We start from the raw sequence: 56,291 nt of genomic DNA, 5'->3' as shown, positions 1-56,291 counted from the left end.
CTTCGGGATAATGCCTTGGCACGAACGAGTCTCCTTCGACGGTGTCGTGACCAAGAAGTCAACCAAACCGACTCCGAAAAACCCGGGGAACATCACTTCGTTCCTTGGGAAGGATGGAGTCATGTCAGGATCGCCGAAGAGGTACCCGCCGGAGCTGCGTGAACGGGCCGTGCGAATGGTTGCCGAAGTCCGGTCGCAGCACCCCTCGGAGTGGGCGGCGATCGCCTCGGTCGCGAGCAAGCTCGGTATCGGGTCGGCCGAGACCCTGCGGAACTGGATCCGCAAGGACCAGATCGACGCGGGACAGCGACCGGGTGTGACGACCGATATGGCCGCAGAGATGCGCCGATTGCGGGCCGAGAATCGAGAACTGAAGCGCGCCAACGATATTTTGCAATCCGCATCGACTTTCTTCGCGGCGCAGCTCGACCGCCGAAACAAGTGATCGTCGACTACATCGACACCCACAAACAGGAGTTCGGCGTCGAGCCGATCTGCAGAGTGCTCACCGAGCACGGCTGCCCGATCGCGCCGTCCACCTACTACGACACCCGCGACCGCCCGGCATCCGAACGCGCGATCCGTGACGAGTTCCTCGCCGCCGAGATCACCCGTGTCCACGCCGAGAACTACTCGGTGTACGGGGCCCGCAAAGTGTGGCTGCAACTACGACGAGAGGACATCGAAGTGGCACGCTGCACCGTCGAACGACTGATGAAGAAGCTGGGCCTACAAGGCGCCCGTCGAGGAAAGGTCAAACGCACGACGACCGCCGACCCGCAAGGCCGGCGTGCCGAGGACCTGGTGCAACGAAAATTCAACCCGGGCAGCCCCGAATGTGTTGTGGGTAGCAGATTTCACATACGTCTCGACATGGGCGGGATGGGTGTATGTCGCGTTCGTGATCGACGCCTACGCGCGCCGGATCGTGGGCTGGCGCACCTCGACCACAATGACCACATCACTGGTCCTGGACGCGATCGAACACGCCATCTGGACCCGCGCACGTGACGGGATCACCGATCTGTCCGGATTGATACACCACCACGACCGCGGCGCCCAATACACATCGATCGCCTTCACCGACCGACTGATCGAAGCCAGCAACCACAAAGTCTCCGGACTCACAGGGGGGATTCACTCTTCTTCACGGTCGATTTGCCCGCCGTTGTCGATCCAGACGACGACCGCAGAGTGATCATCATGGCCGCCGGAAGGTGCCCCAGCGTCGGCACTACGCGATTACGTCAGCGTGCCAGGTGTGGATCGGTGGTCTTCTCCAGACCACGCAACGCCAGCTCCATACTCACCTGGCCGTAGTCCGCCGAGTTTCTCGAGTTCGGCGCGGAGTTCGGCGATCTGTTTGTGCAGCGCCTGGATACAAACCAAGGCGACGCCATTGGCGTCGGCCAAGTGGATCTTCTTGTCGGTGTCGCCGAGCCCGAAGCTGGCGCGCCAATCCTGTGCCATCGGACCGAGATGACGTACCTCAGCCGGTTCCCACTCATACCGCCAAGTACTGATCGGCAGTTGAACGACCTCGGCAAGAATGTCGCGTCCATTCATCACCCACTCGCGTCCCGCCGAATCCACCGGGCTGGACGGGATCTGCGGGGCCGACGTCCGGTGACGCCGGCCCCAACGTAGACCGAACACTCTCAGTGGTCCCACACCACTGCTGCGACATCGCGCTTGATCGCTCGGTCGCTTTCGAGCGTGGCGCTGGCGACACCCGCCGCCACCGTGGCGAGCCCGGTACTGGCGGCGGCGACGATGGCGATCCGTGTCATCATACCGATGCTCGTAGTCATCGCGCTGATCTTCTTCACTGTCATATCCTTTCGAACGAGAACCCGGGCCGTCGGCCGCGGATCCTCCTCTCCAACTATGTGATTTATCGTGCCCGCGCTCGCCTCGCGAGCCGGTGAATTCCGGGTCCTGATTCCGCGCTGATCGCGAGTCATTCGTCGTATCGAGAGCTCGATAAATTGGTCACTAGGTGACCCTCGCAAGGTCATGGCCGGCGCGATATGGGGGAAATGCCTACGATTACCTCCGTAGGCGCGAACGGCTCGTCGCGACACGGACGGGGCGGCAGAGCGCCATTGCCACCGACCTGTGCCTACACCCCACCGCGAGTGGTCGGGTCGGAGAGTATTCAACCCTTTCGAATCCGAAACGGCCTGGCGGCACGATAATGCCATCGAGGCTGATCAATCCCAGGCGGTCCGGTGAGAGACCAGCACATGGGCCACGCTCGGCGCGGGTCGCCGCGTTTGGACCTGAACTGCCCGCCCGGACTGGCCGCTGCTGCGAAGACGGGCCGATTGCCGGTAATGGAGCTCAGAACGAATGGAGATGAAGCCGACCAAAAATTTCCTCGGCTGCCCTTCAGCGAGCGGTATTGGGCGTTGATCTCCAACTCACCCGTCGTAATAGCTTTCGAGTAGGTCCTATCGTCGACCATCGCGAAACCGGAGCTGTCGTACAACCGACTCGGACACGCGCGACGCTGACGCGATCGTGCGGGCATCGACGGATCCGACCCCGAGTCCTTTCGGACGGTGACACCCGGTCCGGAGAGCCGGTCTGGGTTTCTCTGAGCAGATCATGGCGGGGATCGATCGGGGCGAAGACACTGCTAGATATAACCGACGGCCGATCCCGCCAGTTCGTCGTTTCCGCCGATACCTGGGTCATCCGACCAGCTGGATCGGCTGCCAGACGCGCGAGCGAGGTCGTAACATCCAGCATCCGGATGGGTGACAGAATGGTTCACAACTCGACTTCGTGTACTGCGGCAGCGGCTCGTACGTCGAGCATCGTCAGCAGGACCATCCGGCATATGGAAATGCTCGACATGTGTCCGTGCGGTGTTATGACGGTGTGGGCTTCGGCCCGCCGGCATTCCTGGACGAGATCGACGAACGCCGGAGGGAGCGTCCCGTTCTGCGGTGAGGGCTCATGGAATACGGCACCCAACTCGTACCCGAGCGACCTGGCGGTGTTGTACAGCCTGCCTTCGCTCGAAGTCGAGTCGCGGAGCATATCGTCGCGCACGTATCCGTAGGCAAGAGGTAATAGTGCAGTCGTCATGGGCTAATTGGTCTCCGGTCGGCTGGCTACGGGAGAATTACCTCTGGGTAGCCGGATGGTCTGTCATCGCAGCGCGGCATGTACGCACCTGTGTGCCGTCGACTCGGCGTGACGTCGAGTTCGGCTGTCACGATTCATCGCTCGGTCGTTTGTCTTGGCCTGGTTGAGGGAGCGACCTGCATACCTTCGGCCTCGTTGGCGAAGGTGTGGGACTGCCGCGACCCCACCGAGCGTCGTCGCTCGACCTCGGCCACACCCCATCGTGTGCCGCAGGGATCGTGATCGTCCTCGGCGGGCGTCTTGCGGTCGAACACCCCTTCCGGATGGGGGTCTGACACAACTTCCGCCGACACTTTCGATTCTTGTCGCATGGCATAAAGACCGACATGGGGGAAATACCCCCTTTCTCTTTATCTGCAACACCGGCTACCTACGACGAACTCGACGAACGAGGTAAGCGCCGCTACACCGCGTCGCCCAGATCGCCGCCGAATCCGGAGTCGCTCGTCCCACCATCTACCGACATTTCTCGGCCGCGATACCGAAAAAAGGGGGGTGTGACGCGGCCAGGTCGACTGACTCGACCGATACCTAGGTGATGTCCAGGGAGGTTTCGGGTTCGCGGCGACACGTCCCTGGTTGATGACTGGTGATGGCCTCCGGTTGTGAAGTGGAGATGTCGAGTAACCGCTTCACATCCAGGAGGCCTTCGTCATCCACGCTGATGCCGCTTTGACGCCGCGCGCTCGTTCAAGGCTGACTCGTTTCATTGCCGAACAAGGCTGGAACACACCGAGCGGACACAGCCATACCGGCCACAAACCAACGGCAAGATCGAGCGAATCCACCGCACCCGCGCTGACGGCTGGGGCTACACCCGCTGCTACGAGTCAGAAACCCAACGCCGAACAGCCCTGCCACAGTGGCTGCACTTCTACAGTCACCACCGAACCCACAGCGCGATCGGAAACAAACCACCCATCACCAGGCCGACCAAACCTCCCTGGACATCACACCTAAGCCCCTTACTGCACCACACACCCCGGGGCCGGCGGAGTGCCGGAGAAGCGGTCGGCGAGGAAGTTCATGCCGCCGAAGGCTTCGCCCGCGGCGGCACCGATGTGTGTCGGGAACTGCGAGTGGGTCGCGGTGAGGGTGGCGCCCTGAGCACAGTAGGCATCGACAAGGGCGGTGTATCCGGCGACGGGAATCTTCTCGTCGGTGACGCTGTGGTACAGGTACAGCGGAGTGTCGGGGGCGGTGCTGCCGAGTTCGTTGTGCGTGGCTGCGCTGCGGAATGCGGGATGCGCTAGCAAGTTCGGGACCTCGGCGAAGTCGTCGAGGTGGACGTCGGGGTATTTCTGAGCCAGATCCGCACCGCAGGCGGAGGTATCTGCGGCGAGCAGCGCGCGACGACCCCGGTCGTTCAGCAAGTCGGCCAGCCGGGAGTCGGGTTCGTTGCGGGCCAGCCCGAGCAGGATCAGTAACGCCCCCACGGCACCGTCGGCGCGTTGTGCCATGGTCGGGATATCGGTGGGGATTCCGCCGGCGCTGGTGCCGGCGAACCGCACGTCTGGTGCGTATTCCCGCCGCAACTGCGTGGCCCACAACGTGGCGAAGGCTCCGCTCGAGTATCCCCAGGCGCCGATCGGGCTCGAGGTATCGATGCCGGCTGGCGGGAAGGATCGTGCGGCCCGGATTCCGTCCAGCACGCCACGCCCGGATGTCACGCCGTCGAAAAGTCGGGACTGCGGCCCTTCGTAATCGCTGACCACGACGGCCCACCCGCGCCGCAGTGCCTCCACGATGAACGGCATATCCTGCACAGTGCTCGCTATGTCGGTGTTACGTCCGCCGCGCAGCATGAACGACGGTGCGCACTGGGTGTCGAGACTGTTCTCGGGTACCTGGTACGACAACACCGGCCGCGGCCCGGTCCATGGTATCGGTGGCACCAGGACCGTCGTCACGTTCAGCTGCGGACGCTCTCCGGAATCGGTTGTGCGATAACGTAGTTGCCAGGCCGCCACTGGTATCGGCAGGCCGAGTAGGGTGATCGTCCGCGACCCGAGCAGCGCTCCGTTTGGATGCGACGCCAGATCGGTGGGTGCGGCATAGAAGGGATCATCGCCAGGGGGTGGCACTGCGGCTCGCGCAACCGGCATCGACAATGCTGCCGGCAGCATGATCCCGGTGAGCGCGAGGATCGCAAGCCATTGCCGACCGATCCGCCACCACATCACTTGTCGCCAGTGCGCGCCGTCGATTGGCAGACCAGGCGCATCGGTAGCCGAACACGATGTGCGGCAAGCATTCTTCCGATAAGTCGACGACGTATGACCGGATTCCATCGCGCCTCCCGCGTCCACTATCCGACGCGCAGGCACTCCGGCCTCGCACCGACCCGCCACGCCCTTATGGGTCGAGGTCACGATAACATAACGAAGTCGCCTCCGCACTGGGACGACCAGGAGCTCAGCGCAAGAAGAGGCGCTGGCCGCGATGGCGGTAGATGTCGACACGGTCGCCGAGACGCCGTGACACCATCCCGCCGATCTCCGACAGGGGATTTTCCGAAGAAGTTTCCAACAACCGTTGCGGTCGTCCTACAAGAAGGAGAAGGCCCGCCGGACCGAGCCGATACCAGCGCAAGCGCCGGCCTCGACATAGCGGGCTATTGCTCGGCATATATCGCAAGCGTACCGGCCTGCGAATCGCCCATTACTTCGGCAGTTATAAAACAACATGCCAGAGGCACAATCGACGCGATCGATGGCGGGCATGGGCAACAACCACTGACAGCCTCGGCTTCGCCGCGCCGATTCCAGCAAACGTCTGTATGGTGTTGGTTTCGAGGCCGCCGAATATGGCTGTGCGCCGGAAAAGGGATGCGTACGCCGAGGTCGCGGGCAGGAGATGCGATGCCGAAATCATGGATTCGATCACTTGTGCTGGGCGTCATATCGGCAGCCACATTCGCCACATTGCCCATGGGACCGGCGAGCGCCGATTCAGTCCATGACATCCCGAGTGGGCTGGAGTCGTTCTATCATCAGCAGCTGGACTGGAAGCCGTGTAACGACGCGCTTCTCGACGGGGCGGGGGCTCGATGTGCGGGCGTTGTCGTCCCACTCGACTACAGTCGACCGGACTCACGCACGCTGACCGTCGCGATCTCGCGCATCCCAGCCACCGACCCGGACCTCCGACGCGGGATCATGCTGTCCAACCCCGGAGGTCCCGGCGGTCCGGGCCTGAGCATGATGGCCGGCCTGCGGGATCGGCTCACACCGGACGTACGTGCCCGATACGACCTGATCGGCATGGACCCGCGTGGCATCGGCCGATCGGACCCGGTGAATTGCGCGTTGCCGCTGCCCACCGTGTTGTTCTCGGCCGGCTTCGACGCTGTCGGCTACGCGCGCGACGTCGCACTGGCCGCGACGTTCGCTGCGTCCTGCGTAGCGCCCGATCCCGAGAAGGCCCGCCACATCACGACCCGCAATACCGCCCGGGACATGGATGTCATCCGCAGCGCATTCGGTGACGGCAAACTCAACTACTACGGCGGCTCCTACGGCACCTACCTGGGTGCGGTGTACACACAAATGTTCCCTCAGCACAGCGACCGGATGGTGCTGGACAGCGCCATCGATCCGGACCGTTACTGGAGCGGCACCTATCAGGACATGGGCGCGATCAACGAAGCCGGCCTCGACGACTGGGCGATCTGGGCGGCCCGCCACGACGCCGACTACCACTTCGGCAGTAGCGGACCGCAGGTCCGAGCGTTTGTCGAGGACACGATCCGACGTGCCGCCACGCATCCGGTCATCGGCAACGGCTACCTCATCGATGAACACACCGTACCGGTGATGCTGATGGCGCTGCTGTCGAATCCGCAGTTGAACACCAACCTCGCCGACGTCATGCGGATCGTGGCCGACGCAGTGTCCGGGCTCCCCATCGACATGGCGCAGCTGAAAACGAAGATCAGCGGCCCCGTTTCGCTGGATGCCTCGGGCATGGCCGCGGTCCTGTGCGGCGACAAGGCCGCACCCCGAGATCCGGCCTGGTATCTCCGCAACATCGAAAGCGCCCGGGCGACCCAACCGGTGTTCGGCGCTTTCGCCAACAACATCACCGCCTGCGCGTTCTGGCCGGAACCGATCGAGCCGCCCACCGCCGTGCATAATCCGACACCAGCCCTGATCCTGCACGCAACCGGCGACACCCGCGTCGCCTACCAGCAAGGCCTTGCGCTGCACCAGGACCTGACAGCGTCACGAATGGTCACGCTGGCAGACACCCGTATCCACGGCATCCTCCGCGCCGACCTGAGCCGCTGCGTGAACAACATCGTCAACTCCTACTTCCGCGACGGCATCCTCCCCGGCGCCGACCTCACCTGCCAACCCGACCCCAGCTATCCCCCCGACTAGACCCATGCCGTTCACTGCAAGAGGTCGCCCGACCGGGTCCGTACGCGCCTTCTCGCGCACTTGCGTGCCGAGCGGATCGACCCGCCTACTTGCGGCCGGATAGATCGCATGGCTGGTCGGCATTGAACCGGGGCGAGAATTGCTTTTCGAGCTGGTCGCGTCCCACTTACCGGACGAGGTGGCCGACCGGATGTTCGTGTTGATCGACATAGGCGAGGACGAAGCCGTGATCGAGGACGGCCCGAAGGTGTTCGCCGCGATCCGGTCGGATCCGAACGCGGTCAGCTTGAACACGATGCTCATTGAGATCGCGACGACACACGGCGGTGCGGGAGACGTGTTCGCCGAGGTCGCGCCGAAGATCGTGACGGGCTGGCGGCCCGATCATCAAATACACCTTGGGAAGCACAGTGTGCACCGCATCAATGCCACTGCGGCCTCGAAGGACTCGTGTGTGACGCCGGTATTGACCAGGGTTTCGCGTACCAGGCGGTCCGCCGACTGCACCCCGATCCCGACCTCGAGCCGAACACGAACGGGCCGAGGTTTCGGCGGTGACGAACTGCGGCAGTGACTCGACCACCAGGCGCCGCACTACGACATGCTCGCTCTCTATAACGATGGGTCGTTTTTGCCCGCAGTGAGATGCCTGCCGATGTGCACGTCGTATCGCCCGCCAAGTCTCGGCCCCACGCCCTCGTCTACTTCGACACAGCCTCGAACCGGTTCACGCTCCGAGATCGGCGATAGCACGGAAATCGCTGGGGCGGATACCCCGTTGCCGTTTGAACGCCGCACTGAAACCGAAAGCGTCCGCATAACCGACGGCCTTCGCCACCTGCGCCACAGTGAGACTACGGTCGGCCAGTAGTTCCTCCGCCTCATCCATCCGGCATTCGGTGAGATACGCCAGCGGCGATTGCCCCATGACCTCGGAGAACCGCCGTGCGAACAGTGCCCGCGATACCCCTGCCTGGGAGGCCAGCGACGCGACCGTCCAACCGGCGGCCGGCTTTCCGTGCATGGCCTCCAACGCCGGCCCAACCACCGGATCGGCCGGTCCGCGATACCAACCCGGCGCGTCAGCGTCCAGCTCCTCGAACCAGTTGCGCAGTGTGCATACCAGCGCCCAGTCGAGCAGCCGGTCCATCATCGCCTGCGCTCCGGCCGGACGCCGGGCCGCATCCGCGGCGACCGACTCCATCCACGCGCATACCTCCACATCGTCGGTCACGACCAGGACGGATGGAATAGCACGCAGCAGCCGTTCGTGACGCCGGCTGGACGCCCGATATGCGCCGACGATCAGAGCGGTCTCACGGGTGGGGTCGTTCCCCCAGCGACCGCCATCCAGTGCGGGATCGCATTTCGCGTCCGGCGCGAAGCAGGAGACCTCGTATTCCTCGTGCGGCAGGACGACAGTATCCGCACGGTCGACGAGGGCGAAGGTTTCCGGGCCGCGCACGATCGCGGTGTCCCCTATCGTGACCCGACGCTCGAGTCCGCCCGGCAGCAGCAGTGTTCCCCCACCGCGCAACACGGTGACCATGGTCAGTGGCGCCTTGTCGGCGAACCGGATGCTCCACGGCGCTTCCAAGACCGCGTTGGTCAGCACAGCGCCCTCGGCACGGATACCGCCCAGCAGTTTGCTCAATGGATCCACACTGTCGACGGTAGACGAACTCCTATCGAATATAGATCTTTACCCATAGATCATCCATTGTCCGGACTGTGGAATGAAATCCAGACCGCACAACCGATCGTCCGGAACTCCGGACACTCAGGGGAGGCCCCGTGCAGCACAATACGACCGTAGATACCGTGACCATCCGCACCGCGCTGGTCGTCGTCGCTCATCCCCGGCCCGACTCGCTGACCGTCCATATCGCCGAACTGGCGACCCGGCGACTCACCGCGGCCGGCTACCGGATCGACCTGCTGAACCTCCACGCCGAGAATTTCGATCCCCGGATGACCGTCGCCGACCTCCCGGAATGGGGCAACCGGGACAAGCCCTACTCCCCCGAAGTCGAGAACCATATGCGGCGCATCCTCGCCGCCGACGTGATCGTCGCAGTATTCCCTGTGTACTGGACGCAGGTCCCGGCGATCCTGAAGGGCTGGATCGATCGAGTGTGGAACTACGGATTCGCCTACGGCCGCAGCAATCCCCGGCTCGCGGGCAAGCGGATACTGTGGCTGGGCCTGGCGGGCGTGGCAGACGACGACGCGTTCGTCGAACTCATGCAGGTTGCGCTCAGCGCGCAACTCAATGATGGTATCGCCTACTACTGTGGCCTCACGCAGTCGTCAGTGGGATTGTTGCCCGGCGCGGAAGAAAAGCGGCAACGCCTGGATGCTGCGGGCAATCTGCTGCTCGACGAAGCCCTCACCGGTGCGGTCCGCGAAGCCCACTATGCGGGCTTGGAAGACCGGGCTCTGGGCTTCGTCAACGATTTCCTTGCCGCCGACCAGGTTTCGGCCTGACCACCGAGGGGTTACCTCCCGGCGTTGGGCGCAGACCGAACCCGGCCACTGCCCTCACCGCGGGTCAGCCCCTGGCCGGACGCCGGTGTTCGACACCACCGGGTTCGACGCCGTTGTGATTCTTCAGATCATCGACGCTGCCGCGGGTCTCGCACCCTGCCAGGGCAGGTTTCAGACGTTTGGTCCGACGATGCGTTCAGCTGCGGCGTGCCACCATCGGGGCGGGGAGGGACTGGCGATCTTTGAAGTGGGTTGATTGGGATGGAGACCGAGTCGTCGGAGCACGTCAGCCTTGATTCGGATGCTGAACCAACCTCGCCAGCGGAGTTCGGCGTCGGGCCCGCAGGCCAGGTCTATGCGGATTTCATCGTTCTGGAAAGGCATCCAGTCGATGCCGCGTTCACGCAGTCAAGCTCGCGTGGCCGCCATAGGTGATGGGCATTCGGGCAAGTTCTCGTACGCCTCGATGGTGATCCAATCCGAGCTTGTTGTCATGGATGCCATGGTGCCTGAATCCTCCGCCGAGAGTGCCTGATCAGAGCCAGTGGCCGATGGTGGCAATGCGGACGTAGCCAGATAGCCACAGTTCGCCCCCGGCACCGAAAGCACTTTCAGCCACCCCGGTTCGATGTTCTCGGGGGCTGGAATGGTGAAGTATCCGCCGAGGTGGGTGGCGCAATCCCGCTCGGCCCGAAGACCAGTCGGCGCATCCCGGAATGCACGTATCTTCCCAAGCCAGTGAGGGTGCCTACACCGACCTGGCGCGAGTGTTGCGGGAGACCCATCCCGACTTGTCGGCCAAGGAGGCGCGGGGCAGTCGCCGAACTGTATTCGTGATGTTCCAGGGTTACGCGATGCTCGGCATGGTGACCCGCCGGCGAGGTCCTGACCGGTCACGATGTCGAGCCCGCGGTACAGACCTATACCACAAATGATTACGGTCACGCCCCCACGAATCGGATGACGAGCCTGGGGGCCTGGACTCGTCGCGGGCCGTGGTGATCGTGCCGACGTGGGACGTGCGGGCGTTGTCGCCCGGTGTACTGGGCGCTCACCCCTACCGACAGTTCGTGGTGGTCAGGGACTGGTCAGGGTTTCCAGTGGGGAGCGCGGCCGGTGAGAGCGACCACGCGGTCGATCAAGGGGCTGTCGGACAGGACCGGGACTTCAGGGCCGTAGACACCCATGTGGCGGCCTGTCTCTGCGGTGTCCTTGACCTCGTCGTAGAGGAAGCCGACCAGGTCGAGATCCCAGGTGGGGTGTTGCGCCGTGGCTTTGGCCAGGTCCCAGCCATGGACGACCAGTTCGGTGATGACCATGCCGCCTACCAGGTGGGCCGGGAGTTCGGTGGGGCCGAATGGGGCCATTCCGGTCCATGCCTCCGGGGCGCTCCACGCGGACGCGGTGCGAGTGATCCGATCTTCGAGCGTGCTCGCCCAGTCATCCGGAGTATGCCCAGTATCGGGGCCGTCCAGCGCAGCCGCGGGTGTTTTGTGCGCTGCCCCTTCCAGCACTGGACTCCAGTGCAGCAGGTGGCTGATCAGCGCACGGACGTCGAACTCGTGGCACGGAGTCGGGGCGTCCAACTGATCAGGCTTGATCGCATTGATAATGGTGACCATGGTCTGGGCGGCGCAGCCGGGAAGTTCGTTTGTGTTCACGCCCTCGAGTCAACCACCGCTCTGAAGCAGCGGATTGAACGAACGCGACAGATACTGACACTGTGGCGAGAGATACCCGTGAGCTGGCCGGCGCCTGGCAGCAGTACCAGCGCCACGCCCGAATCCCGCCGTCCCCCGACCTCGCTCCGTACGTCGAGTACTTCTGGACGGCCGAGTGGCACTACGAAACCCCTTACCGTCAGCTGATCGTCCCGCTCCCCAACGTCCATCTCACCTTCCGGGATGGCGGCGCGATCCTCAACGGTGTGCGCACCCGCCACCACACCAAGGTCTTGAGCGGCGACGGCCAGGTCACCGGCGTCGCCTTCCGTCAGGCGCGGTTCCGCCCCTTTCTCAACGCCCCCGTCGCCACGATCACCGACCGGGAACTGGACGCAGCTGAATTCCTCCCGACAGCCCGTCGTGTTACCCCAACCGTCTCGGCGGTCGAGGACTACCTCCGTGCCCACCTGGCGGTCTCGTCCGAGCCACTGCGGGAAGGTGCGCCGATCGCGGAGGCCGCGATGGCCGCAATCACCGGTGACGCCCGCGTGACCACCGTCGCGGCACTGGCCGACCGGTTCAGCGCAAACATTCGAACCCTGCAACGCGCCTTCGCCGAACACGTTGGCGTGCCGCCCAAATGGGTGATCCGCCGCTACCGGCTGCACGAGGTGACCGAACGCCTGGCCCAAGGACAGGAACCACGCTGGTCAGCACTCGCCTTCGAACTGGGCTACGCCGACCAGGCCCACCTCATCCGCGACTTCAAGTCCATCTTCGGCGAGCCCCCCGAGTACTACCGACAACGGTACTAACTGCTCCAGGCGCGACGCCCTACTCGGCCGAAGCCGACCCTGAACCAGCGACCTCCCAGACTCCCCGCCACAACCCGATAGCGCGCACTCGTTGCATGAGCTGAGGCATTCGTACGCGAACCACATGGTCGGACCCATAGCCATAGATCTGCGGGGCCCTATCCGCCCAATGCGCGAAGCCGGGCGCGTAGCGCGTCCAGATCGTTGGTGGCGAAGGCGATTTCCCCGTCGTCATACGGGTCGTCGTTGCGGGCGACGACCTTGTCGCTGTGGTCGAAAACGTACGGGTCGCTGAGGGATTATGGACACTCGTGACCCCCGTGATCAAGTGTCACGTATTCCCCGTCGCACCCCTACCAGATCGATAGTTCGCCCCGCCCGTCGGCCCAGGCGATTAGCGAGCGATCGCCCTCGCCGAACCGAGGTGGACCTCCGCGCGTGGGAGGCCCCGGACACGGAACCACGCGGCGTTGACCACGGCCGTGTAGCGGAGAGCGAGTGCTAGCGCGATGCGTTCTGCCGCCGTGACCGGCGCGATCTCGGCGTAGCCGGCGAGCACCAGGTTTCCAGCCTGAAGGAGATCGCCTCCTGCGGCTTCCGCGACGCTGAGCGCCGACTGAGCGACATCCAGTAACCGAACGTTGTGTTCCACCGTTTCGAGGTCGAAGATCATCGTTATCCGGTCGTCGGCCACGTGGACATTGCCGAGGTGAAGGTCACCGTGGATGTTGGCGGTGGGAAGGCAGGTGGTGAACAGCGCCGAGGTACCCGTCAACAAACTGTCGAATTCGGCACGGTCGTCGGGCGCGAGGTCGTCGAGCTCCTCGGACAGGACGTCTGGATGCAACGCGTCGTGGTGGTCAATCGTGAGATCAGTGGTGGCGTGGTGGAATCGCGCCAAAGTCCGGCCGAAGTCTCTGGCCAGGGCGTCGGACATGTCGCGGGTAGAGGTCCCCGCCACGTACTCGGCGATGGTGAACGTACGGCCTCCCTCATCGCCCACGACGCGGCCCGTACGCAGCCGCAACGAAAGTGGAGTGGGTAGCCCATGGGAATGCAGAGCCCGCTGGAGTTCGATCTCCTGTGCCGCGCCCGCCCGGGTTTGGTTGCGGAGCACCCGTAGCGCGAGCCGTGTCTCGTCGGCGAGCGATACGCGGAAAACGTCATTGGCGGCGCCTATTCCCATCCGTTCGATGGACATCACGGGCACACCGCTGAACTGGGCTATCATCCGTCGCAGCACCGCGTCCAAAGGTTCGACCGAAGCCTGCAGCGCGGGCGCAGCAGTCATCGGTGGAATCCTTCGGTCAGCGGTCCGGTAGGTCGGCCTTCGACCCACCATAAAGCCCAACTCCACCTGGGGAAATAGGAGTGGCGAATAGCTTCGCTTTCGGGCGGGAACGCCAATTACGGCCCGATCGACGCACCAAGCCAGTTTTCGCAACCAGTCCCGTGCCGCGCGGGCCGCGTCCTCGATTCCGACCCCGAACTCCGGTGTTTGCAGCACCGAAAGCACCTGCTCGGCCTGAGCTTTCGACTGCAAGTAGGCCGAGCACATCGGACCGACACTGCGTGAAGCCGCAGAGGCGGCCGGCCGGCCGCCCGGTGCGGTGCGTGTGGTCGCCCCGTTGCCGGTCTGTGTCACCGACGCCGTCGACGGTGCGCGGGGAGCCGGCACGGAGCAATTCGAAATCTATGGGCGGCTGCCGTCCTACCGCGCGATGCTCGACCGTGAGGGCTTCGCCGGTCCCGAGGACGCCGCCCTCATCGGCGACGAGGCCACAGTGTCGGATCGAGTCGCCGAACCGCGCAGTGCCGGTGCGGACGAGTACGCCGGGTTTCCGTTCGGGCAATCCCCGGAGGATCATGCGCGGACCCGCGCGCTGCTGCGCACACTCGACCCGACTGAGTGAGGGCATTTCGACACAGTGCCCTTTGCACAGTGCCCTTTGCACGGTGCGTGGCACGCGGGGTCGTCGCAACACTCGATTCGGGCGCGGTGGCGGCCTGCGAAGAGGACGAGTGCTCATGCCAGGGGTCTTCGGGTTATCTCGTGTTCATATTCAAAGGATTTTCATTGCCCACCAGGACGATCCGCGCATGACGTGCTCGCCGAGCTGGTGATCGTCACCTGCCAGTTCCCTGATCATTTTCGGGGTGGGGTAGTCGGCGTCGCTGACAGGCCGGCGGAGTTGTGTGGTGAGGTCGTCCAATACCTGTTGGTCGGCTGGAGACGCGGTGGCTCTGACCTCGTTGATGCGGTCGGTGATGCTGTCGACGGAGAAGGAGTGGAGCACAAGGTCGGTGTCGCCCGGATAGAGGGGTGTGGTATCGAAAGCATGGGTGCGGGCCCACACGATGCCACCGTCCTCGGCACTCGACAGCTGATATATCGCATGAACGCCGGAGCGGCGGTAGTAGTCCTCCAGTGACCGGGTGAGCGCTCCGCCGAATCCTTGCCGGCGGGCGTCTTCATCGAGGTAGATGTTCCTGGTGTGCACGACAGGCCGGCCTTGCTCATCGTGGTAGAAGTCCGAGCGGAGGTAACCCACGTCGACTCCTCGGGTGTCATCGAACACCGTTGCCGACATCGTGATCGTGATGCGGTCCTCGGTGGAGCGATGGGGAAAAAAGTACCTTTCGGCCAGACCGGGCGGATCCGGGAACTCGTAGTTCGCCGATACCTCACCCAACCGGAACGGACCGTAGTGTCCTTCCAGTCCCCTCAGCTGCGCCGTCAGCGCATCGTTGTTCGCGTCCTGTGGCCGAACTCGCAATAGCTTGCTGACAGGTGGCACCCTCGAAAGGTCCGGGCCGGTGCGCGTCGTCTCATGTGCAGTTGTATTGGTGCCCAGTGGCTCTGCGCCACCGGTGTGGTCTCGGTCGCTCAGCGCGGCCGGGAACCGGTGCCCACTGTGTTCGTCGGCGCCTTCATGCCTCCGCACCGTACCGGTGACGGCGCCCGAGACAGCGTGTATACCGTCGTACAGACGACCACCGGCCCGCTGACTGAGCAAATCGTCCAGGGAGTCCCGGAACCGCCGCAACAGCTCGTACGGGAGTTCCCTCATCCCAGGCCACCCCGCTCGAGATACGGCCGGAAGTGAGGCGCCGATCTCACGGCGCACCACCGGCGGCCGCGACGCCCTCGGCTCCACTTCTTGTCGGACGCTTCAAATCGTTCATCACGCGGGTCAGAACCCTGGTTATGCCGTTGGTCAATCGAGCCTCGCCACTACTGATCGCAGGTAGCGGTGCAACGAGGTTTTCGGATCAGCCCATGGTGAGAGGTACGCGCGTTGGCCACGAAGTGACGCTTCCACGTCACCGGCTCGCGCATTATGGGGAAAATGCCTACGGTTGTCGCCTCGACGGGACCCGGTAGTAATCGCCGAGAATCGGGTGGAAATGACGTATCCGCTTGTCAGTGAGTTCGGGAGGCCCCGGGCCGATGAGTCTGGTCAGCTGCTATCCGAGCTTCGCTGATTTTCTACGCCACTGCTCCGGAACCCTCGGCGCAGCCTCGTCTGAAGCCTTGCTGCAGGTCAAGGCCAAGGTCGGAGCGCGGCGGGAACGCGACTACGCGCTCGAGAACTTGCACGCGATCCATCAGGAACAGCGGACCTGTCTGCGAATCCTTGATGAACATGCCTTGCGCGACGAGCACTTCCGCGACCGGGCGGTGGATTGGCACGGACCTAACGCTCGCCAGATCACCATGCGCAACCGTCTGCTGGGCGGGTCCAGCGGCAACCTCACCACCCGAGAGTGGGCGGTCATCACGAATTGCTCGCAGGACACCGCATTCCGGGACATCAACGTGTCGATCGGGCCAGGCGCCCTGCAGCGGTTGGGCTCCGGCGGCCGTAGCACGTCCTATGAGCTGGTTCAGCCATGATGCCCCAGAACCGGGGGCTCCCGACTCGGCCCGGCCTCGATTCCCCGTACCGATCCTGCGTCAACTTTTCCGGCGCGAAATCAGCGTCTTTCACGTTGCGGTGCAACAATGAACCGGACATTGATGGTGTCTCCGACCGGACCACCACGAACCGGATCGAGCAACGCGGCCTCTGATCTACGAATATGACGGCCATTTCGTGCTTGGAAGGGTGATCGATGTGTCGCTGACATCTGGTGACCAACTCGCCGACAGCATCCAACACTTCCGGCGGCGCGCCGGTCTCAACCAGCGTGCCGCAGCGGAACTCGCGGGCTTGAGCGTCGGCGGACTGCGCGATATCGAACAGGGCCGAGTCGTCCGCCCGCGCGCTTCCACGCTGCGCAGGCTCGCCGACGCATTCGGGCTGTCCCATTACGAGTTCGATGATCTGGTACGCCAGGCGAACAATGAACACCGCCAAGCGGGCGGGCTGAGGGTCGAGATACTGGGATCACTTCGAGTATCGGTGGATGGCGGACTGATCGATCCGGGGTCGGAGGCCCAGCACGTACTGTTGGGATTGCTCGCGCTGACACCGAATGTCTCCGTGACCCGTGGCGCATTGCTCGATGCGCTCTGGGATGTGCGGCCGACATACGGCACAGCGAACCTGCTGCAGTCGAGGGTCTCCCGACTTCGGCGGCGCCTGCAGCCCAGCATCGTGGACGATTACGGATCACAGCCGATTCCGGTGACTCGCAGCGGCTACCAGCTTTCCGTGACCGAGTATCAGCACGATCTGCTGATATTCCGTCGGCTCGTCACCCGCGCACGGCAGAGCCGCGACGACAGGGATCTCAGTGCGGCGTGCGGTCTGTTCGCCGAAGCCATCGCGCTGTGGCGCGGCGATCCGCTCGACGGCATCGTCGCGTTAGAGACGCACCCGATCGTGTTGGCACTCATCCGCGAATACCGAGCGGCTGTGGTCGAATATGCCTCCGTTGCCGCAGATTTAGGGTCCTACCAGGACGTACTTCCATTATTGCAACAGGTGGCCGACGCCGATCCCCTACACGAAGCCATTCATGCGGCGTTGATGATCGCGCTCGCGGGCAGCGGGCAGCAGGCTGCCGCGCTCAATGTCTTCGACACCCTGCGGCGGCGCTTGGCGTCGGAACTCGGCGTCGATCCCAAGCCCGAACTCGCTGCCGCCTATCAGCGTGTGTTACGGCAGGAAATAGGCCAGCCGGATTTCGCGCCGGTAAGCGCGCATCACCAATTACCGCCGAATATCGCCGATTTCATCGGCAGAATAGACGAGATTCAGCAACTGTTGGACGGATCCTCCGCCCACAACGCCGACACCTCGGCACCCGTCTTCGTGATCGAGGGGATGGCTGGTATCGGGAAGACGCGGCTCGCAGTGCATGCCGCGCACCGGCTGCGAAGAGAGGGCCGTTACGGTGACTGTCAGCTATACGTCGACCTACAGGGGCACGCCGCGCAGCCGCCTGCGGACCCCTCGTCGGTCCTGGCGACGTTCCTTCGACAGCTTGGAGTGCCCGGCGAACAGATTCCGCCCGGCTCGGCCGAGCGAGCGGCCATGTATCGGGATCGGTTGTTCGGCAGAAGCACCTTGATCATTCTGGACAACGCCGCGTTCGAGGACCAAGTGCTGCCGCTCCTGCCTGCCGGTCCTACCAATCTGGTACTGGTCACCAGCCGGCGAACATTGGCATTGGACGGCGCCAGAACACTGCTCCTGTCGACATTCACACCTGCCGAGGCGGAGGAGATGCTGATACTGGCGGTGGGCGCGAAGCGGATTCAGGCCGAACCGGACGCCACCCGCAGGTTGGTGGAGCTGTGCGGCCGTCTCCCGCTGGCATTGGCGATTGCCGCACACCGCCTGCAATCCCGACCGACGTGGACAGTCGCGGATCTCGCCGAACAACTCGAGGACACCGGGGGGTTGCTCAACGAACTCGCCGTCGGAAGCAGGCGACTGTGGTCGGCGTTCGATCTCTCCTATCGGTCGCTCAGCGCGGATGAGCAACGGATGTTTCGATTTCTGGGCCTGCTGGCCGGCGAACGCTTCATCATCGACCGCGTCGCCACACTGATGCGCCTGCCCCCCTCGCGTACTCGGCTGCTCCTGGACCGTCTGGCCGACGAAAATCTGGTCACCGTCGTGAGCAGGAATCACTATCGGCTGCATCGGCTGCTCCGGGATTATGCGTGCGCACTTGCACGAAACGAGGCGCCCCGATCCGAAACCGCGTCCTGAAGAACCGCCGCTGATTTCGTACCGACGGGCACGGCCGCCGATGAAACCTCGCCGGCAGCAGGTCAGGCGGCGGCCCGCCCGAGTCCCCGAATCGTCCAGCCGGCAGCGCGCCAGGAATCCAGCGACAGCGCGTTGCGCCCGTCGAGAATGCGTGGGTGGCTTACGGTCTTGGCGAGTTCCGCCGGATCCAGTGCCCGGTATTCCTTCCACTCGGTCAGATGAAGCACGATGTCGGCATGCTCACACGCTTTGGTCACCTCACGGGCGTAATCGAGCCCAGGAAACACCGCGCGCGCGTTGTCGAGTGCTTCGGGGTCGTGCACTCGAACCCGACCGCCGCGCAGCTGAATCGCGGCCGCCACGTTGAGCGCCGGAGAATCCCGAACATCGTCGCTGTCCGGTTTGAACGCAGCACCCAGCACCGCGACGTTGCATCCGAGGAATGAGCCACCGACCAGCTGCCGAGCCACCTCGACCACGTGTTCCCGGCGCCGCATGTTGATCTCGTCGACCTCTTTCAGGAAACCCAATGACCCACCGACACCCAGCTCTTCGGCGCGGGCCGTGAATGCACGGATATCCTTCGGCAAGCAGCCACCGCCGAAACCGAGTCCCGCGGACAGGAACCGGCGTCCGATGCGGTCGTCATGACCGATCGCATCGGCGAGCGTGACGACATCCGCACCGGCTGCCTCACACACATCGGCGATCGCATTGATGAACGAGATCTTCGTCGCCAGAAAGGCATTCGCCGAGACCTTGACCAACTCCGCGGTGGCCAGATCCGTCGAGATATACGGGGTCCCCTGCTCCAGGATCGGCGCGTAGACCGCACGCAGGATCGCGTCTGCCTCAGCCGATTGGACGCCGACTACCAGTCGGTCCGGCCTCAGCGTGTCCTCCACCGCGAAACCTTCGCGAAGGAATTCCGGGTTCCAGGCCACCTCGACCGCGGCGGGTGCGAGCCGAGCCACCCGGATCGCCAGCTCGGCGGCGGTCCCGACCGGCACGGTGGACTTGCCGACAACCAACGTCTCCCGGCCCAGATGCGGCGCCAACCCGTCGATCACGGCGTTCACATGCCGCAGGTCCGCGGCATACGATCCCCGCTCCTGTGGGGTACCGACGCAAACGAAATGGACATCGCCGAACTCGGCGGCTTCGACCAGCGATGTCGTGAATCGCAGCTTGCCGGAGCCGACGTTGCGCTCCAACACCTCGGAAAGGCCGGGTTCGAAGAATGGCGCTCGGCCCGCGGCAAGCACTTCTATCTTGCCGGCATCGAGGTCGACACCGAGCACTTCATGACCGATTTCGGCCATGCAGGCGGCATGGACCGCTCCCAGATATCCTGTTCCGATCACAGTAATCCGCATGTCGTTCTCCTGAGTGGAAAATCGGGGTGTTGGAAAACCCGTCGTAGGCGTTTGTTCAGCCGTTGAAACAGTTACGCAGCATTTGCATATAACGGCCATATTTCGGTGGTTCGACGACCCCATTTTCGCTCGACCCGGCTCACGTCAACAATGAGGCGCGCCACGTCATCGGGGCGTCGATCCACGATCCGATAAGAATTCTCCTTGCCTTTCTACATTCACTTCCGAACCACAAACAGCACCATCGCCGCAGCAACGGGAAGAATTGTGAGTGCAGCTATCGACAACGGGGCAGCCACGTTCTCGACAGCACGGCGAAAGTTCACTCCAGCCGCTGTGACCGTTTCCGCAGCATGCAGCAGACACACCGCGAATGCCACCGCGATAAAGACCGCCGCTCCCGACAGCGAAAGGAAGACGTAGCTTGCTGCCGCATCGGACAACTCGCCGGTGAGCGCGGCAACGGCCAACATTGTTGCGATCGCGGCGTACGGTGCGACCAGTCTGACCGGAAGCGGCTCGAGCCCGCCTGCCTCTTTGGGAGTCACCTTGATCGTGATCGGGCTGGGCCGGAACAGTTGCACGGCAGCCGCACCTACCCCCCAGGCGATGAACGGCCATCTGGTCAGGCGATACAGCCAGTTCTCCCAACTCAGGATCGGAGTATCGCTCGGCCGGAGCAATCCGGCTCTCCGCAACACCGCTGTGAGCGCGACGAGCCAGAGCGAATTGGCCGCCCAGTACAGGAGCACCAGAATCGGGTTGGCGGCGAACCACTTCGCCCCGGTGACGGCACTGATCGCCATGACCGCTATGCCGCACCCGATGGCGACGATCAACGCGGAGTGAAAAAGCATCGCGTACAGATACCGCAAACGCAAACGCCAACTGAGGAGGCCGAAATGTAGCGGCACCACCCGCAACAACAGGGAGGTCAGGCTTCGTGTCCATTGAAATTCTTGCACGAGCATCGCCGAAAACGTCAGTGGCCCATTCCCATGTGTACCGGCCGCAATGGCGAAGGCGCCGCGCCAACCTACTGATTCGAGCAGGAACCCGGTCGAGAAGTCTTCCAGGTGCTCTGGACCGATCCCGCCGATCTCGGCGAGGGCCTGTGTTCTGATCGCCCAATGGGAGCCGACGGGGATAGGCGCCAGTCCGCGGTTGTGCCCGAGCTGAACAGGACCGTGGAAGTACGCTTCGCGATGCACCCGTCCGCGGGCCGACCACGAACTCGCCGCGTTGCGGTCGCAATTATTCGGTGCCGCAACATAGCCGGTGGCGGGATCGCCGAACGGTCGGACCATCTCGGCCAGCGTGGTCGGGTCCGGCACGTGATCACAGTCGACGTGAACTGCGATGTCATAATTCTCGTACCCCACGTGATCGTAGAAGTACGCGAGGTTGCCCTCCTTGCCCCGAGTGCGGCGGGGCCAGGAGTCACAGTGGTATTCCTCGACCCCGAATCGACTGGATATCCGGACACCGTGGGCCGCACACCAATCGGTCACCTCTGTGGTCGGCTGCTCGTCACACAGCCACACGTCGTAGGGATACGGAAACTCTTGCGCCAGCATCGACGACAGCGTTGTCCGCCCGACGGCCCACGGCTCCGACGGCGCGCGGGTGACGACAAACGCAACCCGAAGCCTGGGCACCGGCAATCGCCGATCGACTTGCCACAGCCGGTTCGCCGCGGCGAGATAGGACAGCGGCTCACACGACAAGTACAGCGGTACCGTGCTGCTGACAAGGAACCCGATCCAGCCCACCCGGTTTTCGGGCCGCAGCCACCACCACCAGAAAGCCAGGACGCCGGCCAGCCAACCGACAGTCAGACAGGCGACGAGTATGCGCTCCTGGAGCCGCAGCGCGGGCACGAAAGTTTTCGGGCCGAAAGTCCGTTGCGGCTTCCTGCCGCGATCGAATACGGGTCCGCGCGAGGAAATTTCGATGACATTGCCATTGGACAGTCGTTGGACAGCCTCGGTACGGTCTCGACCACCGGGGTCCCGGTGAGCCCGGGTTTGTGACTGTGTCGAATCAAGTGGGTTCACAGCTGTTCCTGATATTCCGGTAACAGGTTGTCGCACTGCCCGCCGGCAACGGCGGCGGCAGCCGCGGCCACCTCCTCCGGCCTGGACCGGAACCACTCCACTGTGCGGCGCAAACCGTCCTCGATATCGACTCGCGGTGACCAGCCGAGGGTCGTGAGCGCCTTGGTGATATCCGGGCGACGTCGAGTCGGGTCGTCGGTCGGCAGCGGGTGGTACTCGATGGGCGAGCGCGCGCCGGTGATCGCCAAGACCAGCTCGGCGAGTTCGGCCACGGTACGTTCATTCGGGTTGCCCAGGTTGACCGGACCCGGCTCGGACGAGTCGATCATGGCGACGATGCCGCGGATGAGATCATCGACGTAGCAGAAGCTTCGGGTTTGACTCCCGTCGCCGTAGATGGTCAGCGGGTCACCATTCAGAGCCTGCGTGATGAAGCTGGTCACCACCCTGCCATCGTGGGGACGCATCCGAGGACCGTACGTATTGAAGATCCGCATCACACCGGTATCGACGCCCAGAGTCCGTCGGTAGGCCGCGGTAATCGCCTCGGCGAACCGTTTGGCTTCGTCGTACACACTGCGTGGGCCGATCGGATTGACGTTGCCCCAGTACTCTTCACGCTGCGGATGCACCAGTGGGTCACCGTAGACCTCGCTCGTCGATGCCAACACGAAGCGAGTTCCGTGTCGGTGCGCCGCCCGCAGCGCGTTCTCCGTTCCACGACTTCCGACCGCAAGCGTCTCGAGTGGCAGCCGGTGATAGTCGGGTGGGGAGGCCGGGCTGGCCAGATGCACAACCGCGGAAACCTCGCCCTCGACGTCGAGTCCCGCGCTGACATCGGCCTCATAGAATTCGAAGGAAGGATTTGCGAGCAAATACTCGATATTGGATTTGCTGCCGGTCGACAGGTCATCCATACCTATAACCTGATCACCTCGGTCGAGAAGAAACACACACAGATGGGAGCCGATAAACCCAGCGGCACCCGTTACCAGAACACGCATCGATCACCTCAGGTACACAGGTTTTGAGTTGGCGTCACATCACCAACTCGATGCGAGAAGAATAAACACGACTACACCTCGATGTGCGACAGCCTGACCGGTTGGCTTCGATCGAAACCCGTACTATGCCCGCGCTGTCGAACCTTCAACTACCTAAGTGTATCCATCAAGCTGCACTTTTCTGGCCATCAACAGACATGGCCGCGACCCCTCTTTGTCAGCGCATGCGTCCAGTATGGCACCTGACCCCGAAATAGCAGCGATGACGCGTGGGCCACCACGCGCGCGGGTAGATGAACGAAGGTTGAAATTCATTGAGCGGCGACTCAGTCGGACTGGATAGCGCATTGCAATTACAGACCGGCCAGTTCGAACATCCCGAGACGTTAGATCGAAGCCACTCGACGACACGCCTGGTGCGCGATCGCGTCACCTGGCTGCACTATGCACAGCAAGGCGCCTTCGGATATTTCCAATTCGGATTCGGCCCCTCCGTACTCCTCTTCAGACAGGAGGCGGATTTGAGCCGTACTGTCGCCGGCCTGTACGGACCGGCGCTTGCGGTCGGCGCGGTGATCGGCGGCGCAGTGTTCCCGCACTTGACGCGGCGGTTGCCACTGGCTGTCGTATTGTCGATCGCCCTGGGCGGACTGGCCTCCAGCGTGGCAGTGTTCTGCCTGACGCCATCGGTGGTGGGCACCCTTGTCGCCGCCGCAATCGCTATGGGCTTCGGCATCCTCGTGCTGAGCGGAGTGTCCACCGGACTCTCCGACCACCACGGACCGACTTCCGCAGCAGCGATCAGCGAGGCCAACGCGGCCAGCGCGGGAATGGGGATCATCGCCCCATTGCTGATCAACGTCGCAGTGGACGCCGGGCTGAGCTGGCGTGCCGCGATGGGCCTTTCGATCGTCATCGCCTGTGTGCTCGCTACGGTAACCGCGCTGACCCACCGGCGGTCGACCGCCCAGGTCCGCGTCGTTGCCGATCGACAACATTCGGAAAGCGAAGGCTTGCCAGCGCGATACTGGCTGGCGTGGACATGCCTGCTGGCCACCGGTTCCGTCGAGGCGGGCCTGATGCTGTGGTCGCCCGAGCAACTCAGAATGCACACCGGAATGGCCGCGGACATGGCTGCCATCGGGGTGTCCGCGGTACTCGGCGGCATGCTGGTCGGCAGGCTCGCGGGAGGATGGGTAGTGGCGCGGATCCCCACCGCACCTTTGATGTTCACCGCACTGGCGATCGCGGCGGCAGGATTCGCAGTGTTCTGGTCCACGGCCGACCCGCAAATCGCGATGGCCGGCCTCATCTGCTGCGGGTTGGGCATCTCGCTGCACTTCCCGCTCGGCGTGGCCCTCACCATGAAAGCATCGAATCAGCAGCCCGAACTCGCCATGTCACGCAACTCCTACGGAATCGCATTCGGCTTCGGGGCCGCCCCCTTCCTCCTCGGCGCCCTCGCGGATCAGCTCGGGATTCGCGCGGCATTCGGATTGATACCCCTCTGCCTGTTCGTCGCAGCCCTGTCGCTCGGACAACTGAAGCACCTGGAACGACGCGACCACCGTTGAGGGGATCAGATCCGGTGACCCGCGGGCCGACGGTCGCGTCGGTTCATCGACCTGTGAAGTCAGGCGGCCCGCGCCGCAGCATGACCGCGACGGCCTCCCGGCGGTCCATGGTGGATAGGCGGCTGCCCGCACCGCCGCGGCCAGCTCCAGGCGACCTCCATACCTTGGTGCCGGCCCTCGGGCAGTAGGCGCTTGGTCATCCGCAGCACGTGCGGCGGGTTGGCGCTCACCCGGGCGGCGAGCCGGTGGGCAGCGTGTGGACGAGTGACGCCTGACGTCAGTGGTCGTAGGCGATCAGTGATCGGCTGGGCCGGGGGTTTGGTGGCGAGATTGCGCCAGATCGCGGCTGCCAGGTTGGGGATCGTTGGGCGGTTCGGCGAAAGGCCGACGTAGCTGCGTGCGCCGTGGGTTTCGAGGGAGAGCCCTCCTTCGCAGGTGTCGTAATTCGATGAGTTGGCGGATGCCGCCGTGGCGGGGTTCGGCTTTGCGGTCGGGGGGCGAAGTGCACGCCGTCGAGCGCGACTATGCGCGAAAACTGTCTGCCCCCAATCCTTTAACCCGATCGGTGATCCCGGCATGTGGATCATCGACTGCGCACCGCCCGCAATCCACAGCGAGATCAGCACTGCACCAACGCAACCGGTTAAAAGTTGTGAGCGGCGATGAGTTCCTCTTCGAGTTGGGAGTCAAGTTCGATCATCGCCGGACTATTTCAACGATCGCTTGTGCTGGTTGTCAATGGTCAGGACTTGGCGGGAGAGAGGTCACGACCATCGCCCGGTCCATGGGCCCCCGCGACCGCGGGAGCTGCGGCATGAGCACCTCGAGTATCGAGTGGACCGAGGTGACCTGGAATATGCCGAGTGCCGGAACCCCATAACGGGCAGCGTCGAAAGACTCGGGTCCTGGGGGACGGTAGCAGACGCCGTCCAGCTCACGACCATCGACAAGCTGACGCCCCGTCTCCTGGAACTAGGCGGACGGGGCGAGCATCTGCCTGTTACTCCACGCGTGATCCGGGATCGGCCCAGGGCCGTTTCCATGGCCGTTTCAATGATCGGATCCCTCCGATATCGTCGATCGGCGGGCTCTCGGGGGAACGAAAAACAGTCACCGTCGCCGAGCAGGGCGCGGCCGCCCGAGGCCTCTTCTTGCCACGACGCGGCGCGGCCGCAGAGCTGTTCATCCCAGCGGACCTGGAAGCACGTCCGCCCGGCGGGCCAAACCACACTGAATTCTGTATACCGACTACAGTTGACTATTGTAACTACCACCGAGTGGTGCAGCGTCCGCTCACGCAGTGAAGATCCCGCAGGCCCGATCAGAGAGATGAGGATGAAGGAACTCGACCTTCCCGACGTGGCGAGGCTGGGACAGCGCCGTACCACGTCCGATGACGTCGCGGATGCCCTGCGTGAGGCGATACTTCAGGGCCGCTTCGAGGACGGGCAGGAGCTGAACCAGGTCGCCATCGCCAAGCACTACGGAATTTCACGGGTGCCGCTGCGCGAGGCGCTGCGCCAACTCCAGGCGGAGGGCTTGGTCAGCGCGCGCGCCCATCAGCGGACCGTCGTGGTCGGCCTGACCGTCGACCGGGCGTTGGAGATGATCGACATCCGGATCATGTTGGAGTGCTACCTGCTCGAGCGCGCATTGCCGCACATCACCGCCGAGCGAATCGCCGAGCTGCGAACCATCTGCGACGAGATGGACCACGTTACCGACCATTTCGAGTGGCTGCGGCGCAACCGGGAGTTCCACGACAAGCTGTACGCCCCCTCCGAGGCAAGTTTCGCGCTGGAGATGTCCAACCAGCTTTCCAGTCGTATCGGGCGTTACCTATACATGTGGAGCGGCTCAGGTGTCGAGCGGTCGACCGAAGCCGGAAACGAGCACCGGCGCATACTCGACGCCGTTGCTCAACGCGACGCACGACGCGCAAAACTCGAGCTGGAATTCCATCTCATGCGCACCCGCGAAAACATCATCAAGCTTTTCGAGACCGAAGGCGGAAGCACCTCGGTCACCGCCTGACCGCACGGTAGAGCCGTCCGCGCGCAAGGCCGGCTGGCCACCCGCCACTACGCGATCCGACACGGTCCGACACGACCGTCCGAACCTCACCGCCCCGGTCGACCTCACCGCCCCCGGTCGCCGAACGTGGCAAATCTTCGACGCCCAGCTCGCAGCGGTAGCAGCCGGCAACGCTCGACCGAGACGTGGCGAGGCCGAGCCCAGCGAAGCCTGCGGTCGCACGCGGCCGGCCCACTCCCGACCGGATCGGTAGAAGCGCGGTCAGCTGCGGACCAGCGGTCCCGCTCCACACGGGCCCGGTCCGACTCAGCCAGCGGGACCAGGAGCAGGCAATTCCCGTACCAACCACGTCCGTCACACCGGCGCGCCCCGCTCTGACATGCCGTCGCAATAGTGTATTCATCTGAGAGCGTCACGATCGCCCCTCCGCGGCAAGCACCTCACCATCCACCGATCACCAGGGAAAACCGCATCCCCGGAAAAGAAGGTCTTGACTGAATTTGCAAAGTGGATACAGTATGCACAGCTAAGGCTGCTTCATACAGCCAGAGGAGGCCACATGGCAACGAAGTCCACGTCCTCGCCGATCGCGCAGTCACCGACCGCAGAACTCAACGGCAACGTCGCGAGCGGCGTTATGTCCTATTTGGGCTTCACGGTCCTGCTTCTGCAGGTGGGCATCGTGCCGCAGTTACCCGCAATCGGCCGGCAGCTCCACCTGTCGGTAGGTGACGTGTCCTGGGTACTCACCGCAGAACTTCTGGCGGGCGCTGTCGCGCTGGCGGTGTTCAGCCGTCTTGCCGATCTGTTCGGCAAACGGCGCATCATGGCCGTATGCCTCGCGGTGGCGCTCGCCGGAGCGCTTCTGGGAGCGGTGACAAAGGACGTCACCGTTCTCTTGATCGCACGGGCGCTCATGGGCGCCCAGGCGCCGATGCTGGCTTTGCCGGAGGCGCTGGCGAGTGACACGATGCGGCCCGACAAGGCACGGTTCACCATAACCACGATCCATGCGGGAAACTCCGTCGGGGTCGCCGGCGGGCTCCTCCTCGGTGCGCTCGTCGGTGCGGGTGGGCGGGACTACCACCTCTACTTCTGGGTGGCAGTCGCGACGTTGGCACTCGGTCTGCTCGCCTTGCTGATGGTTCGCGAGTCACCGTACCGAGCGACCGGACGAATCGACGTGTCCGGCGCAGTGCTACTCGCCATCGGGTTGGTCGGAGTCCTGCTGGGCACGAGCAAGGGACCCACCTGGGGCTGGGCGTCCCCGCAAGTCTTGCTGCTGATCATCGGTGGCCTGGGAGTCCTCGTAGTGTGGGTAACGGTCCAGCATCGCGTCGCGAGTCCGCTCGTGGATCTGGCGTTGCTGCGGCGCACCGCGACCCGGACTCCCATCATCGTCGTGTTCCTGATCGCGTTCGGCATCTACGGCGCGATTTCGGCGGTGGCTCGTTTCTCGCAGACCAATCCGGCCGTCGCCGGGTACGGCTTCGGGTACACGCCGACGGACGGCTGGTTGTTCGCTGTCCCGGTGGCGATCGGCGGTTTGGCCGCGGCAGCGCTGTTGCAACCGCTGGGCAAACGCATCGGGTTCGCAGGAGCTGCCGCGGTCAGCGTTGTCTGTTGCACTATCGCCTATTTCACGTTGGCGATCGCGCACAGCACCTTCGAGCCGATGATGCTGAGCCTCGCGATCTACGCACTCGGCAATACGATGGGTCTGGCCGCATCCCAGGTCATTGTCGCCAGGTCCGTGCCGCCGTCTCAGTCCGGCGTCGCGCTCGGACTCACCGCGATCGTTTACGCGGTGGGCAACTCCCTCGGGACGACCGCCGTCGGAGTGTTCTTCGCGTCGAATACGGCGGCGGGCGGCACGTTCCCCGCTCCGAGCGCCTACACGTTGTCCTTTGTGGTGTGCGGGGCATGCACGCTCGTCGCCACATTGTTCGCGTGGCAGGCACACCGCACAGGGACCGACGCTGCCGCGCCCTCGCCGGTAAAGCAGTAGTTCCGGCTCGAACCGGCACGACGCGACGAGCGAAGCAACCGTGATCCGGGCACGAGTACGGATACCGCGAGCGTGACGAGCACCGGCAATCGGCACCTTCGGAGGCGTGGCCTCTGAAGGTGCCGTCGCGCGTGCTGGAAGAGACTGCATCGGCCCCGCTCTGCCGGCACTGCAGCCGCGGAGTGCGGCACTCGAGTCGTTCGAGCAAGAACCAGCCACATCCTGCCGCTCTGGACATCCAGGACCTCCAGGCCTGAACACCCCCAACGTTATGGAGAACCGATGACATCCATGCCGGATCTGCCACTGCTGCACGCCCTGCGCACCACACCGTCACGGCGCTATCTGTCCGATCGTCCTATCCCGACCGACGTGCTCTGGGACATCCTCGACACGGCGACCAGGGGACCGTCGGGCGGGAATCGGCAGGCCTGGGGTTGGGTGGTGGTCACCGACCCGGAGATCAAGCGGGCGGTCGCCGACTGGTACCGGGATCACTGGCAACGAACGTACGAGCCGCGGCGCGACGAACTGTCCCGGGCCAGTTCGTCGAGTCAGGGGTTCGGCGCCGCGTCGTTCCGTGCGATCGAGTACCTCGCCGGACACATCGCCGAAGCCCCCGTCTGGGTGATTCCGGCGCTGCCCGATGCGGCGGCGTCCACGAACCCTCGCCTCGGCGCTTCGATCTACGGTGCTGTGCAGCAACTCGTTCTCGCTGCGCGCGCGTACGGGATCGGAAGTGTGCTCACGACGTTCTACGTCGACCGTGAGCCCGAACTGCGGACCCTGCTGGGTCTGCCGGATCACGCCGTAACGATGGCCCTGCTCCCGCTGGGATATCCGTTGCGCGGACGCTGGGCAGAGCCGCGGCGGTTGCCCGTCGAACAGGTCGTCCACTGGAACCGTTGGGGCCGGCAGCGAGAGCGGGCCGTGCCATCACGTGACGAGTAGTCGCCCGCGGCTCAGGGTGACCGTCCCGCCGTGCTCGTGATCGACGTGGTCCATGCGTTCACCAGGGACAAGGGCGAACTTCAGCGGAGGCCACCGCCGCCTTTCCGACCGCGAGCGACCCAGTGCGTGGGCCGCCATGCCGTATCTGAAGGCGGTGACCTGGCCGAGCGCAACAACTAGCCGGTCGTCTACCCGACGGCTTTACCCGGAGCGCGGGCGGCTGTGGTGCCATTTGCGGAGGGTGCGCCAGCCCTCAGCTGTGGCCGAGTACACGCTGCGGCAGGTCGTCGCCACCTCGCACCCGGCGCAGACCACGCACACCGAGCCCACCGTCGGACTCGATTACGGTACCGGTCATGACCGGCGCCTGCGTGCGTGAGGCAACCAGTACGTACGCCGCACCGTGGTCCTCGGGTTCGGCGAATGTCTTCAGCGGCATCGTCGCCTCGATCGCGGCCACGCGCGCCGCGTCGTCCGCGCCACCCGGGGCCTGCGGGCCAGCGGAGGCGGCGCCGAAGGCGGCGGGACTGGTGATGTTGGTCCGCGTCGCGCCCGGCGCGACGGCGTTGACGCGGATATGTGGCGCGAACTCGTGGGCCAGCTGGCGCATCGCACCCAACGCGGCATGTTTGCTCGCGATGTACATGACGCCTCCGCCATCCGGATAGAAGGATGAATTCGAGAGCGTAATCACGAATGTGCCTTTGGTCGTGAGCAACGCCGGAAGCGCCGCTTTCGCCCCGTGGATGATGCCTTTCACGTTCACCTCGAAGATCTGCGTGAAGGCAGCGTCGATATTCTGTGCCGGGAGGTCGGCGAGTTCGGTGAACTTGTCCCCCATTCCCGCATTCGCCACGAATATGTCGAGCTTCCCGAACGTGGTGACCGCCTTGGCCACAACGGCCTCGTTCTGCGCATAGTCGCGCACGTCGGCGACTATCGTCGTCACCGCGTCGCCCAATTCCGCCTGGACTTCGGCCAACCGTTGCGCGCTCAGATCCGCGACGACGACACGACAACCTTCTTCGACGTAGCGCCGGACTATCGCACGGCCGATACCCGAGCCGCCACCGGTCACGATCGCGACGTCACCGTCGAGCCATCCCATCGCACTCTCTCCTCTGCCGATCGTCAGCGCGGGTGAACGCGCTCAGCTTTCTATGGGTTGGAGGGCGACGCCTCCTTTGACGAGCTTCATCCTGATCGAAACGAGTGGCCGGGGCATTCCGTAGGCCACTCCCCCGACCAGCAGATCGCCGGCATAGGCTGCCGCACAGAAGGTTTCTTCCGCCGCGGAGCCGGCAACGATCTCGAAGCGGTCGGCGAGGCGCGGGACGCCCACGCTCTGTAGCCGGATGCCGAAGTGGTCGGACCAGAAGCTGGGTACCGATCCGAAGGGTGCGGCATCCCGCCCGGCCAGGAGCGCTTTCGCCGCGGCGACACCCTGTTCGACCGCGTTGCTCCAGTGTTCCACCCGCATGCGCAGACCACCGAAGGTCGCGTTGGGCCACGTGACGATGTCACCCGCGGCGACGACGTCGTCGAGGCCGACCACACGCAGAGCCTCATCACACGCGACTCCGTCGCCGATATCGATACCGGAGCTCGCCAGCCAGGCGACGTTCGGCACGGAACCGACCGCGACGACCACGTGATCGGCGTCGATGACAGTGCCGCCGGAGAGGGTGACCCGGTAACCGGTTGCCGTCGGATCGACCTCCGCCACCGTCTGTCCGACGTGCAGGCTCACCCCTGCGTCGGTGAGGAGACGGGTGGCGTTCGCGCTGGCGAGCGGGCCGGCCGGAGCGACCGGAGGGTCGATGCCGACCACCGTCACCTCGACGTCGCGCGAACGTGCCGACGAGGCCACCTCGATGCCGACGAATCCGCACCCGATGATCAGCAGCCGAGTACCCGGCCGCAGCGCCTCCCGCAGACGCAGCGCGTCCGCGAGTTTGCGCACGTAGTGCACGTTGGCCGCGCGCGCGTCGAAGGTCGACAGCGTCCGTGTGCCGCTGCCGGTCGCGAGGATCAGGCCGTCATAGGAAACCTCCGCGCCGTCGCCGGTGACGACGATTTTTTTCGCCGGGTCGAGCGCGACCGCCGGCGAGCCGAGCTTCCATACCGCGTCGAGTTCCTCGGTGCCGGCGAGCCGGATCTCAGCCGGTCCCTGCTCACCGCGAACCACCTCCTTCGACAGAGGTGGTCGGTCGTAGGGCATCTCCGGCTCGTCACCGATCACGGTGACGGTGCCGGGAAAGCCTTCGTTGCGCAGGGTGGTGGCGGCGCGGAGGCCCGCGAGCGAGGCGCCCACGACGACAATGTTGCCGAACTCGCTCACGCGGCACCGCCCACATGCCATGCGGCGATCTCGTCTGGAGTCGACAACCGGACATCGTCGTGACCGGCCACATGCTCCAGTGCCTCGGCGGCGTAACACACCCGGAACGGCCTACCGGACAGGGACGGGTGCGGCCCGAAACCCGGCACACGTCGGAAACCGGCGGTGAACCAGGCGGGGCCGGGCTCGCCGTACTCGTAGTGCTCGCTGTTCACCGCGATCCGCTGGCCATAGGGCAGCTGCCGCGGGGGCCGGTCGGCTATCGCCGAATAGGAGTGGAACGGGTCGCTCATCAGACGTCGTCTCCTGTGGTCGGACTGTCGTGCGGGTTCGAGTCGGCTCACGACAGCAGCCGCGCGAACGACGCCTCGGAATCGCCGAGGCGCGTGTGCGCCACCGTGGCCTCGAGGAAGGCATCGATGACCGAGAGGTCCGCTTGATCGAACATGGGACTGACACACCTTTCTCGTCGATGTGGGGCAGTTGGGGGCTGGTGACGTCGCCCTGCGGCGGCTTACGCGAGAAAAGAATCCGGAGGAAGCGGACCCCAGGTGTTGAGCGTCTTCGTCATACGGTCGCCGGGCTCCCACGCGATGGGCGGCGCGGACGAGTCGGTGATGTGCACCATGTCCGCGAACAGTTCGATTCGAAGGCCGGACGACGGGTCGCGCACGTAGACGAACAGACTCCGGCCCGGCCGATGGCGACCGGGACCGTACTCGATCTTGAATCCCCGGCTGTCGAGGTGATCGAGGATCGGCTGATAGGCGTGCCAGCCTCCGATATCGAGACCGAGGTGATGCACGGTGCCCGGTGCGCCCGGGCGCAGCGCCACATTGTGGTGCTCGGTGTCGGTCCGCATCCAGAACAGCGCGTCACCGATGTACTCGGACAGACGAAGTCCCAGCACGTCGGTGAAGAAGGACGCCGTCGCGGCGGGGTCAGGTGTCTTGAGGTTCACGTGCCCCATACGGCGTGGGCGCAGTACCGACGCACTCGGTGCCGCGACGCGCAGCGCCGACGCCAGCTCGAGCGTGACCGTCAGATCGGCGGTGGGGTCGGTCACCTCGACCGCCGTGTCGGACACCCGCTCGGCGTCGAGCAACGTCTGCAACTCTGCCAAGTCGGCGCCGTCGGGGAGCGCGAACACCAGGCGGTGAACACTGGATTCCGCACCGTGACGCAGCTCGATCGCGCCCTGGCCGCGCCCGCTCTCGTATTCGCCGTCGCACACGGCCAGCAGACGTCCGTCCGTCTCGCGAACGTCCAGCAGGAGTCCCTCGCTGAGGAATTCGGCTGTCGCTTCGGGGTCCGGCACCGTGAGGACCATGCGTTCGACCGTCCCCGGCGCCCGGTCCAACCTACGCGTCGATGGCGATGTACTGGAGGTCGAGGTAGTCATTGATTCCTTCCCTTCCGCCTTCGCGTCCGAGTCCGGACTGTTTGATTCCGCCGAACGGCGCCGCGGCGTTGGACACCAGCGCCCGGTTGAGACCGACCATGCCGAAGTCGAGCCGTTCGGCTGTCCGGAGTGCACGCTCGACATCGCCGGAGTACAGATAGGCGACCAGACCGTACTCGGTGGCGTTCGCGAGCCGGACTGCCTCCTCCAGGTCGTCGAACACGGTCACTCCGGCGACAGGGCCGAAGATCTCGTCGCCGAACATCCGGGCGTCGGCCGGTACCGCGGTGAGCACCGTCGGCTCGAAGAACGTTCCCGGTCCGTCGATCGGCCGGCCACCGGTGCGGATCTCGGCGCCGCGCGCGACCGCGTCGGCGACCAGCCCACCCAGCTTCTCCCGGGCAGTTTCGTCGATGACCGGCCCGACCTCGGTACCCTCGCGCAGACCGTGCCCCACGGTCAAGGCCGCCATCCGCTGGGCGAGCATCGAACTGAACTCCTCGGCGACGGACCGATGCACGAGGAAGCGGTTGGCAGCGGTGCACGCCTCACCCATATTGCGCATCTTGGCGACCATCGCCCCGTCGACTGCGCGCGCGAGGTCCGCGTCGACGTCGACGATGAACGGCGCGTTCCCGCCGAGCTCCATCGACGGACGAATCACGTTCGGCCCGCACTGCGAGATCAGTACCCGACCGACCGCGGTCGAGCCGGTGAACGACACTTTGCGGATACGCCCGTCGGCCAGCAGGGCGCCGCAGACGCCGGGGGCGTCGAGCGTGTTCACCACATTGAGCACGCCCTTGGGCAGGCCCACCTCGAGCAGGGTCTGCGCGAACTTGATCGTGGTCAGCGGCGTCTGCGGAGCGGGCTTGATGATGGCCGTACACCCGGCGGCCAACGCGGCGGCGACCTTCCGCGTGGCCATGGCCAGCGGGAAGTTCCACGGCGTGATCAGCAGGCACGGTCCGACCGGCCGGCGGGAGACGAGCAGCCGCGAGCCACCGTCGGGCGAGCGCCGGTACTCGCTGTCGGGGCGGACGGCCTCCTCGGCGTACCAGCGCAGAAACTCCGCGCCGTAGTCGACCTCGGCCCGCGCCTCGGCCAGCGGTTTGCCCATCTCGGCGGAGATGAGCCGCGCGTATTCCTCGCGCTGTGCGGTCACGGCCTCGAACGCGCGGCGCAGGATCTCCGCGCGTTCGCGCAGCGGCACCCGCGCCCAGCCCGGGGCAGCCGCGTCGATCGAGTCGAGTGCGGCGAGCCCGTGGGCCACCTCCGCGTCGGCGACCCGGGCGATCAATTCGCCCGTCGCGGGATCGAGCACGTCGAACGTAGCCTCGGTGGTGATCCATGCACCGTCGATCAGCAGCCCGCTCGCCACGCCGACCGCCGCGTCCGCGGCTTCTGTAGCAGTAGTCACTTCGTCTCCATCAGTTGCGGCGCGCCGCGCTCTTCAGTTCGGTGATATCGCCGATCTCACGGCCGAGTCCGTGCTCGACAGCACTGTCGATCAGCACCGCCGCCAGAGCGAGGTCCTGCAGCGCCGTACCCACGGACTTGAACACCAGCAGATCTCGGGAACCCTCGGCCGGGACGCGGTACTGCGACCATTCGGCCATCGAGACCAGCGAGGTCCGGTCGATGGCCCCGGCCGAGATGGCGGAGGCGACATCACCGGACTCCGCGAGGACCGAGGCGACGTCGTCGACCAGCACGGCTCGCGAACGCGCGAATGTGGTGTCATCGAGTTCGCGTAGGTCGGGCCGGGTAGATCCGATCGACAGGACGACCGCGCCGGGGGCGAAGGTGGCGCCATCGACGACCGGCTCCGTGGACTTGGTGCACAGCACCGTCATCGGTGAGCCGCTCGTCACCTCCGCGACATCCGCTGCCGGTTCGATATCCAGGCCGAGCGCGTCGCCGAGGCGCTGCGCGAACTCTCGGCGCTTGGATTCCGACCTGCTGTACACACGGACCTTCTCCAGCGGCAGCATATGCGCGAACGCCCGGAGATGGCCTTCTGCCTCGAAGCCGGAACCGATCAGGCCGAGGACATTCGAGCCCTGTGGGCACAGCAGTTTCCCAGCCAGCGCTGTCGTCGCGGCCGTCCGCAGCCGGGTGATCTCGGCAGCGTCGAGTGTCGCCAGCAACTCGCCGGTCTGCTGCCGATACACCAGCAACAGGTAGCGATTGCCGACCCCCTTGGCGAGGGTCATGATCTTCGCGCCCATATGGTCACCCAATGCGGCGGGCATCACCCTGAGGAAGCCGGTCGGGACATTGACGTCGATACGGGTCGGTAGGGCGAACTGCCCCTCCAGGGCCAGTTCGGCGGCGCGGAACGCAATCGTCTCGTCGCAGAGCTGCCTGATCGCGGCGCTGTCGAGGTGCAGAGTCATCGAACCCGACCCGCGTAGAACTCCGCGTCGTCGGCGGGGAGTTCGAAGCCGGAAGCGGCCAGGCCCGCCCGCAACGACTTCATCTGCCCGGGGGCCAGCCTCATCTGGGGCATCCGCAGCAAACCGCCGTTGAACCCGTTCAACCAGCCGAGGTACTTCCATCCCTGACGATGGATGAGGTTCGCACCGGCGAAGGACGCATGGAACGCCGCTTTGGCCTCGCGGGCGGCGTTGTAGCTCCAGAAGATCTCCATCGCCTCATCGAATCGGCCGGCGTTGAGCGCGGCCATCATCTTCGGGACACGATCCCCGAACGACTCGTAGGCACTAGTGCCCCACCAGCGGGTTCCGAACAGGCGTGCCTGTGCGGGAGCCTGCTGCTCCATCGGGTTCTCGACGATGACGTGGTCGCCGCACTTGTCGACGACCTCGGCGAGGGCGGAGAACAGCGCTGAACCGCCACCCTCGTATTTGAGCGCCGCGGCCGTGTCGATCTTGACCATCTCTTCGAGCGCTTCGATCGGAAACCCGGTCGGCGACAGCGGCTTGAATCCCCAGGCCGAGGACGCGAAGAGGATCATCGCCAACCCGGTGCGGTCGGTGACATAGCGCGTGTGCTCGACGATCTCGGCCGCGCTCGTCGGGCGGAAACTCTGCGGGTAGGACAGCAAGCCCGCCTCGGCACCGAGGTCCTCGGACAGCTTCGCCACCTCGATCGACTGCTCGACCGTATCGAAGCTGAGATGGGAAACGATCTTGAAGCCATCCGGCGCCGCTTCGGCCGCGACCTCGAGGAACCGCTTGTACTCGTCGAACGTGGTACCGCTTTCGGCACCGACCAGCGTGCCCCAGAAACCGAGTTCGGCCGCATGGGCGATATCGTGCCGGATCCCCGCCTCGTTCAGCGAGGAGAAATCCTCTGTGAAAGACGGGAGGGTGACGCTGCAGCCACCGGTCCATTCGTTCTTCGCACGTTCCTTGATTTCACTGCGGCGGTACGGAAGCGCCATGATCAGTTGCCTTTCGTGGTCGAACGCGCGATCGAGGCGAGTTCGGGTTCGAACGGGTCGTGTTACTTCGAACTCGCGCCGGCAGGCGGGTCACCCACCATCCGGCCTCGTGTGGAGGTCGGCGTGGCGCCCGCGGGCCGGCAGGGTCGGCGCAGATACTGCGGCCGACGCCCCGATTCGCGCTGGGGACGTTTCCCGAAGCGCTGAGTGGCCTTCTTCGTGCCTGGCTTCGAACGCGTACAGCCGGTCGGCGATGCGTCGGTTCGACACGGCCCGATCGACGTAGTCGCCGGACTCACCGCGTCTCCTCGTTCCAGGTGAGCCACCCAATAGTGCGCACTGTCTACTGTATACACCTATCGGCGTGCGCGCAAGCGCGATATCGTCCGGCCGGCGAACATCGTCGCGCTCAGTGCTCGAGACGTATCGCGTTCATCGGGCATACCGGAATCGCCGCCCGGACGGCCTCCTGCTCGGCTTCGGTCTCGGCTTCGGCCCGGAGCAGCACTGCCTGCCCCGCGTCGTCCAAGTCGAAGAAGGCGGGGGCAGCCACCACACAATTCCCGTAGCCCTGGCACACGCCGAGGTCGATGACAACGTTCATCAGAGGAACACTCCTAGGTTTTTCGTACTCATCGACGATTGGTCGATGATGATGCGTCGCTTGGCGATGAGCCAAGAATCCCCCGCGCGCCGGAGCACGTCTTGCCGCTCCCCCACGATCAGGTCGAAGGCGCCCATATCACCGCGGCTGCGATAGAGCAGGAAATTCGTGCGCACCGCTAGGGCGCCGTCCTCGTCACCCGGTCGCACACGAACATTCGTGATCAGTCGACGCGTATGCGACGGCGGATCCTCTGCCCACGCCACATCTGTGCGAAGACGCTTGGCCCGAAGTTCGAGCGACGCCTTGTTGTCGTCGAAATGACCCAGCTCATCGATGATGTCCGGCGCCGGCGATTTGCGTGTGACACGGATCGGCGCGGTGTATTCGATCTCGGGGGCAAAGAGATCGACCCATTCCTCCCAGCGGCGGTCATCGAGCAGTTCGGCTTCGTGGTAGTAGAAGTCCTGAATCTCGATCCGCGTGGCAAGGTCGATCGCGCCGATGGGCACAGCGGTCACCGCTTCTCCTCCACAATCCGGTCACGCCACACCTTGTAATAGGTGCGAGCCGCTGCCTCACTGAATTTTCCGTCGTAGACGTCACCGGGTCCGGGGAACTCGTCTTTCGCCAGCGTCGGGATATCGAGCCCCATGCCGTAGTGGAGAACGAAATCCTCGTCCCGATAGAGGGCGCTGTCGGACACTCGTGTCTGCATCTCCCAGTTCTCGGTGTCGTCCTGGTCGAACATGCCCGATGAACTGAAGGTCTGCGTGTACATGCGCTTACCGAGTTTCTTCCACCAGTCGGGTGCGTTCTTCTCGACGAAATGCCACGACCACACCTGCGTCTTGTTCGGGCCGGCCGGCTGCCACACCCGCAGCATGGCCCCCGACACTCGCTGCCCATCGACCTCGATGAAGTTCGGAATGAGGAAGGTGAAGTTGGGAAATACATTGCCGTGGAGGTTCTTCAGCCGCGACAACGTATTCAGCTGATCGTCGTCGAGGTTCGAGGCGTACTCCGCGGCAAGTTCGGCGGGGAAATAGCTTTGGCCGTCTCGATGAACGCCGACGCCCAGACCATGACCGCCGCCGACGTCGACGTGGTAGCCGTCGCGGCCGAAGTCCGCGCCCTTGACCATGCCCAGACGCTGGAGAAAGGAGTGCGCGGTGGCGGTGTGATAGGCATCGGAGGCGAAATTCTCCGCGGGCAGCCGCCAGTTCGTCGGGATGATCCATCGCTCCGGGTAGCCGACGACCTCCATCTCCGCGCGCCCCACGATCAGATCGAGGTACCACTTCGCGTCGCCGAGGAACTCGTCGAGTGACGAACCCTCTTTCGACCAGGTGGCGAAGATCAGGCCTTTGTATGTTTCACAGCGCGCCTCGACGAGGTGGAGCGCGGCACGGTCCAGGCCCTCGGGATAAGCCACCTTCTCGAATGGCGCACCCATGAACGTGCCGAGGAAATCGCCCTTGGATCCGTAGGTGAAACCGTGATACGGGCAGCGCCAGTTGTTGACCTCACCAAAGTCCTCGCAGGCCAGCCGCATCCCGCGGTGGCGGCACGCGTTGAGGAAGACGCGGACGACAGCATCATCACCCCGTCCCACTATCACCGACTCCTCGCCCATCGTGCGGGTCACGAACGAGCCGGCGCGCGGAACCTCGGAGACATGACCGACGAACAGCCAGGTACGCCCGAAGATGCGCTCGATCTCGAGCTCGTACACAGCGGGATCGGTATAGGTGAACATCGGGATTCGACCTTGCTCCGGCAGCACCGTCTCGCGAATACGGTCCTCGAGCTCAAGTCGACCCTGAACATCATAGCGACTCATGTAGACAGAATACATTTGCATTTTCAGAAAGATAGAGGGCAGGCCACAACCTTTACCCCCACAATGCACCGTACCCCTCCCGGAGCGACCACCCCCTGCCAGCACACACTCGTCGGACAACCCGCGCAAGCTGCGACAAGGACGCTCTACTACGCGAGGCCGACCCGTCCGGCGCGACGAGATCATCGATGGGCCGACTGCTGCGCCGAGAGCCACCGCGATGGTTCCCCGATGGTGGGCTCCCGCGCCGGCGGCCGCGGCCGCCGGCTTCGCCACGGCCCGATCCCCGAAGGTGCCCGCTTCGACCCAGGTCAGCGACGACTCGACGAGTCACGCCGGCCACGGTGTGTTCAAACGGCGAAACCCGTGTTAACCTTCCCCGGAAATGTATTCAGTCGCCACTTCGGCACGGAGGGAGCCTCTCCGTAGCCCGGCACGCGATCGCCGCCGTAGCCTGCCGCGGTCGGAAGACCGGAACCGGCGGAGAGCACCTCGACCGCACATTTCATAGATATCTGCTGTACCGAGGTAGAGAGCTGATCATGCGCCTTGCCATACCGGATCTTGTGTCCAACTCGTATTTCCCCGCCATCGCCGCGGTCGAACTGGGTTACCTGCGCGACGAAGGCCTAGACGTGGAACTCGAACTGATGTTTCCGGTCACGGACGCCGCAATTGCCCTGCGGGACGGGGAAATCGATTTCCTCGCCGGCTGCGCGCATGCGCCCTTCTACGCCGATCCCACCTACGGCGACGCGCGACTGCTCGCCTCGCTGGCGCGGAACATGTACTGGTTCCTGGTCGTCCGCCCAGACCTCGACATAACCCGCCGCACGCTCGGCAACCTGCGCGATATCCGGATCGGCGCCGCGCCCGGACCCGACCTCGGTCTGCGGCGCCTGCTGGAAACCGAAGGTGTCGACTTGGCCGACGTCACCATCGCGCCGGTACCCGGAACCGCGGGCAACGTCTCGTTCGGCGTCACCGCGGCCCAGGCACTGCGGGACGGGAAGATCGATGCCTTCTGGGCCAACGGCATGGGCGCCGAGGTCGCAGTGCGCACCGGCGCCGGAAAAATGATCGTGGACGCCCGACGAGATGGCGCAGACGCGGCACTGTTCACCTTTCCCGCGCTCATGACATCCGGCCGGATGATCCGCGAGCAGCCCGACGCGACCGCCGCGGCCGTCCGCGGGATCATGCGCGCGCAGCGTGAACTGCGCCGCGATACCTCGCTGGCGACGAAGGTCGGCTCGGCCCTGTTCCCGGCGATGGAGGCCGGACTGATCGCCGGCCTGATCGAGCGTGACCTCGACTACTACGGCCCGGCGATCTCCGAGAAGGCCGCCGAAGGACTCGCCGCGTTCGCGAAGGCCGGTGGGCTCACCGACCGCGAACTGGCCTACACCGACATGGTCGAGTCCTCCGTGCGCGGGCTGTGGGAGTCCCGGTGAAGATCGCACTCGTCCAGATCGCCAGCCCCGCAGCCGAACCAGTGGCCGAGCGCCGGGACCGCGTCGACGACCTGGTGCGCTCGGCCGGGGACGCGGATCTGATCGTCCTGCCGGAACTGTGGGCCGCCGGATACTTCGCGTTCGACGACTACGACCGTGAGGCCGAGCCGACGACGGGACCGACCGTGTCACGGCTGGCCGAACTCGCCCGCGAGACCGGGTCGTACGTGCACGTCGGCAGTTACGTCGAACGGCTCGCCTCCGGCGCACTGCGCAACACCGCGGCGCTGCTCGATCCGCGAGGCACCGTCGTGCACAGTTACAGCAAGATCCACGTCTTCGGCTACCAGTCGAAGGAAGCCCAGCTACTGGTCCCAGGAGAGTCGGTCACCGCGACGCGCACGCCGTTCGGCGCCGTCGCCGGCACCACCTGCTACGACCTGCGCTTCCCGGAACTGTGGCGGTGCCTCGTCGACGCCGGCGCACAGGTGGTCATCGTCCCCGCCGCCTGGCCTGCCGCGCGCCTGGCGCACTGGCAGCTGTTCACGTCGGCGCGCGCGGTCGAGGAACAAGTGCTGTTGATCGCGTGCAACGCCACCGGCACCCAGGCCGGCGTCGAACTCGCTGGGCACAGCCGGGTCGTCGACCCGTGGGGCACCGTGCTCGCCGAGGCGGGAACACATGAGGGCATCACGTGGTGCGAGGCCGATCCCGGCGTGGTGCCCGCGGTACGTGATGAGTTCCCGGTCCTCGGCGACCGGCTGCCGTCCTATAGCGGCCTGATCCAAACACAAGAGGTGTGAACACAATGCTGTCATTCACTGTCCACGACACCGGCGAAACGATCGAAGTCGGCGATTTCGACCTCGTCGTCGCCGGCTACACCGGCCGCGACGAGAAATCGGTGCGTGCGCACATCGAGGAGCTCGCCGCCATCGGTGTGGCGCCGCCGGATTCGGTGCCCGCCTTCTACGAACTCGCCCCGAGCCTCGCCACCCAGGCGCCGGCGATCTCCGTGTCCGGCCCGAACACCTCCGGTGAGGTGGAACCCGTGCTCGTGCGCGCGGGCGGTCGCCTGTTCCTCACCGTCGGCTCCGACCACACCGACCGCGACATCGAACGCGACAGCGTGCTCGAGTCCAAGGCTGCGTGCCCGAAGCCGCTCGGCACCACGGTCATACCGATCGCGGATCTCGATTTCGACGCGCTCACCGCGGAGTCCACCGTGGACGACAAGCAGTACCAGCACGGCCCGCTGACCGCGCTGCGAGTCACGACCGACGTGCTGGCCCTGTATCCGGGGAAAGCCGACCGCGACCTGATCCTGTTCGGCGGCACACTCCCCCTGCTGGGTGGCGAGTTCATCGTCGGCACCGCCTGGACCATCTCACTCACCGTGCCGGGCGGGGCCACCCTCGCCCACGCCTATTCCCTGGTCTGAAAGGACAAACCATGCCCAAGCCGGAATTCGAGTTCTTCCCGGCGACCGACGTTCCGTTCACCGCCTGCGAAGGCAAGGCCGACGGTCTCACCGAACGCATTCTCGCCGCCGACGGCGACACCGGCGTGGCCACCCGCATCCTGCACTTCGACCCGGGCACGGACACGACCCCGAATGGCGTCCAGGTACACGACTTCTGGGAGGAGGTCTACATCCTGGAAGGCTCCTTCACCGATACCCGGCTGGGACGAACCTTCACAGCGGGTGATTACGCCTGCCGCCCACCGGGGATGGAACACGGCCCGTGGACCAGTGCGGAAGGCTGCACAACTTTCGAGGTCCGGTACCGGCTGTAAGCGATCGGTCTGGATACGAGCCGGGTCGGGCGACTCTGTTGCTGTGGCAACGTGTTCCGATTGACGCCATACCCCGACCGAGCACCTCCAGGCCCAGGTCACGACCGGCGGTGGCCGGTCACCGAATCGGCGAGGCTCGAACCGACCCGATGCGGGGCAATGCTCAAATCGGCGGCTCAAATCGGCGCTCCGTCGATCCAGCCGGATTCGATGGTGCGCTGACGTTCACCGATCGGCTGCGCGATGGGTAGGGCACCGGTGACGCCCATCGAAACGGGTGCCCAGCACCCGGATGGTCAGTACTGCCGGGGCGCCTGGCGTTCCCGCAGAACAGCACCGCCCTCGTCCTCGATGGCGACGCGGTCGGGCGGTACACCCCCACGAAACCAGGACCAGCGAATCCAGGTGACTCCATCCGCCGCTGGTGCACCTCGACCGCGACGTCACACCGGCGAACGCTTCTCGTGCTAGAAGTCGGTCCAGGCGGATGCTCTGTCGTCGATGACAGTTCCGCGCATGAGCCACGTCGGGCCTTCGGCGTAGACGCTGGCTTCGGCGAAGAACGCACTGAAGTAGGGACCGTTGGCGTGTGTGCGGAAGGCATCGATGTCGACGTAGACCTCGTTGAGGTAGAAGACGTTCGGGTTCTCCTCGTCCGCGATGACGCCGAACCTGCGCGAGCCCGGCTCGTTCGCCAGTGAGTCGTCCGCGGTCTTCTCGGCGACTCGGACGAAGTCGTCGCGATGTTCCGGCTGGACGGTGAAGGACACGAGGAACTGGTACATGGACGGCCTCCTCGAGCGTGATGTGATGCCGGCGCCACCTCGCCCGCAGGACCTGATCGTTGCTCAGCCCAAGACAAGAGCACTAGCAGTTCAGTCAGTGAACTAATTCTCGACTTTAGCACAAGCCAGTTCAGTGAGCGAACTCGCAGAGTAGATTGCAGGCATGTCTCTTCCCAGCACCTACGCGGACCGCAACTGCTCGCTCGCACGAGCGTTGGAGGTCGTCGGCGAGCGGTGGACACTGCTGATCATCCGCGACGCGTTCTACGGGGTACGCCGGTTCGGAGACTTCGCCACCCAACTCGGCATCCCCCGCGCCGTCCTGACCAACCGGCTGAAGCTGCTGGTACGGGAAGGCGTGCTCACCCGCGGCGACGGCGGAGCAGGAACCGTCGAATACCAGCTCACCACCAAGGGCCTCGAACTCTGGCCGATCGTGCGCGCTCTGATCAACTGGGGCGACGCGTTCTACTCGCCGACCGGAGTCAAACGCGCCCTGCGCCACGACGAGGACGGAGGCCTACTCGATCACGAGGGACGGTGCGGGCAATGCGATTCGGTCGTCGCGGTCCCGGAGATCCGCATCGAACCCGGCCCCGGGTTCGAGCCAGCGAACTCCGAGGCCGATCCCGTGTCCGCAATACTCAACACACCACGGCGCCTTCTCGCACCGATCACGACCTCCGCTCGCAAATCAGCCTGAAGATAGCAAGCGACGCCATCGCCTTGCCGTCACATCCGCCAACGGACGATCAGCCGCAAACGCAGCTCTGCCATAACTGACACCACGCTCGCCAACGACACCCTGTTGTCGACGCCTCCAGAGGGTGGTGCAGGTAAGGCCGCGGCCACCACAAGCTCCTCGACGGCCGGTTCGGTTAGCGAACAGCGATGAGCAATGCGGCGACCCACCAAACCGTTAGATACGACAAGAACCATTCATGCCTACTAGAGAATTGATATTGCCCTCGACCGGCATGACTGGCCCGGCACTCAGCACAGGATCGGCCGGTATGAGGCAGCACGGGAAGAGCGGGCGTGGCCGGCATCGCACTGGGCTGGCGCGGTTCGGGGTGGCTGGCTGGTCAGTCGACCACTATCGGCCAGTGGAGTTCGGTGCGCAGTTCACGAGGATCCATCTCCGGCGAAGGCTCGGTGATGTACACCTCCCAACGCTTTTCACCTGCGGTAAGGCCTTGGCTCTCGATCCACGAGTGCAGTTGGTCCCATGCGGAACCCAACCCCTCGAATCCACCCACGTGGATCAGCCGCGCAACCTGACCGCCGGGGAGCGAACCGGCGATGACATCGCCGGTCGGCTCGACTGCACGGTTGACGGCGAACCCGACCTCGATGTCGATCAAGTCACCCGCACTCCCGCGGTAGAGACCGAAGGCCGGACTCGAAATTTCCAGGCGCTGCGCGGTAATCATCTCGACCAATGCGCCGAACGATGCGTCGAAGAAGTCGCGTAGACCAACCAGGGGAACAACATCCCGGATAGCGGCGGTCGCCGCCGGATCGATGCTTGTCAGCTTGGGCACAGGTGCAGTGGTCATCGGTTCCTCCAGAGTCGAGATCGTGTGTGCTCGTGACTATCGACGTTCGGACTCCGAAAAACTCATCGAACCGAGTAGTGGCGTTCTCGACGTATCACGACGAGCGGGCAGGCATGGCCTTCTACAGCCAACGCCGACCCCTGCGCCGCACGATCACGTTCGGGCTCAGCGAAACGGCTGCCGTCAGCTACACCGTGCTCGCCCGAGACCTCGCGCAGCGCCCACAGAAACCGCTGACAACCGGCCCGGCACCTGACCCCGTTCACGGGGTTCCCTCCCGCCTTCCCCAGCCGAGGCTTCAGTGCACGATTCAGGGGTCCGGGAATGCGCCTGAGATTGTTCCGACTTGCCGTTGGCCAGGGAAAGTCGGGCTTCTCACTTTCATGTGCGTGCACAAGAGGGTGCTGCCTACCGTCGGTGTTGTGACCGAGAAGACGATTCCTTTGTTGATGGCTCGATCCATTGAGCCGGTGGCCGATTTCTACACCGCGTTGGGGTTCGAGATCACGTTCCGCCAAACCAAGCCCTACCAGTTTCTGAGCGTGAAGCGTGGCGGTATCGAGCTGAACTTCCATGGGGACAAGGCTTTCGATCCGCAGTCCTGCACGCATGGCTGCCTGGTCGACACCGATGACGTCGACTACCTGTACGCGGTCTTCACCGCCGCGCTGGGCGAGGTCTTCGGGTCGGTGCCCGTGCGGGGCGTCCTGCGGGTGGGTGTATTGAAGGACACGACCTACGGGGTGCGACAGTTCCTGATGACGGATCCCGGTGGGAACACCATCCAGGTCGCGCAGTCGATCAGTGCGGATCAACGACACCGGCCATTGCCGCGGTCGACCTTCGACCGAGCCGTTCATATGGGCTCACTGTTCGCCGATTCCAGACAGGACCTGGGATCGGCAGCGAAGGTCCTCGACCGCGCGTTGCACCGAACCGATGAGCAGCCGACGCCGGTCCAGCTGGTGAAGCTGCTGGTGCTGAGGGCCGATGTGGCGCTTCGCCGCGGCGAGCCGGACCTGGCCCGAGAACTGTTGGCTCGGGTCCGAGCGGCAGGGGTCAGCGAACCGGAACTGGTCGATGACCTGCGACGGGCCACCGAACTCGAAGCCGCACTGTGACCGGGATCCAGCCGCCGTGTCGCCTGGACCGCGATCATCGGCCGAACGCGTGCGGACCGGCTGCCACCGGCCACATCTGAGCCGTCCAAGAGCTACGGGACCCGCGCTCAGGGGGCCTTCCTCAGGTCGAAGTCGGACCGGCGTTCGCGCACGGCTGCCACTACCTTGGCGACCTGGGCGTCGAAAGCGTCGAGCTGCTCAGCTTCGGCAGCGCTCGCGACGAAGGCGCGACGATCGCAGGCTGTGCCCGCGCGCCATACCCGCTCGATCGCTCGTGTCGCGGTGATGTCGGTCAGCGGGTTACCGGACACGAGGATCAGGTCCGCGCGTCGCCCGGGCGCGACACGTCCTCGGTCGGCGAGGCCGAACGCCCGTGCCGTTTCGGTTGTGGCCGTGGCTAGTGCCTGCGTCGGGCTGATGCCGCATCGGACAAGGAGTTCCAGCTCCCGGTGCAGGCTTGCTCCGAACACGGTCCCTGGGTTCGGGGCATCGGTGCCCGCCAGCAGAGTGATCCCCGCGTCGGCCAGTCGCCACACGTTGTCCTCGGCCCGCGAGTAGGGCGGCATTTCCCGGCCGCCCCATCCTGAGGCACTCGAGGTCAACCGGCGTGTCCAGGCGTCCCCGAGCGCCTCAGCGAGCCGCGGATCCCCTGACACTGCTGCGCCACCCGGCTCACCGAGGGTGTTCTCGATGGTGGCCAGCGTCGGACCGACCACGATTCCGGCCTCGGCCATGCGTTCGATGAGGGCCTGGTCCAGCTCACTGTCCGCGGGGACGTGGGCGATCACGTCGACACCGGCGGATACGACCTCTTCGACACCGGCCGTCGAGCTCACGTGAGCGACGACGACCAGTCCACGGGCGTGCGCGGCAGTGACGAGTGCCTTGATGGTTTCGGAGTCCAGCGACGGCCATAGCCCCCCGGTACCAGAGATGATCTTCAGATAGTCCGAGCCCTCCGCGATCCGTTCCGCGACGAACTGCTCGGCCTGACCAGCATCGGTCAACGTCGGGAAAGGGGCATACATCATCGACGGGTGCCCGCCCGGCGCGGTGGCGCCGATACCCGAGGAACGCACATCGGCCACGTCCGGACGGGAGCCGGCCTGCTCCTTGGCCCTGGCCACCAGGTCGGGTTTGCTGAACATGTCGAGAACGGTGGTGACGCCGAAGGTCGACGATTGGGCCAGCGCGCCGGGAACGAGATGGACGTGCGCGTCGATCAGACCGGGAAGCACAGTCCCGCCACCCGCGTCGATCACTTCGTCGCCTTCTCGAGCGGTCGAGGCCGCCGAGCACTCGGTTATCGGACCGTCAGCGAACCGGACCGAAGTCCAGTCCTGCGACTTCGTCCCGTCGAATACCTTCGCGTTCACGATCGTTGTTGCCGCGGCCCGCCAGCGTCCCTCTGACACATGCACCGGTTCCACCATGCCGCCTCCTTCCACCTGACTGATGACGTCTACTCCCACGCTCTACTCCAGCCGATCTCACCAGGGCCGATCAACGACCAACCCAGCCATGAAACAATCACCACAAGAAGTCGGTCGAGGTGAGAAGGGCAGTGGCGATGGAGGTCCGGCAGCTGCGCTATTTCGTCGCCGTCGCCGAGTGCGAACACATCGGCCGGGCGCGGAGGCCCTGCACATCGTTCAACCCGCGGTGAGCAAGCGCACTACCCGACCCCACACCCCGCGCCGCCGCGCTGAGCCTGCTCACCGCCGCACAGACGAGCACCGCAAGCAAGCGCCGTCGAGCGGTAGTTGATTCGGCAACTATCGTTCATGCTTGCGGCAGGCCGGTCTGCGACCGACCCTGACAAGCCGCTCCGAGCCAGGGCTTGACTACACCAAGATGATCGACCATATTGGACGCCGACGGAGGGACGAAGGTGGCACAACCAAGCAAGCGGGCCGCGATTCTCAACGCGGGACGCGCAGAGTTTCATGAGCGCGGCTACAACGCCACCGGCATTGCCGGAATTACGACACGCGCCGACGGCGCGCACAAAGGCTCGTTCTACAACCACTTCCCCAGCAAGGAAGACCTTGCCATCGAAGTGATCACGGATTACGGCAAGAGCCAACGCATGGAGATGCTGCACGATGTGAGCGTCGAGCCGTTGGCGAGAATACAAGCCCACTTCGAATTCATGGCGGAAGAACTTCGCAAGGAAGGACTTCACCTGGGCTGCCTGCTCGGCAACTTCGCCGCCGAGATGTCATCCGAGACGCCTCGAATGCGCGCGACCGTGATCGGAAAACTCACAGCCTGGTCCAGCCTTCTGGCAGCCGCCCTCGACGAGGCCGCGAACATCCACTCCGCCGAAGGGCACGACTCCGAAACGACCGCCTGGCTCATGATCGACGCATATGAGGGTGCGGCCCTGCGAGGCCGAGCAACCGACTCGCCGGCGCCGATGAACAGCTTTCTCACCGTCGGCCTTCCACAGATGCTCCGCGCCTTCGCAGAGCACTACACCAGCTGACCGCTCGGGCCCGCGACTTCATCGCAGCCCTCTTCCCCTGCTCAAGATGGTCGACCATATTTAACCGTTTCAAGCCGGCTGTCCATTCGGACGCCCGGCCCGAGTAACCCGAAAGTTTCACATGAGCACCTACAGAGTTATCGAAGTCGGACCCAGCGGCGCGCTGCGGGCCTCCGAACGCCCACTTGTCGAACCCGCCCCAGGGCATGTCCGGATTCGAGTGCAGGCATGCGGCATCTGCCACACCGATAGCGTCGCCGTGCACGAACACCCAGAAAGTGAAGAAGGACGGGTACCCGGCCACGAAGTCGTCGGCGTCATCGATGCCCTCGGCGCCGATGTCAGTCGCTGGGAAGTCGGCGACCGTGTCGGTGTCGGATTCCTCGGGGGACACTGCGGTATCTGCGATCACTGCCGCCGTGGCGATTTCGTCGCCTGCACCGACCAGCCGCAGACCGGGGTCACCGTCGACGGGGGCTATGCCGAAGTCCTGTACGCGCGCGCCAGCGGCCTCGCCGCCATTCCGGCCGAACTCACAGCACAAGAAGCTGCGCCACTACTTTGCGCCGGATTCACCACCTTCAACGCCCTTCGCAAAGGCAAGGCCGCCGCCGGCGACCTCGTGGCCATCCAGGGCATCGGCGGCCTCGGCCACCTGGGAATCCAGTACGGAGTCAAAATGGGCTTGCGCGTTGCCGCGATCGCCCGCGGTACCGCGAAGCGCGAACTCGCGCTCCAACTCGGCGCACACCACTACATCGATGCTGCGGCAACGAATTCCGGCGACGAACTCAAGCAGCTCGGAGGCGCACAGGTCATCGTCGCGACGGCTGCCAGCGGCAGCTCGATGACCCCCCTGCTCGGAGGGCTCGCGGTCGGCGGTCGCCTCGTCGTTGTCGGCGCCTCGGCCGAACCTCTCTTCGTGACACCACTGGAACTCATCTTCAGAGATGTGAACATCGGCGGCTCCCTCACCGGGAGTTCCATCGAGAACGAGGACAACCTCGAGTTCGCTGCCGCACAGGGCATCCGCGCTCTCGTCGAGCCTGCCCGCCTCGACGATGCGGCCAGCGCCTATGACCGGATGATGAGCGGCGACGCCCGCTTCCGGATGGTCTTGACCGTCGATGACACTCCACTGCCGTAATCGCCCGAATGCACGCGGCGTCGCCCTTCGACGGCGAGCTGAACGCCGTCCTCACCGAACGAAGGGCACGTCAGCCGCATCGAGATGATCAAGCGCCAAATGCTCGGCCGGGCACTGCGGGACCTTCTCTGGAAACGAAACCCGTTGGGCGACTGAGTAACCCGTTCGACAAATCAGCACATTGCGCATTATCCAGCTCTCGGCATAACGCAATAGGTCACCCGGTCGCTCAACAGGACTCGTTGCCCAGCTGGTGCGAACGAAGCACCGTCCACCATATGGTTGGCCTGCGACTTCCGGATGTCTACCAGGTCGTCGGACGGCGGCGTTCGGGCTCATACGGTTGGGTGATGATCTCGATACCGTTGCCACCGGGATCGCGGAAGTAAACACCGCGACCACCGTGGTTGTGGTTGATCTCGCCGACTTGCTTGCCCATCGGATCGGCATGGAAGGTCACGCCGGTCTCGACCAGCCGCGCGAACACGGCGTCGAAGTCATCCTCGGGGATCAGGAAACAGTAGTGCTGCAGCCGCAGATCCTCCGACGGCACGGAAGCGAAATCCAGGCGGACGCCGTTGCGGGTTTCGACGGGAACGAACGGCCCCCAGGGTTCGCCGACGTCCAGTCCGAGAATGGTTGCCAGGAATTCAGCGGACTCCCGGTTGTCCCGCGACGGAATGATCAAATGATTCAACTCGACAGAAACTGTCATGGCGTGTGCCTCCTACAAGGCAACTCCCAGCACCTCCATGCTTCACCCAGCCGGTGACCAACACGCGATGCCAGCCGAGACTCTAACAGACCTGATGGAAGACGGTCACCATGATTCCTGCAGCCCTGGACACGGGATGTGGGACAGATCCAGTAGTGAACCGGAGCCGACACGTGGCGGTTCGGCTTGTCGTCCTCGCCGACACAGATGTTGTCGAACTCGGCAAACTCGGGTGTTCCCGTGCCGTTTGAGCGTAAGCCGCGATGACCTCATCGCGAACTGCCTGATCGAGAACGCGCCACAACGCAGCGTGAACCGACCCGAGACGAAAGACGCACAACCCAAAACGGATCCATAAGCGAACCCGAAGCCGCTTGACACATACAGAGGTATTACGGATTTGGTACCGCTTTCTCCCTCCGCCGACCGACTGTGGTTGCCTGTGACTATGAAACGCCTCGAGTAGTTCGCAGCCAGTCCTCGACAACAGCGAAGTCCTCGTCGCCGAGGCCCCGGGATGCCTCGATGCGATGAAGAAGTGCTCGGCCTTGTTGGCGCGACGCTACCCAATCGCGGTCGGAGTCGGTGATCTCGTCATCAACCCAGGCAAACGGTCGGCCGGCCGCCCAGTCCACCAAGGTCCGGGTCTTCCAGTGCAGCCCGAGCCATTGGTCCTCGCGCTGATGTTCATCCGACGAGTCCGGCCAGGCAACCACTGGTAGTCGAGGAAGCCCGATCCGCGGCGCCATCTCCGTGTTCGCCTCGTGCTCCCACGCGGTCGCCCACACAAGCTGACATGGCAGCGCCGCCAACCGAAGTCCGACTTTCGGGCTCAACCGTGCCAAATGCCAGTCCGGGGCCGAGGTGCGCGGCTCGGGCCGCGTATCTGCACCGAAAGGCAGCAGTGGCCCGTCGACATCGAGGAAGACCAGCGGGCGCCCCATGTGATCGGTCATGAGCCACACGGTATCGGTCTGCCTATCTCCAGAAGACGCCCATAACGTGAACTTCGAACGTGTGGACTTCGACACGCTGTCATGCCGATGCGCGAATGTTCGCGTCCCGGGCCCGGCCTGTCTGCAGCCCGGTGACGGGCAGGTGGCCGGGGCCGGGTGCGGTCCAGGTTCCGCAGGGCTGTCACACCGGTTCGACGGGTAGCCACAGTTCGCAGGTCGCGGTGCTGAAGTCGTCCGCACGCTCTAGGACCGTAACGATCGAGGGACCTGGTCGCAGACGCCACGGGTTGGAGGGAAACCAGTCGGTAGCGGTCGCGGCCCAGGTCTGCTGCAGGGCCTGTGGGTGGGGCCCGACGGTGCGGAATACCGCCCATTTCCCAGCCGGGACGTTAATGGCATCGAGGTCGTCGGGGGCTGGCGTGCCCTGACAGACAGCGACCCCGTGCAGGTAGGTCAGTTCGCTGCCCTCGGTGCCGTCGGGGTCGAGGTCGTCGCACACTTGCAGCAGGCCGCCCGGATCGGTGTCGCCGAGGGCCTTCAGCCGCACATGCTCCTGCTGCGGCAGTGCGGTGATGTGCGCCTGGATGTGCGGGTTGATGCCGTGGTGGATGAGCGGGACCCGGGCGGCGTGTCCGACGAGCCGGAATGCGGGGCGGTCGATGATGCGGGTGTCCATGGGGGTGCTCCCTTCGACGGTCAGGCGGAACCTGAGTTGCGGTTGTGTGCGAAGAGGGCCTCCGTCGCGGCGAACGTCACTGGGGCCGGCGCCGTGGACCGCTCGGAACGCACGTCCGAAGGCCTCGGTCGAGCCGTAACCGTGCCGGACAGCGATGCTCAGCAGATCGTCCTCGCCCCGGACGACATCGGCGGCGGCGACGGTCATGCGACGCCGGCGCACGTAGTCCGACAGCGGCATCGCAGCCAACGACGAGAACATCCGACGCAGGTGATACTCGGTCGTACCGAGCGCCCTGGCCAATCCGTCGACGTCGAACTCCTCGGTGAGGTGCTCCTCGACAAGGTCGACAAGCTGGTTCAGTGCAGCGATCACGGGGGCCTCCTTCCGGCATCAACCTTGGCGCACAGCATCCCGGCTGCGCCCGACCGCAGCGATCCGATCCGATCGGTCGATTCGGACTGCCGTCGAGATTCGCCGATAGACAAGGCTATAGATCGCCGATGAAGTCCATTGGCGCCGCGATCAGCCGAGCGGGAGTTCGACGAATTCGATCGGGCCGAACTCGTACACAGCTTGGTCGAACGCTCCGCCGAACTCGTCATGGTAGGTGTCGGTGATGACGTTCCAGTCCGCATCGCAATAGAACTGGTACACGCCACAATCGGCGGCGTACCGCGCAATCATCAGTCCTGCGAAGGCGTCGAGAGCGTGCGCGCCGCCCTCGTGCCGCGTCCTTCCGGTAGGCACGACTCCACGGATATCCGCTGTTGCGAGCACCAATGCGCCATCGCTGAACTGCGGGATACCCGGCATAGGCTGATTGTCCATCAGCGTCGATTGCCCGCAACCCCTGGAGGCTAGAGCCCGAACACCCCGCCCTCGGTGAGGATGAGCGCGCCGATACCGATCAGCACAATCGACATGAGGACGTGACCCCACTTCGACAGCGCCTTCGCGATCAGTGGACGGGTGTCGAAGTAGCGACCCGCCACGCACCACAGCGCGACGCCGAGGAGGAACACCACCACATACACGGCCATGCCGGTGACGCCGGCGACGGCGAACACCGGCACGTAAACGCCGATGTTGTCACCACCATTGGCCAGGGTGACCGCGGCGACCTGCACGATCCCCGGCCCCTCGCCGCCGTCGCGTAGCTGGTCCTCCTCGGTTGAGTCGCCGTGTTCCCGCCACGCCTTCCACCCGGCCCGCGCGCCGAGCAGCAACGGCAGCAATCCCAGGTACGGGATCGCCGACTCCGGCAGCAGTCCGACACCCAACGCGCCGACCACCGCGGCCGCCACGATCGCGGCGAACCCCAGATATCGGCCGATGACGAGGCGAATCGCCTTCACGCGGGTCGCGGTGTGGCCGAAGAACAGCGCCGAGATCAGGATCCGAACGGATGTGACAACGATGTTCGGGTAGCGGTGACTTGATCGAGAGTAGGCCCGCGTCAGCCGATTTGTTCGGCCAGCGCGATGATGATGCCCGCGGGGCCCCGCAGATAGCAGAGCCGGAAGATGCTTTCGTACTGCGCCACCTCGCCGAGGAGTTCGGCGCCGTGGGCGCGCAGGCGGGCGATGGTGTCGTCGATGTCGTCAACGGCGAACATGACGCGATGCAGGCCCAGCGTGTTGGGCGGAGGACTCTCCGGCTCGGCGCCGGACGCCGCGGGGGTGTGGTATTTGGTCAGCTCCAGCTTGCTGTGGCCGTCCGGGGTCCGCATCATCGCGATGTCGCTCCGGACGCCGTCGAGCCCGACAGTGCGATCCGCCCAAAGGCCCTCGATCTGCGCCTGCCCTCGAGTTCCATGCCGAGGGCGGTGAAGAACGCGACAGCCACGTCCAGGTCATCAACGACAATGGCGACGTTGTCCATCCGCTGAATGGTCATATCTCCGATGTTCTCCTTGGCGTGGTACGGCTCATTGTGGCCGTGTCTACTCCTGGGACGGAGCCGCACGCGGATTCTCGACATCCCGCCGAGACATCCCCGACGCTCCGTGATGCCGACCAACGTCATCAGCAGCGAAGTCACGCACCGGCCATCCCACCACACGATCCCAGTCGCCGAATCATCCTCTACCAGGCGACATTTCGAACCTCGTAGAATTTTCGGCGATTACGACAGGGATCTCATCCTCGAGCAACGGAGAGTGGCACGGCGAGAAAGCGTTGCAGCACAGCCCTGCTCCAAAGGCTGACTACCGATAGCTGCGGGAATGTGAACGTTACCGGCGGTCAGCGCCGGGGGCGCCGGATCGCGCGCGGCTGTACCGACACCCCCGAACGCACGCGCTAACCGTTTTTGATCCCCCCGTATCTCTCGCAATCCTCTGCTGTAAGCCCGCACTGATGGGCATTGGCAGTTGATGCGCACCAATAACTCGGCCCCCAGGTGCATGGGTTGGATCCGCCAGGAGCAGATCGCGTCGCCGCAGGATCGGACGTGCCGGAGGTTGCGTCGGTGGGCCGGGTCGGCGCAGCCGCGGTGCGGACACCGTTGGGTGCTTGTGCGGTCGCGGTGCCTGCCGCGGCCAGTGAACCGAAAACGAGCGCAGCGGCTGCCACCGCAGCCGCGATCTCGGTGTGAATCAACGTGTATCCCTTCTGTCGAAGCGGAACAGCCTTGAACAAAAATACCGGCGTCAGCAGAGGGAACGCGGAGATTCGGCAGAAACCTGTCGAGTGGATGGTGGGCCCTGATATTGGGTCGGCAGAGGTAAGCCAAAACCGGCCACGGGCGATCTCGAGCCGAGTGCCGGGCAGCGAGTAGCGGATCCGTCCGGGGCTCCCTGTTGCGATATCCCGGATCCGGCGGCTGACAAGAGTCGTTGCCGTGTCCGTGGTTTCCCTGGTGGATACAGCACGGGTTCGAGTCGCACTCGGTCACGGTTCGAGGGCTTCGGCGATTGGTCCCGGCCGGTATCGGTCGGTGGTTTTTTTGGATCTGTTGTCGCAGGTGGGCAGCAATGTTTGAAAAACGGACTGAAACGGACCGAAACGGACTGACAAAGGTATTGCGCCGTAGTGGGTCTCGGGTGGTTACTGGAATAGAGCCGGGGGAGTAGATGGTGGCGGAGGTTCCGCCGGTGCAGAAGAAACCATTACAGCAAGGGGTTCCAACGTCATGCCTACTATCACGTCTATATCCCCGATATCGGGGCCTGCCAATACCGTTGTCACGATAACCGGAACCGGTTTCGTCCCTATTGTCACGACCGTGAAATTCGGTAATGTGGCGACCTCTTTCACGGTGGACTCGCCCACGCAGATCACCGCGATCGCCCCCGCCTATTTGTCCGGCACGGTGCTGGTCACCGTCACCACCTCGACTGGTGGCACCAGCAATGGGGTTCCGTTCAACTACGTCGCGGTTCCCGTGTTGAACAGCATCAGCCCCAACCAAGGGCCCACTTCGGGCGGGACGACGGTCACGCTCACCGGGTCGGGTCTGACGGGAGCCACCGCGGTCAATTTCGGTGGCACACCGGCGACTTCGTTCATCGTCAACACCGATACGCAGATCACGGCCGTCTCTCCGGCCGGGACGGGGATCGTGCCGGTCACCGTCACTGGTCCGGGCGGCACCAGTGGTGCGGTTTCCTTCATCTACGTAGTGGTCCCGACTATCACTTCCATCTCCCCGACCGCAGGCCCCCCCTCTGGTGGTAACAGCGTCATCATCACCGGCACCGGGTTCACCGGTCCTTTGACCGTCCGGTTCGGCACCACCGCAGCCATCTTCACCATCAACTCGCCCACCCAGATCACGGCAATCGCCCCACCCGGAACGGGAACGGTGCTGGTTACCGTCACCGGCTCGGGCGGAACCAGCAACGGCCTGCCCTACACCTATGCTGTCGTGCCCACCCTCGCCTCCATCGTTCCCAGTTCGGGACCGGTGACCGGCGGCACCACAGTAGTACTCACCGGTACCGGGCTGACCGGTGCGACCGCGGTGAATTTCGGCGCCACACCGGCGACCTCGTTCACTGTCAATTCCGACACCCAGATCACCGCGGTCGCCCCACCCGGAACCGGAACGGTATTGGTCACCGTCACCACCCCCAGCGGAACCAGCAACGGTGTCGCCTACACCTATGCTGCCGTGCCCACCTTGGCAGCCATCGTTCCCAGTTCGGGCCCGGTTTCCGGCGGTACAACCGTTGTGCTTACCGGGACAGGACTGACGGGCGCGACCGCGGTGAATTTCGGCGCCACACCAGCGGCCTCGTTCACCGTCGACTCCCCCACCCAGATCACCGCCGTCGCCCCCGCCGGAACCGGAACGGTACTGGTCACCGTCACCAC

At 64.7% G+C, this 56,291-nt stretch carries 48 protein-coding genes, 5 pseudogenes and 1 other annotated feature; of the genes and pseudogenes, 23 read left to right on the top strand and 30 right to left on the bottom strand.

Features of this window, described 5'->3' with window-relative positions; genetic code table 11:
- Positions 1–121 precede the first annotated feature (121 nt).
- A pseudogene (locus AB0B25_RS16650) lies at positions 122–1,102 on the top strand (IS3 family transposase); the annotation flags it as partial.
- Positions 406–534 (top strand) — a sequence feature (AL1L pseudoknot). (Overlaps the previous pseudogene by 129 nt.)
- A 140-nt stretch (positions 1,103–1,242) precedes the next feature.
- Here AB0B25_RS16650 and AB0B25_RS16645 read toward each other — a convergent pair.
- The 3 genes from AB0B25_RS16645 to AB0B25_RS16635 form a co-directional block, all read right to left on the bottom strand.
- On the bottom strand, positions 1,243–1,566 hold the full coding sequence (locus tag AB0B25_RS16645) for a tail fiber domain-containing protein (protein ID WP_357179649.1): 324 nt from the start codon (positions 1,564–1,566) through the stop codon (positions 1,243–1,245).
- Positions 1,567–1,658: 92 nt separating this feature from the next.
- The gene (locus AB0B25_RS16640) at positions 1,659–1,829 is read right to left on the bottom strand and encodes a hypothetical protein (protein WP_357179647.1); all 171 of its coding nucleotides are present in this window, start codon (positions 1,827–1,829) and stop codon (positions 1,659–1,661) included.
- Positions 1,830–2,775: 946 nt separating this feature from the next.
- The gene (locus AB0B25_RS16635) at positions 2,776–3,096 is read right to left on the bottom strand and encodes a hypothetical protein (protein WP_357179644.1); all 321 of its coding nucleotides are present in this window, start codon (positions 3,094–3,096) and stop codon (positions 2,776–2,778) included.
- 475 nt (positions 3,097–3,571) lie between these two features.
- Between AB0B25_RS16635 and AB0B25_RS16630 the strand changes: the two are divergent.
- Positions 3,572–3,691 (top strand): annotated as a pseudogene (locus tag AB0B25_RS16630) (TetR family transcriptional regulator); the annotation flags it as partial.
- Positions 3,692–3,893: 202 nt separating this feature from the next.
- Positions 3,894–4,116 (top strand): annotated as a pseudogene (locus tag AB0B25_RS16625) (integrase core domain-containing protein); the annotation flags it as partial.
- Between the two features lie 5 nt (positions 4,117–4,121).
- On the opposite strand, the gene AB0B25_RS16620 reads toward AB0B25_RS16625, so the two are convergent.
- A complete protein-coding gene (locus AB0B25_RS16620; protein WP_357179669.1) occupies positions 4,122–5,336 on the bottom strand; it encodes a lipase family protein in 1,215 nt (404 codons plus the stop codon).
- Positions 5,337–6,017: 681 nt separating this feature from the next.
- Between AB0B25_RS16620 and AB0B25_RS16615 the strand changes: the two genes are divergently transcribed.
- Positions 6,018–7,538, top strand: a complete 1,521-nt coding sequence (locus AB0B25_RS16615) for an alpha/beta fold hydrolase (protein WP_357179641.1) — start codon at positions 6,018–6,020, stop codon at positions 7,536–7,538.
- Positions 7,539–7,728: 190 nt separating this feature from the next.
- Positions 7,729–8,112, top strand: a complete 384-nt coding sequence (locus AB0B25_RS16610) for a hypothetical protein (protein WP_357179638.1) — start codon at positions 7,729–7,731, stop codon at positions 8,110–8,112.
- Between the two features lie 153 nt (positions 8,113–8,265).
- Here AB0B25_RS16610 and AB0B25_RS16605 read toward each other — a convergent pair whose 3' ends face one another.
- Complete coding sequence (locus AB0B25_RS16605; protein ID WP_357179635.1) at positions 8,266–9,201, bottom strand: AraC family transcriptional regulator; 936 nt, start codon at positions 9,199–9,201, stop codon at positions 8,266–8,268.
- A gap of 158 nt (positions 9,202–9,359) precedes the next feature.
- On the opposite strand from AB0B25_RS16605, the gene AB0B25_RS16600 reads away from it, so the two are divergent.
- On the top strand, positions 9,360–10,025 hold the full coding sequence (locus tag AB0B25_RS16600) for an NAD(P)H oxidoreductase (RefSeq protein WP_357179633.1): 666 nt from the start codon (positions 9,360–9,362) through the stop codon (positions 10,023–10,025).
- Positions 10,026–11,113: 1,088 nt separating this feature from the next.
- Here AB0B25_RS16600 and AB0B25_RS16595 read toward each other — a convergent pair.
- Positions 11,114–11,686, bottom strand: a complete 573-nt coding sequence (locus tag AB0B25_RS16595; RefSeq protein WP_357179630.1) for a TIGR03086 family metal-binding protein — start codon at positions 11,684–11,686, stop codon at positions 11,114–11,116.
- A 62-nt stretch (positions 11,687–11,748) separates the two neighbouring features.
- On the opposite strand from AB0B25_RS16595, the gene AB0B25_RS16590 reads away from it, so the two are divergent.
- Positions 11,749–12,504, top strand: coding sequence for a helix-turn-helix domain-containing protein (locus tag AB0B25_RS16590; protein ID WP_357179627.1), 756 nt, complete (start codon positions 11,749–11,751; stop codon positions 12,502–12,504).
- Between the two features lie 394 nt (positions 12,505–12,898).
- Here AB0B25_RS16590 and AB0B25_RS16585 read toward each other — a convergent pair whose 3' ends face one another.
- Positions 12,899–13,795, bottom strand: a complete 897-nt coding sequence (locus tag AB0B25_RS16585; RefSeq protein ID WP_357179625.1) for a phosphotransferase — start codon at positions 13,793–13,795, stop codon at positions 12,899–12,901.
- Between the two features lie 256 nt (positions 13,796–14,051).
- On the opposite strand from AB0B25_RS16585, the pseudogene AB0B25_RS16580 reads away from it, so the two are divergent.
- Positions 14,052–14,417, top strand: a pseudogene (locus tag AB0B25_RS16580) (LLM class F420-dependent oxidoreductase); the annotation flags it as partial.
- 150 nt (positions 14,418–14,567) lie between these two features.
- Here the strand turns inward: AB0B25_RS16580 and AB0B25_RS16575 are convergent.
- Positions 14,568–15,575 carry a GNAT family N-acetyltransferase gene (locus AB0B25_RS16575; protein WP_357179622.1) on the bottom strand — a complete coding sequence of 336 codons (1,008 nt, stop codon included), beginning with the start codon at positions 15,573–15,575 and terminating at the stop codon, positions 14,568–14,570.
- Between the two features lie 380 nt (positions 15,576–15,955).
- Here AB0B25_RS16575 and AB0B25_RS16570 point away from each other — a divergent pair, with 380 nt between their 5' ends.
- The gene (locus AB0B25_RS16570) at positions 15,956–16,402 is read left to right on the top strand and encodes a hypothetical protein (RefSeq protein WP_357179619.1); all 447 of its coding nucleotides are present in this window, start codon (positions 15,956–15,958) and stop codon (positions 16,400–16,402) included.
- Positions 16,403–16,622: 220 nt separating this feature from the next.
- Positions 16,623–18,671, top strand: a complete 2,049-nt coding sequence (locus AB0B25_RS16565) for a BTAD domain-containing putative transcriptional regulator (protein ID WP_357179616.1) — start codon at positions 16,623–16,625, stop codon at positions 18,669–18,671.
- A gap of 62 nt (positions 18,672–18,733) precedes the next feature.
- On the opposite strand, the gene AB0B25_RS16560 is transcribed toward AB0B25_RS16565, so the two are convergent.
- The 3 genes from AB0B25_RS16560 to AB0B25_RS16550 all read right to left on the bottom strand — a co-directional run bounded on the left by AB0B25_RS16560 (position 18,734) and on the right by AB0B25_RS16550 (position 23,108).
- Positions 18,734–20,047 (bottom strand): UDP-glucose/GDP-mannose dehydrogenase family protein, encoded by a 1,314-nt coding sequence (locus AB0B25_RS16560; RefSeq protein WP_357179666.1) that lies wholly within the window; start codon positions 20,045–20,047, stop codon positions 18,734–18,736.
- Between the two features lie 218 nt (positions 20,048–20,265).
- Positions 20,266–21,927, bottom strand: coding sequence for a glycosyltransferase (locus tag AB0B25_RS16555; RefSeq protein WP_357179613.1), 1,662 nt, complete (start codon positions 21,925–21,927; stop codon positions 20,266–20,268).
- A 173-nt stretch (positions 21,928–22,100) separates the two neighbouring features.
- The gene (locus AB0B25_RS16550) at positions 22,101–23,108 is read right to left on the bottom strand and encodes a UDP-glucuronic acid decarboxylase family protein (protein ID WP_357179610.1); all 1,008 of its coding nucleotides are present in this window, start codon (positions 23,106–23,108) and stop codon (positions 22,101–22,103) included.
- Between the two features lie 416 nt (positions 23,109–23,524).
- Between AB0B25_RS16550 and AB0B25_RS16545 the strand changes: the two genes are divergently transcribed.
- The 4 genes from AB0B25_RS16545 to AB0B25_RS16530 all read left to right on the top strand — a co-directional run bounded on the left by AB0B25_RS16545 (position 23,525) and on the right by AB0B25_RS16530 (position 29,675).
- Positions 23,525–24,682: an MFS transporter gene (locus AB0B25_RS16545; protein ID WP_357179607.1), complete on the top strand. Its 1,158-nt coding sequence runs from the start codon at positions 23,525–23,527 to the stop codon at positions 24,680–24,682.
- A gap of 1,335 nt (positions 24,683–26,017) precedes the next feature.
- On the top strand, positions 26,018–26,716 hold the full coding sequence (locus AB0B25_RS16540; protein ID WP_357179604.1) for a GntR family transcriptional regulator: 699 nt from the start codon (positions 26,018–26,020) through the stop codon (positions 26,714–26,716).
- A gap of 559 nt (positions 26,717–27,275) precedes the next feature.
- Positions 27,276–28,724 (top strand): MFS transporter, encoded by a 1,449-nt coding sequence (locus AB0B25_RS16535; RefSeq protein ID WP_357179602.1) that lies wholly within the window; start codon positions 27,276–27,278, stop codon positions 28,722–28,724.
- Positions 28,725–29,006: 282 nt separating this feature from the next.
- Entirely contained in the window at positions 29,007–29,675 is a 669-nt protein-coding gene (locus AB0B25_RS16530) for a nitroreductase family protein (RefSeq protein ID WP_357179599.1), read from the top strand.
- 253 nt (positions 29,676–29,928) lie between these two features.
- Here AB0B25_RS16530 and AB0B25_RS16525 read toward each other — a convergent pair whose 3' ends face one another.
- From AB0B25_RS16525 to AB0B25_RS16480, 10 genes are all read right to left on the bottom strand, one after another.
- Positions 29,929–30,783: an SDR family NAD(P)-dependent oxidoreductase gene (locus AB0B25_RS16525; RefSeq protein WP_357179596.1), complete on the bottom strand. Its 855-nt coding sequence runs from the start codon at positions 30,781–30,783 to the stop codon at positions 29,929–29,931.
- A gap of 42 nt (positions 30,784–30,825) precedes the next feature.
- Positions 30,826–32,016 (bottom strand): FAD-dependent oxidoreductase, encoded by a 1,191-nt coding sequence (locus AB0B25_RS16520; RefSeq protein ID WP_357179593.1) that lies wholly within the window; start codon positions 32,014–32,016, stop codon positions 30,826–30,828.
- On the bottom strand, positions 32,013–32,309 hold the full coding sequence (locus AB0B25_RS16515) for a hypothetical protein (protein WP_357179590.1): 297 nt from the start codon (positions 32,307–32,309) through the stop codon (positions 32,013–32,015). The genes AB0B25_RS16520 and AB0B25_RS16515 overlap by 4 nt, the downstream gene beginning before the upstream one ends.
- Before the next feature lie 221 nt (positions 32,310–32,530).
- Positions 32,531–33,346, bottom strand: coding sequence for a VOC family protein (locus AB0B25_RS16510; RefSeq protein ID WP_357179587.1), 816 nt, complete (start codon positions 33,344–33,346; stop codon positions 32,531–32,533).
- A 31-nt stretch (positions 33,347–33,377) separates the two neighbouring features.
- Positions 33,378–34,838, bottom strand: a complete 1,461-nt coding sequence (locus AB0B25_RS16505; RefSeq protein WP_357179584.1) for an NAD-dependent succinate-semialdehyde dehydrogenase — start codon at positions 34,836–34,838, stop codon at positions 33,378–33,380.
- A 10-nt stretch (positions 34,839–34,848) separates the two neighbouring features.
- Positions 34,849–35,817 carry an ornithine cyclodeaminase family protein gene (locus AB0B25_RS16500; RefSeq protein WP_357179582.1) on the bottom strand — a complete coding sequence of 323 codons (969 nt, stop codon included), beginning with the start codon at positions 35,815–35,817 and terminating at the stop codon, positions 34,849–34,851.
- Complete coding sequence (locus AB0B25_RS16495; protein WP_357179580.1) at positions 35,814–36,827, bottom strand: dihydrodipicolinate synthase family protein; 1,014 nt, start codon at positions 36,825–36,827, stop codon at positions 35,814–35,816. Before AB0B25_RS16495 ends, AB0B25_RS16500 begins: the two co-directional genes overlap by 4 nt.
- A gap of 409 nt (positions 36,828–37,236) precedes the next feature.
- A complete protein-coding gene (locus tag AB0B25_RS16490; protein ID WP_357179578.1) occupies positions 37,237–37,431 on the bottom strand; it encodes a ferredoxin in 195 nt (64 codons plus the stop codon).
- Complete coding sequence (locus AB0B25_RS16485) at positions 37,431–37,952, bottom strand: 3-phenylpropionate/cinnamic acid dioxygenase subunit beta (RefSeq protein WP_357179575.1); 522 nt, start codon at positions 37,950–37,952, stop codon at positions 37,431–37,433. The genes AB0B25_RS16490 and AB0B25_RS16485 overlap by 1 nt, the downstream gene beginning before the upstream one ends.
- Positions 37,949–39,274: an SRPBCC family protein gene (locus AB0B25_RS16480; protein ID WP_357179573.1), complete on the bottom strand. Its 1,326-nt coding sequence runs from the start codon at positions 39,272–39,274 to the stop codon at positions 37,949–37,951. The genes AB0B25_RS16485 and AB0B25_RS16480 overlap by 4 nt, the downstream gene beginning before the upstream one ends.
- A gap of 542 nt (positions 39,275–39,816) precedes the next feature.
- Here AB0B25_RS16480 and AB0B25_RS16475 point away from each other — a divergent pair.
- From AB0B25_RS16475 to AB0B25_RS16460, 4 genes are read left to right on the top strand one after another with little or no spacing between them, the layout of a single operon-like run.
- Entirely contained in the window at positions 39,817–40,728 is a 912-nt protein-coding gene (locus tag AB0B25_RS16475; RefSeq protein WP_357179571.1) for an ABC transporter substrate-binding protein, read from the top strand.
- A complete protein-coding gene (locus AB0B25_RS16470; RefSeq protein ID WP_357179569.1) occupies positions 40,725–41,531 on the top strand; it encodes a carbon-nitrogen family hydrolase in 807 nt (268 codons plus the stop codon). Before AB0B25_RS16475 ends, AB0B25_RS16470 begins: the two co-directional genes overlap by 4 nt.
- Before the next feature lie 5 nt (positions 41,532–41,536).
- Positions 41,537–42,169 (top strand): DUF2848 family protein, encoded by a 633-nt coding sequence (locus AB0B25_RS16465; RefSeq protein WP_357179567.1) that lies wholly within the window; start codon positions 41,537–41,539, stop codon positions 42,167–42,169.
- A gap of 11 nt (positions 42,170–42,180) precedes the next feature.
- Positions 42,181–42,525: a cupin domain-containing protein gene (locus AB0B25_RS16460; protein ID WP_357179564.1), complete on the top strand. Its 345-nt coding sequence runs from the start codon at positions 42,181–42,183 to the stop codon at positions 42,523–42,525.
- Between the two features lie 467 nt (positions 42,526–42,992).
- Here AB0B25_RS16460 and AB0B25_RS16455 read toward each other — a convergent pair whose 3' ends face one another.
- Positions 42,993–43,310 (bottom strand): putative quinol monooxygenase, encoded by a 318-nt coding sequence (locus AB0B25_RS16455; RefSeq protein WP_357179561.1) that lies wholly within the window; start codon positions 43,308–43,310, stop codon positions 42,993–42,995.
- Positions 43,311–43,473: 163 nt separating this feature from the next.
- Here AB0B25_RS16455 and AB0B25_RS16450 point away from each other — a divergent pair, with 163 nt between their 5' ends.
- Positions 43,474–44,013, top strand: a complete 540-nt coding sequence (locus AB0B25_RS16450) for a helix-turn-helix domain-containing protein (RefSeq protein WP_357179558.1) — start codon at positions 43,474–43,476, stop codon at positions 44,011–44,013.
- A 382-nt stretch (positions 44,014–44,395) separates the two neighbouring features.
- Here the strand turns inward: AB0B25_RS16450 and AB0B25_RS16445 are convergent, their stop codons facing one another.
- Complete coding sequence (locus tag AB0B25_RS16445; protein WP_357179555.1) at positions 44,396–44,869, bottom strand: GyrI-like domain-containing protein; 474 nt, start codon at positions 44,867–44,869, stop codon at positions 44,396–44,398.
- A 422-nt stretch (positions 44,870–45,291) separates the two neighbouring features.
- Here AB0B25_RS16445 and AB0B25_RS16440 point away from each other — a divergent pair, with 422 nt between their 5' ends.
- A complete protein-coding gene (locus tag AB0B25_RS16440; RefSeq protein ID WP_357179553.1) occupies positions 45,292–45,990 on the top strand; it encodes a VOC family protein in 699 nt (232 codons plus the stop codon).
- A gap of 107 nt (positions 45,991–46,097) precedes the next feature.
- Here AB0B25_RS16440 and AB0B25_RS16435 read toward each other — a convergent pair whose 3' ends face one another.
- Entirely contained in the window at positions 46,098–47,423 is a 1,326-nt protein-coding gene (locus tag AB0B25_RS16435) for an amidohydrolase family protein (protein WP_357179551.1), read from the bottom strand.
- A gap of 434 nt (positions 47,424–47,857) precedes the next feature.
- Here AB0B25_RS16435 and AB0B25_RS16430 point away from each other — a divergent pair, with 434 nt between their 5' ends.
- Together AB0B25_RS16430 and AB0B25_RS16425 are read left to right on the top strand one after the other, a co-directional pair.
- On the top strand, positions 47,858–48,478 hold the full coding sequence (locus AB0B25_RS16430; protein ID WP_357179549.1) for a TetR family transcriptional regulator C-terminal domain-containing protein: 621 nt from the start codon (positions 47,858–47,860) through the stop codon (positions 48,476–48,478).
- A 121-nt stretch (positions 48,479–48,599) separates the two neighbouring features.
- Positions 48,600–49,625 carry an alcohol dehydrogenase catalytic domain-containing protein gene (locus AB0B25_RS16425; RefSeq protein WP_357179548.1) on the top strand — a complete coding sequence of 342 codons (1,026 nt, stop codon included), beginning with the start codon at positions 48,600–48,602 and terminating at the stop codon, positions 49,623–49,625.
- A gap of 304 nt (positions 49,626–49,929) precedes the next feature.
- Here the strand turns inward: AB0B25_RS16425 and AB0B25_RS16420 are convergent, their stop codons facing one another.
- From AB0B25_RS16420 to AB0B25_RS16395, 6 genes and pseudogenes are all read right to left on the bottom strand, one after another.
- Positions 49,930–50,340 carry a VOC family protein gene (locus AB0B25_RS16420; protein WP_357179546.1) on the bottom strand — a complete coding sequence of 137 codons (411 nt, stop codon included), beginning with the start codon at positions 50,338–50,340 and terminating at the stop codon, positions 49,930–49,932.
- Positions 50,341–50,786: 446 nt separating this feature from the next.
- A complete protein-coding gene (locus AB0B25_RS16415) occupies positions 50,787–51,296 on the bottom strand; it encodes an HAD domain-containing protein (RefSeq protein ID WP_357179544.1) in 510 nt (169 codons plus the stop codon).
- A 181-nt stretch (positions 51,297–51,477) separates the two neighbouring features.
- Positions 51,478–52,347 (bottom strand): AraC family transcriptional regulator, encoded by an 870-nt coding sequence (locus AB0B25_RS16410; protein ID WP_357179542.1) that lies wholly within the window; start codon positions 52,345–52,347, stop codon positions 51,478–51,480.
- A gap of 150 nt (positions 52,348–52,497) precedes the next feature.
- Complete coding sequence (locus tag AB0B25_RS16405; RefSeq protein ID WP_357179540.1) at positions 52,498–52,803, bottom strand: hypothetical protein; 306 nt, start codon at positions 52,801–52,803, stop codon at positions 52,498–52,500.
- A 29-nt stretch (positions 52,804–52,832) separates the two neighbouring features.
- Positions 52,833–53,393 (bottom strand): cadmium resistance transporter, encoded by a 561-nt coding sequence (locus tag AB0B25_RS16400; protein ID WP_357179663.1) that lies wholly within the window; start codon positions 53,391–53,393, stop codon positions 52,833–52,835.
- Between the two features lie 38 nt (positions 53,394–53,431).
- Positions 53,432–53,871, bottom strand: a pseudogene (locus AB0B25_RS16395) (VOC family protein).
- A 1,236-nt stretch (positions 53,872–55,107) separates the two neighbouring features.
- Here AB0B25_RS16395 and AB0B25_RS16390 point away from each other — a divergent pair.
- Positions 55,108–56,291, top strand: a 1,184-nt coding sequence (locus tag AB0B25_RS16390) for an IPT/TIG domain-containing protein (protein WP_357179538.1), incomplete at its 3' end; no start/stop codon positions are given.

It is taken from the genome of Nocardia sp. NPDC049190 (assembly GCF_040648115.1).
Classification (GTDB): domain Bacteria; phylum Actinomycetota; class Actinomycetes; order Mycobacteriales; family Mycobacteriaceae; genus Nocardia.
The sequence above is the reverse complement of the archived record's forward strand: the minus strand, read 5'-3'. Positions and strand labels throughout refer to the sequence as shown.

What these genes read in the sequence shown, in the direction of transcription:
- AB0B25_RS16645 (WP_357179649.1), bottom strand. Translation starts at nt 1,566, where the DNA reads ATGAATGGACGCGACATTCTTGCCGAGGTCGTTCAACTGCCGATCAGT.
- AB0B25_RS16635 (WP_357179644.1), bottom strand. Translation starts at nt 3,096, where the DNA reads ATGACGACTGCACTATTACCTCTTGCCTACGGATACGTGCGCGACGAT.
- AB0B25_RS16620 (WP_357179669.1), bottom strand. Translation starts at nt 5,336, where the DNA reads ATGTGGTGGCGGATCGGTCGGCAATGGCTTGCGATCCTCGCGCTCACC.
- AB0B25_RS16615 (WP_357179641.1), top strand. Translation starts at nt 6,018, where the DNA reads ATGCCGAAATCATGGATTCGATCACTTGTGCTGGGCGTCATATCGGCA.
- AB0B25_RS16610 (WP_357179638.1), top strand. Translation starts at nt 7,729, where the DNA reads ATGTTCGTGTTGATCGACATAGGCGAGGACGAAGCCGTGATCGAGGAC.
- AB0B25_RS16585 (WP_357179625.1), bottom strand. Translation starts at nt 13,795, where the DNA reads ATGACTGCTGCGCCCGCGCTGCAGGCTTCGGTCGAACCTTTGGACGCG.
- AB0B25_RS16575 (WP_357179622.1), bottom strand. Translation starts at nt 15,575, where the DNA reads ATGAGGGAACTCCCGTACGAGCTGTTGCGGCGGTTCCGGGACTCCCTG.
- AB0B25_RS16570 (WP_357179619.1), top strand. Translation starts at nt 15,956, where the DNA reads ATGAGTCTGGTCAGCTGCTATCCGAGCTTCGCTGATTTTCTACGCCAC.
- AB0B25_RS16560 (WP_357179666.1), bottom strand. Translation starts at nt 20,047, where the DNA reads ATGCGGATTACTGTGATCGGAACAGGATATCTGGGAGCGGTCCATGCC.
- AB0B25_RS16550 (WP_357179610.1), bottom strand. Translation starts at nt 23,108, where the DNA reads ATGCGTGTTCTGGTAACGGGTGCCGCTGGGTTTATCGGCTCCCATCTG.
- AB0B25_RS16540 (WP_357179604.1), top strand. Translation starts at nt 26,018, where the DNA reads ATGAAGGAACTCGACCTTCCCGACGTGGCGAGGCTGGGACAGCGCCGT.
- AB0B25_RS16535 (WP_357179602.1), top strand. Translation starts at nt 27,276, where the DNA reads ATGGCAACGAAGTCCACGTCCTCGCCGATCGCGCAGTCACCGACCGCA.
- AB0B25_RS16530 (WP_357179599.1), top strand. Translation starts at nt 29,007, where the DNA reads ATGACATCCATGCCGGATCTGCCACTGCTGCACGCCCTGCGCACCACA.
- AB0B25_RS16525 (WP_357179596.1), bottom strand. Translation starts at nt 30,783, where the DNA reads ATGGGATGGCTCGACGGTGACGTCGCGATCGTGACCGGTGGCGGCTCG.
- AB0B25_RS16515 (WP_357179590.1), bottom strand. Translation starts at nt 32,309, where the DNA reads ATGAGCGACCCGTTCCACTCCTATTCGGCGATAGCCGACCGGCCCCCG.
- AB0B25_RS16510 (WP_357179587.1), bottom strand. Translation starts at nt 33,346, where the DNA reads ATGGTCCTCACGGTGCCGGACCCCGAAGCGACAGCCGAATTCCTCAGC.
- AB0B25_RS16500 (WP_357179582.1), bottom strand. Translation starts at nt 35,817, where the DNA reads ATGACTCTGCACCTCGACAGCGCCGCGATCAGGCAGCTCTGCGACGAG.
- AB0B25_RS16495 (WP_357179580.1), bottom strand. Translation starts at nt 36,827, where the DNA reads ATGGCGCTTCCGTACCGCCGCAGTGAAATCAAGGAACGTGCGAAGAAC.
- AB0B25_RS16490 (WP_357179578.1), bottom strand. Translation starts at nt 37,431, where the DNA reads ATGAACGTTGTCATCGACCTCGGCGTGTGCCAGGGCTACGGGAATTGT.
- AB0B25_RS16480 (WP_357179573.1), bottom strand. Translation starts at nt 39,274, where the DNA reads ATGAGTCGCTATGATGTTCAGGGTCGACTTGAGCTCGAGGACCGTATT.
- AB0B25_RS16475 (WP_357179571.1), top strand. Translation starts at nt 39,817, where the DNA reads ATGCGCCTTGCCATACCGGATCTTGTGTCCAACTCGTATTTCCCCGCC.
- AB0B25_RS16465 (WP_357179567.1), top strand. Translation starts at nt 41,537, where the DNA reads ATGCTGTCATTCACTGTCCACGACACCGGCGAAACGATCGAAGTCGGC.
- AB0B25_RS16460 (WP_357179564.1), top strand. Translation starts at nt 42,181, where the DNA reads ATGCCCAAGCCGGAATTCGAGTTCTTCCCGGCGACCGACGTTCCGTTC.
- AB0B25_RS16455 (WP_357179561.1), bottom strand. Translation starts at nt 43,310, where the DNA reads ATGTACCAGTTCCTCGTGTCCTTCACCGTCCAGCCGGAACATCGCGAC.
- AB0B25_RS16450 (WP_357179558.1), top strand. Translation starts at nt 43,474, where the DNA reads ATGTCTCTTCCCAGCACCTACGCGGACCGCAACTGCTCGCTCGCACGA.
- AB0B25_RS16445 (WP_357179555.1), bottom strand. Translation starts at nt 44,869, where the DNA reads ATGACCACTGCACCTGTGCCCAAGCTGACAAGCATCGATCCGGCGGCG.
- AB0B25_RS16435 (WP_357179551.1), bottom strand. Translation starts at nt 47,423, where the DNA reads ATGGTGGAACCGGTGCATGTGTCAGAGGGACGCTGGCGGGCCGCGGCA.
- AB0B25_RS16425 (WP_357179548.1), top strand. Translation starts at nt 48,600, where the DNA reads ATGAGCACCTACAGAGTTATCGAAGTCGGACCCAGCGGCGCGCTGCGG.
- AB0B25_RS16420 (WP_357179546.1), bottom strand. Translation starts at nt 50,340, where the DNA reads ATGACAGTTTCTGTCGAGTTGAATCATTTGATCATTCCGTCGCGGGAC.
- AB0B25_RS16415 (WP_357179544.1), bottom strand. Translation starts at nt 51,296, where the DNA reads ATGACCGATCACATGGGGCGCCCGCTGGTCTTCCTCGATGTCGACGGG.
- AB0B25_RS16405 (WP_357179540.1), bottom strand. Translation starts at nt 52,803, where the DNA reads ATGGACAATCAGCCTATGCCGGGTATCCCGCAGTTCAGCGATGGCGCA.